The 57,671-nt window shown below is 71.8% G+C and carries 52 protein-coding genes (1 of these 52 running past the window's edge); 33 read left to right on the plus strand and 19 right to left on the minus strand.

The window, feature by feature from the left end; all coding sequences use genetic code 11:
• Positions 1-176 precede the first annotated feature (176 nt).
• Both ACH495_RS30195 and ACH495_RS30200 read right to left on the minus strand, forming a co-directional pair.
• Positions 177-1,871 (minus strand): sensor histidine kinase, encoded by a 1,695-nt coding sequence (locus tag ACH495_RS30195; RefSeq protein WP_396861107.1) that lies wholly within the window; start codon positions 1,869-1,871, stop codon positions 177-179.
• A 52-nt stretch (positions 1,872-1,923) separates the two neighbouring features.
• Positions 1,924-2,697 carry a response regulator gene (locus tag ACH495_RS30200; RefSeq protein ID WP_396861108.1) on the minus strand — a complete coding sequence of 258 codons (774 nt, stop codon included), beginning with the start codon at positions 2,695-2,697 and terminating at the stop codon, positions 1,924-1,926.
• Here ACH495_RS30200 and ACH495_RS30205 point away from each other — a divergent pair.
• From ACH495_RS30205 to ACH495_RS30220, 4 genes are read left to right on the plus strand one after another with little or no spacing between them, the layout of a single operon-like run.
• Complete coding sequence (locus ACH495_RS30205) at positions 2,678-3,802, plus strand: efflux RND transporter periplasmic adaptor subunit (protein WP_396861109.1); 1,125 nt, start codon at positions 2,678-2,680, stop codon at positions 3,800-3,802. The two genes, ACH495_RS30200 and ACH495_RS30205, sit on opposite strands and share 20 nt — an antisense overlap.
• The gene (locus tag ACH495_RS30210) at positions 3,799-4,482 is read left to right on the plus strand and encodes an ABC transporter ATP-binding protein (RefSeq protein ID WP_396861110.1); all 684 of its coding nucleotides are present in this window, start codon (positions 3,799-3,801) and stop codon (positions 4,480-4,482) included. The genes ACH495_RS30205 and ACH495_RS30210 overlap by 4 nt, the downstream gene beginning before the upstream one ends.
• On the plus strand, positions 4,479-5,693 hold the full coding sequence (locus tag ACH495_RS30215; protein ID WP_396861111.1) for an ABC transporter permease: 1,215 nt from the start codon (positions 4,479-4,481) through the stop codon (positions 5,691-5,693). Before ACH495_RS30210 ends, ACH495_RS30215 begins: the two co-directional genes overlap by 4 nt.
• A 53-nt stretch (positions 5,694-5,746) precedes the next feature.
• Complete coding sequence (locus tag ACH495_RS30220) at positions 5,747-6,295, plus strand: hypothetical protein (protein WP_396861112.1); 549 nt, start codon at positions 5,747-5,749, stop codon at positions 6,293-6,295.
• A 54-nt stretch (positions 6,296-6,349) separates the two neighbouring features.
• On the opposite strand, the gene ACH495_RS30225 is transcribed toward ACH495_RS30220, so the two are convergent.
• Together ACH495_RS30225 and ACH495_RS30230 are read right to left on the minus strand one after the other, a co-directional pair.
• Positions 6,350-7,303: a lysostaphin resistance A-like protein gene (locus ACH495_RS30225; protein WP_396861113.1), complete on the minus strand. Its 954-nt coding sequence runs from the start codon at positions 7,301-7,303 to the stop codon at positions 6,350-6,352.
• A 21-nt stretch (positions 7,304-7,324) separates the two neighbouring features.
• Positions 7,325-7,975 carry a hypothetical protein gene (locus tag ACH495_RS30230; protein ID WP_396861114.1) on the minus strand — a complete coding sequence of 217 codons (651 nt, stop codon included), beginning with the start codon at positions 7,973-7,975 and terminating at the stop codon, positions 7,325-7,327.
• A 98-nt stretch (positions 7,976-8,073) separates the two neighbouring features.
• Here ACH495_RS30230 and ACH495_RS30235 point away from each other — a divergent pair, with 98 nt between their 5' ends.
• The 5 genes from ACH495_RS30235 to ACH495_RS30255 all read left to right on the plus strand — a co-directional run bounded on the left by ACH495_RS30235 (position 8,074) and on the right by ACH495_RS30255 (position 13,236).
• Positions 8,074-8,676, plus strand: a complete 603-nt coding sequence (locus tag ACH495_RS30235; protein WP_396861115.1) for a TetR/AcrR family transcriptional regulator — start codon at positions 8,074-8,076, stop codon at positions 8,674-8,676.
• A gap of 411 nt (positions 8,677-9,087) precedes the next feature.
• Entirely contained in the window at positions 9,088-10,680 is a 1,593-nt protein-coding gene (locus ACH495_RS30240; protein WP_396861116.1) for a cellulase family glycosylhydrolase, read from the plus strand.
• A 128-nt stretch (positions 10,681-10,808) separates the two neighbouring features.
• Positions 10,809-11,621, plus strand: coding sequence for a helix-turn-helix transcriptional regulator (locus ACH495_RS30245; RefSeq protein WP_396861117.1), 813 nt, complete (start codon positions 10,809-10,811; stop codon positions 11,619-11,621).
• 132 nt (positions 11,622-11,753) lie between these two features.
• Positions 11,754-12,701, plus strand: a complete 948-nt coding sequence (locus ACH495_RS30250) for an NADP-dependent oxidoreductase (protein WP_396861118.1) — start codon at positions 11,754-11,756, stop codon at positions 12,699-12,701.
• Between the two features lie 34 nt (positions 12,702-12,735).
• Positions 12,736-13,236, plus strand: a complete 501-nt coding sequence (locus tag ACH495_RS30255) for a cupin domain-containing protein (protein WP_396861119.1) — start codon at positions 12,736-12,738, stop codon at positions 13,234-13,236.
• 91 nt (positions 13,237-13,327) lie between these two features.
• Here ACH495_RS30255 and ACH495_RS30260 read toward each other — a convergent pair whose 3' ends face one another.
• Positions 13,328-13,726 (minus strand): hypothetical protein, encoded by a 399-nt coding sequence (locus tag ACH495_RS30260; RefSeq protein WP_396861120.1) that lies wholly within the window; start codon positions 13,724-13,726, stop codon positions 13,328-13,330.
• 835 nt (positions 13,727-14,561) lie between these two features.
• Here ACH495_RS30260 and ACH495_RS30265 point away from each other — a divergent pair.
• The 3 genes from ACH495_RS30265 (at position 14,562) to ACH495_RS30275 (ending at position 17,402) form a co-directional block, all read left to right on the plus strand.
• On the plus strand, positions 14,562-15,956 hold the full coding sequence (locus ACH495_RS30265) for a sensor histidine kinase (protein WP_396861121.1): 1,395 nt from the start codon (positions 14,562-14,564) through the stop codon (positions 15,954-15,956).
• On the plus strand, positions 15,923-16,591 hold the full coding sequence (locus tag ACH495_RS30270; protein ID WP_396861122.1) for a response regulator: 669 nt from the start codon (positions 15,923-15,925) through the stop codon (positions 16,589-16,591). Before ACH495_RS30265 ends, ACH495_RS30270 begins: the two co-directional genes overlap by 34 nt.
• A 214-nt stretch (positions 16,592-16,805) precedes the next feature.
• Entirely contained in the window at positions 16,806-17,402 is a 597-nt protein-coding gene (locus tag ACH495_RS30275; RefSeq protein WP_396861123.1) for a LuxR C-terminal-related transcriptional regulator, read from the plus strand.
• Positions 17,403-17,453: 51 nt separating this feature from the next.
• On the opposite strand, the gene ACH495_RS30280 is transcribed toward ACH495_RS30275, so the two are convergent.
• The 4 genes from ACH495_RS30280 to ACH495_RS30295 all read right to left on the minus strand — a co-directional run bounded on the left by ACH495_RS30280 (position 17,454) and on the right by ACH495_RS30295 (position 20,563).
• Complete coding sequence (locus ACH495_RS30280) at positions 17,454-18,134, minus strand: LuxR C-terminal-related transcriptional regulator (protein ID WP_396861124.1); 681 nt, start codon at positions 18,132-18,134, stop codon at positions 17,454-17,456.
• A gap of 98 nt (positions 18,135-18,232) precedes the next feature.
• The gene (locus ACH495_RS30285) at positions 18,233-18,979 is read right to left on the minus strand and encodes a hypothetical protein (protein ID WP_396861125.1); all 747 of its coding nucleotides are present in this window, start codon (positions 18,977-18,979) and stop codon (positions 18,233-18,235) included.
• 28 nt (positions 18,980-19,007) lie between these two features.
• Positions 19,008-19,742 (minus strand): sulfotransferase family protein, encoded by a 735-nt coding sequence (locus tag ACH495_RS30290; RefSeq protein ID WP_396861126.1) that lies wholly within the window; start codon positions 19,740-19,742, stop codon positions 19,008-19,010.
• Positions 19,739-20,563 carry an inositol monophosphatase family protein gene (locus ACH495_RS30295; RefSeq protein WP_396861127.1) on the minus strand — a complete coding sequence of 275 codons (825 nt, stop codon included), beginning with the start codon at positions 20,561-20,563 and terminating at the stop codon, positions 19,739-19,741. Before ACH495_RS30295 ends, ACH495_RS30290 begins: the two co-directional genes overlap by 4 nt.
• Before the next feature lie 267 nt (positions 20,564-20,830).
• Between ACH495_RS30295 and ACH495_RS30300 the strand changes: the two genes are divergently transcribed.
• From ACH495_RS30300 to ACH495_RS30370, 15 genes are all read left to right on the plus strand, one after another.
• Positions 20,831-22,108 carry an aspartate aminotransferase family protein gene (locus ACH495_RS30300; protein WP_396861128.1) on the plus strand — a complete coding sequence of 426 codons (1,278 nt, stop codon included), beginning with the start codon at positions 20,831-20,833 and terminating at the stop codon, positions 22,106-22,108.
• A complete protein-coding gene (locus ACH495_RS30305; RefSeq protein WP_396861129.1) occupies positions 22,105-23,139 on the plus strand; it encodes a Gfo/Idh/MocA family protein in 1,035 nt (344 codons plus the stop codon). The genes ACH495_RS30300 and ACH495_RS30305 overlap by 4 nt, the downstream gene beginning before the upstream one ends.
• A complete protein-coding gene (locus ACH495_RS30310) occupies positions 23,136-24,290 on the plus strand; it encodes a hypothetical protein (RefSeq protein ID WP_396861130.1) in 1,155 nt (384 codons plus the stop codon). The genes ACH495_RS30305 and ACH495_RS30310 overlap by 4 nt, the downstream gene beginning before the upstream one ends.
• Before the next feature lie 115 nt (positions 24,291-24,405).
• Positions 24,406-26,178, plus strand: a complete 1,773-nt coding sequence (locus tag ACH495_RS30315; RefSeq protein WP_396861131.1) for a fatty acyl-AMP ligase — start codon at positions 24,406-24,408, stop codon at positions 26,176-26,178.
• A gap of 1 nt (position 26,179) precedes the next feature.
• Positions 26,180-27,901: an acyl-CoA dehydrogenase family protein gene (locus ACH495_RS30320; RefSeq protein WP_396861132.1), complete on the plus strand. Its 1,722-nt coding sequence runs from the start codon at positions 26,180-26,182 to the stop codon at positions 27,899-27,901.
• Complete coding sequence (locus ACH495_RS30325) at positions 27,901-29,607, plus strand: acyl-CoA dehydrogenase family protein (protein WP_396861133.1); 1,707 nt, start codon at positions 27,901-27,903, stop codon at positions 29,605-29,607. Before ACH495_RS30320 ends, ACH495_RS30325 begins: the two co-directional genes overlap by 1 nt.
• On the plus strand, positions 29,604-29,876 hold the full coding sequence (locus ACH495_RS30330) for an acyl carrier protein (RefSeq protein ID WP_396861134.1): 273 nt from the start codon (positions 29,604-29,606) through the stop codon (positions 29,874-29,876). Before ACH495_RS30325 ends, ACH495_RS30330 begins: the two co-directional genes overlap by 4 nt.
• Positions 29,873-30,802, plus strand: a complete 930-nt coding sequence (locus tag ACH495_RS30335) for a ketoacyl-ACP synthase III family protein (protein ID WP_396861135.1) — start codon at positions 29,873-29,875, stop codon at positions 30,800-30,802. The genes ACH495_RS30330 and ACH495_RS30335 overlap by 4 nt, the downstream gene beginning before the upstream one ends.
• A gap of 9 nt (positions 30,803-30,811) precedes the next feature.
• A complete protein-coding gene (locus ACH495_RS30340; protein WP_396861136.1) occupies positions 30,812-32,191 on the plus strand; it encodes an ATP-grasp domain-containing protein in 1,380 nt (459 codons plus the stop codon).
• Positions 32,188-33,450 carry a diaminopimelate decarboxylase gene (gene lysA, locus ACH495_RS30345; RefSeq protein WP_396861137.1) on the plus strand — a complete coding sequence of 421 codons (1,263 nt, stop codon included), beginning with the start codon at positions 32,188-32,190 and terminating at the stop codon, positions 33,448-33,450. Before ACH495_RS30340 ends, lysA begins: the two co-directional genes overlap by 4 nt.
• Before the next feature lie 34 nt (positions 33,451-33,484).
• Complete coding sequence (locus ACH495_RS30350) at positions 33,485-33,760, plus strand: acyl carrier protein (RefSeq protein ID WP_396861138.1); 276 nt, start codon at positions 33,485-33,487, stop codon at positions 33,758-33,760.
• 5 nt (positions 33,761-33,765) lie between these two features.
• Entirely contained in the window at positions 33,766-34,599 is an 834-nt protein-coding gene (locus tag ACH495_RS30355; protein ID WP_396861139.1) for a hypothetical protein, read from the plus strand.
• Positions 34,596-35,249 carry a hypothetical protein gene (locus ACH495_RS30360; RefSeq protein ID WP_396861140.1) on the plus strand — a complete coding sequence of 218 codons (654 nt, stop codon included), beginning with the start codon at positions 34,596-34,598 and terminating at the stop codon, positions 35,247-35,249. The genes ACH495_RS30355 and ACH495_RS30360 overlap by 4 nt, the downstream gene beginning before the upstream one ends.
• Positions 35,237-36,403 carry an acyl-CoA dehydrogenase family protein gene (locus ACH495_RS30365; protein WP_396861141.1) on the plus strand — a complete coding sequence of 389 codons (1,167 nt, stop codon included), beginning with the start codon at positions 35,237-35,239 and terminating at the stop codon, positions 36,401-36,403. Before ACH495_RS30360 ends, ACH495_RS30365 begins: the two co-directional genes overlap by 13 nt.
• The gene (locus ACH495_RS30370; protein ID WP_396861142.1) at positions 36,396-37,079 is read left to right on the plus strand and encodes a 4'-phosphopantetheinyl transferase family protein; all 684 of its coding nucleotides are present in this window, start codon (positions 36,396-36,398) and stop codon (positions 37,077-37,079) included. The genes ACH495_RS30365 and ACH495_RS30370 overlap by 8 nt, the downstream gene beginning before the upstream one ends.
• Before the next feature lie 48 nt (positions 37,080-37,127).
• Here ACH495_RS30370 and ACH495_RS30375 read toward each other — a convergent pair whose 3' ends face one another.
• Positions 37,128-38,207, minus strand: coding sequence for an inositol-3-phosphate synthase (locus tag ACH495_RS30375; RefSeq protein ID WP_396861143.1), 1,080 nt, complete (start codon positions 38,205-38,207; stop codon positions 37,128-37,130).
• A 153-nt stretch (positions 38,208-38,360) separates the two neighbouring features.
• Between ACH495_RS30375 and ACH495_RS30380 the strand changes: the two genes are divergently transcribed.
• The 3 genes from ACH495_RS30380 (at position 38,361) to ACH495_RS30390 (ending at position 42,439) form a co-directional block, all read left to right on the plus strand.
• Complete coding sequence (locus ACH495_RS30380; protein WP_396861144.1) at positions 38,361-39,527, plus strand: sensor histidine kinase; 1,167 nt, start codon at positions 38,361-38,363, stop codon at positions 39,525-39,527.
• Positions 39,528-39,555: 28 nt separating this feature from the next.
• Positions 39,556-40,221: a response regulator gene (locus ACH495_RS30385; RefSeq protein WP_396861145.1), complete on the plus strand. Its 666-nt coding sequence runs from the start codon at positions 39,556-39,558 to the stop codon at positions 40,219-40,221.
• A gap of 157 nt (positions 40,222-40,378) precedes the next feature.
• Positions 40,379-42,439 carry an MMPL family transporter gene (locus ACH495_RS30390; protein WP_396861146.1) on the plus strand — a complete coding sequence of 687 codons (2,061 nt, stop codon included), beginning with the start codon at positions 40,379-40,381 and terminating at the stop codon, positions 42,437-42,439.
• Positions 42,440-42,491: 52 nt separating this feature from the next.
• Here the strand turns inward: ACH495_RS30390 and ACH495_RS30395 are convergent, their stop codons facing one another.
• From ACH495_RS30395 to ACH495_RS30415, 5 genes are all read right to left on the minus strand, one after another.
• Positions 42,492-43,928, minus strand: a complete 1,437-nt coding sequence (locus ACH495_RS30395) for a condensation domain-containing protein (protein ID WP_396861147.1) — start codon at positions 43,926-43,928, stop codon at positions 42,492-42,494.
• A complete protein-coding gene (locus ACH495_RS30400; RefSeq protein ID WP_396861148.1) occupies positions 43,916-44,605 on the minus strand; it encodes a hypothetical protein in 690 nt (229 codons plus the stop codon). The genes ACH495_RS30395 and ACH495_RS30400 overlap by 13 nt, the downstream gene beginning before the upstream one ends.
• Positions 44,580-45,755, minus strand: a complete 1,176-nt coding sequence (locus ACH495_RS30405; protein ID WP_396861149.1) for a hypothetical protein — start codon at positions 45,753-45,755, stop codon at positions 44,580-44,582. Before ACH495_RS30405 ends, ACH495_RS30400 begins: the two co-directional genes overlap by 26 nt.
• A 47-nt stretch (positions 45,756-45,802) precedes the next feature.
• Positions 45,803-47,143: an MATE family efflux transporter gene (locus ACH495_RS30410; RefSeq protein ID WP_396861150.1), complete on the minus strand. Its 1,341-nt coding sequence runs from the start codon at positions 47,141-47,143 to the stop codon at positions 45,803-45,805.
• Positions 47,144-47,285: 142 nt separating this feature from the next.
• The gene (locus tag ACH495_RS30415; protein WP_396861151.1) at positions 47,286-48,779 is read right to left on the minus strand and encodes a tannase/feruloyl esterase family alpha/beta hydrolase; all 1,494 of its coding nucleotides are present in this window, start codon (positions 48,777-48,779) and stop codon (positions 47,286-47,288) included.
• Between the two features lie 398 nt (positions 48,780-49,177).
• Here ACH495_RS30415 and ACH495_RS30420 point away from each other — a divergent pair, with 398 nt between their 5' ends.
• The gene (locus ACH495_RS30420; protein ID WP_396861152.1) at positions 49,178-50,797 is read left to right on the plus strand and encodes a cellulose-binding protein; all 1,620 of its coding nucleotides are present in this window, start codon (positions 49,178-49,180) and stop codon (positions 50,795-50,797) included.
• A 78-nt stretch (positions 50,798-50,875) separates the two neighbouring features.
• On the opposite strand, the gene ACH495_RS30425 is transcribed toward ACH495_RS30420, so the two are convergent.
• From ACH495_RS30425 to ACH495_RS30440, 4 genes are all read right to left on the minus strand, one after another.
• Positions 50,876-51,835 (minus strand): helix-turn-helix domain-containing protein, encoded by a 960-nt coding sequence (locus tag ACH495_RS30425; protein WP_396861153.1) that lies wholly within the window; start codon positions 51,833-51,835, stop codon positions 50,876-50,878.
• A 156-nt stretch (positions 51,836-51,991) separates the two neighbouring features.
• Positions 51,992-53,098 (minus strand): sensor histidine kinase, encoded by a 1,107-nt coding sequence (locus tag ACH495_RS30430; RefSeq protein WP_396861154.1) that lies wholly within the window; start codon positions 53,096-53,098, stop codon positions 51,992-51,994.
• A complete protein-coding gene (locus ACH495_RS30435; RefSeq protein WP_396861155.1) occupies positions 53,091-53,777 on the minus strand; it encodes a response regulator transcription factor in 687 nt (228 codons plus the stop codon). Before ACH495_RS30435 ends, ACH495_RS30430 begins: the two co-directional genes overlap by 8 nt.
• A gap of 5 nt (positions 53,778-53,782) precedes the next feature.
• On the minus strand, positions 53,783-54,424 hold the full coding sequence (locus ACH495_RS30440) for a VanZ family protein (protein ID WP_396861156.1): 642 nt from the start codon (positions 54,422-54,424) through the stop codon (positions 53,783-53,785).
• Between the two features lie 344 nt (positions 54,425-54,768).
• Here ACH495_RS30440 and ACH495_RS30445 point away from each other — a divergent pair, with 344 nt between their 5' ends.
• Positions 54,769-57,039, plus strand: a complete 2,271-nt coding sequence (locus ACH495_RS30445) for a glycoside hydrolase family 44 protein (RefSeq protein WP_396861157.1) — start codon at positions 54,769-54,771, stop codon at positions 57,037-57,039.
• 193 nt (positions 57,040-57,232) lie between these two features.
• Positions 57,233-57,671 carry the start of a hypothetical protein gene (locus ACH495_RS30450; protein ID WP_396861158.1) on the plus strand. Its footprint extends 539 nt past the window's final position, so only the first 439 of its 978 coding nucleotides appear in the window; its start codon is at positions 57,233-57,235; the stop codon falls past the right edge of the window.

Below are 57,671 nucleotides of genomic sequence, written 5' to 3' on the forward strand. Positions count from 1 at the left end.
CCGGGTGGTGACCCGACCGCTCAACCCGCCGCTGACCCGGCGCATCACGACTGCGGTCCGGCGACCGGCTGCGTCACGCCCCGAGGTGACGGCCGCGCTCAGCGCGCTGAAGGCAGGTGACTGACCTCGGCCGGCGCCGGTCCGACCTGGAGCTGCAGATCATGGCGCATCCCCGGTCACGTGCTGGGCAGGCGCACGGTGAAAGTGCTTCCGACACCCAGCCGGCTCTCGGCGGTGGCGGTGCCGCCGTGGGCTTCCGCCAGGCGCCGAACGATGGACAGGCCCAGGCCGCTGCCGCCGGTGGACCGGGTACGTGACGCGTCGGCGCGCCAGAAGCGGTCGAAGACCCGGGGGAGATCGTCCGCGGAGATCCCGGTGCCGGTGTCGACGACGGAGATCGTCAGCCGGTCACCTGTCACGCCGGCTCGGATGGTCACCCGGCCCCCCTCGGGTGTGTGCCGGATGGCGTTGGCGACCAGATTGCCGACCATCTGCCGGAACCGATTCGGATCGACGGAGATCAGCGGATCGCCGGTGAGCTCACTGAGCATCACCTTGCCGGTCCGCTCCGCCGCTTCCCGGTGCGCGTCGACGACCTGGGTGAGCAGATCGGCGACGTACACCGGCTCGGGATGCACGGTGAGCGTCCCGGCATCCGCAGCGGCGAGGTCGCGCAGGTCGTCGATGACGTGCTGGAGCAGAACGGCTTCGTTGAGCACCAGGTCGACCAGTTGCGGGTTCAGTGGGACCACACCGTCCTGGGCGCCTTCCAGCCAGCTGCGGATGTTGGTCAACGGCGAGCGCAGTTCGTGCGCCACGTCGCTGACCATGTCCTTGCGCTGGCGTTCCAGTTGTTCACGTCGTTCGCTGAGATCGTTGAAGATGCCGGCGAGATGGCCGATCTCGTCGCGGGATCGAACGACGACCCGCTGCTGGCGCCCGGCGGGGTCGCCGGCTGCCTCGGCCAGCATCTGCAGTGGGCGTACCAGCCGGATGCCGACCAGCACGGTGATTGCGGTGGCGAGCGCGAGAACGAGGCCGGTGACCCAGAAGATGCGCAGCAGACTGGGCCGGGAGAGGTCGATCGTGGTGCCGCCGGCTCGGCCGTTCAGCGAGGTGACGAAGACGTATGCAGTCGGCGCCACGTACGTCCGCAACTGATTGCGGCGGCCGTCCAGGATGCAGCCCTCGACCTCGCCGCGGGGCGGACGGTCCGCGCCGGAGAAGATGGGTACGAGGTCGGGTGAGATCGAACGGATCAGGTGGGGCCTGCCGAGGCACGCGTTGGTCGCGGTGGCCAGTTCGGTGAGCGATCGTTGCTCACGGGGTATCGCCAGGCGCAGGTAGGGTTCGGTGCACTCGGCGAGGAACGGCTCAGCGCCAGGCCCCTCGACGTGCGGGCGGCCGGACGCGTGCACGGAGATCTGCGCCGCTATGCCGTTTCCGCGAAGGCAGTTCGCCGTTTTCTCCGCGGCGTCGAGCAGGACCGCCGCCTCCTTGTCCGACAGCTGGTACGGCCCGGTCACCCTGGGGTCGATGCTGCCGTGCGGACGACCGCTCAGTGCGCCGTCCAGCCGCAGGGGGTCGATCGTCGCCGATGGCGTGGTGTCGTTCAGTGCCGGCCCGGGCGCGGAGTCGGTCAACACCGTCCGGTCGGGGGTGGTGAGGGTGATCCGCCGTCCGGTCCGCCTGGCCAGGTCGGCCACCAGTGAACCGGCATCGGCCCAGCTGGTGTGGGTCACGGCGTAGCCGATCAGGGAGTCGTAGATGTGCGCGTGGTTGGCGAGCGACTGGCCCTGCTCACGCTCGATGATCTGGGTGGTGGTGCGGAAGGTGAGCCACGCGGTGGCCACGATCGCGGAGAGGGCCACCACCAGCGAGGCGGCCAGCAGCCGTACGAGCAGGCTGTGACGCAGCGGGACCCTAACGCGCCGCATCGGACATCTTGTAGCCCACGCCGTAGACCGTGATCAGGTGGGTGGGGTGGCGGGGATCGGCCTCGATCTTGCGGCGCAGGCTCACGATGTGGGTGTCGATCGCCCGGTTGGTGGACTCACGGTCGAAACCACGAGTGTGCTCGAGCAGCTGAGGACGGGTGAGGACACGCTCGGGCTGGGCTGCCATGGCCGCCAGGATGGCGAATTCCGCAGGCGTGCAGACGACCGGCCGGCTGTCCACGGCGACCGTGTGCCCGTCCAGGTCGACGCTGACCCGCCCCACCCGCAGGACTCGCTCGCCGGGGTGCTGCGCCAGAGCGGCACGTCGCAGCAGTGCACGTACCCTGGCCATCAACTCCCGGGGGCTGTACGGCTTGGTGAGGTAGTCGTCGGCGCCCAACTCCAGGCCCAGCAGGAGGTCGTCCTCGCTGCTGCGAGCGGTGAGCATGAGGATCGGTACCGGCGACTCCTCGCGCAGGACCCGGCAGACCGTCAGGCCGTCGAGGCGCGGCATCATCACGTCCAGCACGATCAGGTCCGGGCGGAGTGCCCGGGCAAGCTCCAGCGTGTTGCGTCCGTCATGTGCCACGGTGACGTCGTTGCCGTCGCCCACGAGGTAGCGGCGGACGAGTTCGGCCTGATTGCGGTCGTCCTCGGCGAGGAGGATGGCGGCACACACGCGCCGACTATAGGTGCGTTCGCGAGGCCGTCCGCCGAAGCCGACAGGTTCGCCACAATCGTTGTCGAGGATCGGCAGCATGTCACCTAGTAAGCGCTACTGGGCGTACGGCGGCGTCGCGCTCCTGCTGGCAGGCGCCGCCATCGTCGCCTGGTCGCGGCTCGACGACCGGGCCGGCGAGAACGTCCCACCACTCCCCGCCACCGAGGCGTTGCCGGCCGTCGCGGTGGTCCGGACGGACATCTCCAGCGGCAAGCCCCTGCCCGGAACCATCGGGTACGGCCCGGCCAGATCCCTGAAGACCCAGGGCGAGGCGGTGATCACCTGGCTGCCCGCCGTGGGCGACGTCATCAGACGTGGTCGTCAGGTCTACCGGGTCGCCGACCGGCCGGTGCCCCTCTTCTACGGCGACGTGCCGCTGTACCGCCCGCTCGATCGTCCCGGCATCGTGGGACGCGACGTCCGCGTGATCGCCGACAACCTGAAAGCCCTTGGCTACTCGATCGGCGTCCGGACAACGGGCGGCTCGCAGACGAAGTTGAGCCCGACGGTGATCGTGCACCGTGACGAGGCTGTCATGACCGAATCCCTGATGAAGGCCGTCAAGTCCTGGCAACGCGACCAGCGGTTGCCGGAGACCGGCGTCGTCGGCCGCGGTGACGTCGTCGTCCAGCGCCAGGCGATCCGGGTCGCGTCGCTGAGCGCACAGGTCGGCGACGTCACCGGCGGGGAGTTGATGACGATCACCTCCACCGCCAAGGTGATCAGTGTGCCGGCACAGGTCGGTGACGCCGGCTCGGTCGAGCGCGGCGATACCGTGAGCGTGACCATGCCGGACGGCACGAAGAAGCCCGCCCGGGTGGCGTCGATCGGCACGACGGCCACCGTCGATGCCGGCGACCCGGGCGCCCCGCCCACCCTCACCATCACCGTCGAACTCACCCGGCCCGCCGACGCGGACCGGCTGGACTCGGCGACCGTCGACGTCGACTTCACGGCCGAGGTACGCAAGGGCGTCCTTGCCGTGCCGGTCGGCGCACTCCTGGCACTCAGCGAGGGCGGCTATGCCGTGCAGGTCTCGGGTGGTGGGCTGGTCCCGGTGCGAACCGGCCTCATCGCCCGGGGTCTGGTCGAGGTCGAGGGCGAGGGCCTGAGCGAGGGCACCCGGGTCGTGACCACCTCATGACTCCGGTGTTGCGGCTACGTGCGGCCACCAGGATCCATCCCGGCGGGGTGGTCGCGATGAACGCCGTCGACCTGGACGTCGAGCCGGGTGAGCTGCTGGCCGTCGTCGGCCCGTCGGGATCGGGCAAGTCCACGCTTCTGCACACCATGGGAACGCTGGACCGGCCGACCTCGGGCACGGTGCAGGTCGACGGTATCGACATCGCCGGCCTGTCCGACCGGCGGCTGTCAGCGCTGCGCGCCAGGCGGCTGGGCTTCGTCTTCCAGCAGTTCCGTCTCGCCGCGGGAGTCTCCGCCGTGGAGAACGTGGCCACCGGCCTGCTGTACGCGGGAGTCCCCCGACGCCGACGGCACCCGTTGGCCGCGGAGGCGCTCGAACGGGTCGGCCTGGCGCACCGCATGACGCACCGGCCGCACGAGCTGTCCGGTGGTGAGCAGCAGCGGGTGGCCATCGCCCGGGCACTGGTCAACGGTCCCGCGCTGGTGCTGGCCGACGAGCCGACCGGCGCTCTCGACACGGCCACCGGGCAGACGGTGCTCGAACTGCTCACTCGGCTGCACGCCGAGGGCACGACGATCGTCGTGGTCACGCACGACAGGCACATCGCGGCATGCATGCCGCGCCAGGTCGAGATACGCGACGGCAGGATCCACTCCGACTCGGCGTGGGGAGTGGCATGACCACCTCCGGCCGGGTCACCCGTCGCGTCCGGCTGGCGCCGCTCGACCTGCTCGCGCTGGGGCTGGTCGGCCTGCGTACCCGGAAGTTGCGGGCCGTGCTGTCCGCTCTGGGGATCTCCATCGGCATCGCCACGATCGTCGTCGTCACCGCCATCCCGGCTTCGAGTCAACGGAATCTGATGCGGCAACTGTCGGCGCTCGGAACCGACGTCCTCCAGGTCTCGTCGGCGCCGAGCGGGACCGGCGAGGCGGTGGCCCTGCCGGCCGAGGCGCCGGCCATGGTCGCCCGGATCGGCCCGGTGCGGCAGGTGGCCGCGGTGGCCAACACGCACACCTCGCTGCGCCGCTCGGACAAGACCGAGGCCGGCGACGGCGCGGGGCTCACCGTGCTCGCCGGATCACCCAACCTGTTGCGACTCGTACGGGGACAGGTGCGCAGCGGCCGGTTCCTCGACTCGGCGTCGGCGAGGCTGCCGGTGGCCGTGCTGGGCTCGGCGACCGCCACCCGACTCGGGATCGGTGACCTGGGCCGGACCGAGCCGCCACCACAGATCTTCATCGGCAGCCAGTGGTACACCGTGGGCGGCATCCTGGCCCCTGTCGCGCTGTCGCCGGATCTGGACGTGGCGGCGATTGTCGGCTGGGAGTCGGCAGTCACCTACCTGCATTTCGACGGGCGGCCCACGGTCGTGTACGTGCAGGCGTACGAGCCGGCGGTCGAGCAGGTCCGGGCGGTGCTGCCGGCCACCGTGGACCCGGCAAGCCCGGGGCAGGTACGGGTGAGCCTGCCGTCGGACGCCCTGGCGGCCAAGCGGGCGACAGCCGACACGTTCTCCGCCCTGTTCCTCGGCCTGGCCGTGGTGGCGTTGCTGGTCGGTGGCGTCGGCGTCGCCAACACGATGGTCGTGTCGGTGCTGGAACGGCGCTCGGAGATCGGGTTACGGCGTGCCCTGGGTGCCAGCCGTGGTCAGGTCCGCAGCCAGTTCCTCACCGAGTCGGTGGTGCTGTCGATGCTGGGTGGCCTCGCCGGCACGGCCATCGGCGCGGCGGCGAGCGCCGGGTATGCCGCTCATCTGGGCTGGCCGGTCGTGATACCGGCGGGCGCGACGTTGGCCGGGCTCGGCGGCGCCGCGTTCATCGGCGTGGTCGCGGGCGTCTATCCGGCGGCCCAGGCGGCACGACTGCCCCCGACGCAGGCGCTCGCTTCCTGATCTCGCTGTCGCATCCCGACAGCTTCTTGACAAACCAGGAGGAATCTATCCCCATGAACAAACTGCCCGCGGTTCTGGCCGTACCGATGCTTGTGGTCTTCCTGACCGGTTGTGGCTCTTCCGACTCGGCGGCCGACGACACGGCGCCCGCCGTCGCGTCGGTCTCCCGGACGCCGGAGACCGCGTCGTCGTCGGCCCCGGCGAAGGGGCCCCGCGCCCGGCTGGACACCACCGCAGCGGAGAAGAACGGCTGGGCGCGCGCCTACTGGCAGTGCATGAAGGACAACGGTGCACGGGTCGACGACTCGGAGAAGGCGAAGGCCATCGGCTTCGTCGATCCGACCCAGGCCACGCCCGAGATGTTCGCCGCCTGCGCGTCCAAGAAGCCGAACTTCGTGCCGGAGGAGATGGATCCCGACCTCAACCCCAACTACAAGAAGCAGTGGCATGAGTTCGTCAAGTGCCTACAGGGGAAGGGGATGCCGATCGTGGAGACCGACGACGGGTGGTCGTGGGAGTCGTCGAACGTGGTGGTCCCTCCCGAGCAGAAACAGGATGAGTTCGAACGGGAGTGTCAGATCAAGACCTTCGCGAGGGGCTGACGCGGCTGCTCAAGGCCGTGACCGGCCGAAAAGCCGGTCACGGCCTTGTTCACATCACGCGTGGGGCGCGGTACGTGCTGGTCCTGACCGTCGGGTGCACCACCAGACCACTGCGGTGACGGCGATGACGGTGAAGGTGGGGATGAGCAGGTACGGCGTGCCGACTCCGGCTGAGCGGTCCTGCGTCGCAATGCCCAGGTCCACCCGAAGGCACAGGGCCAGGATGAAGGTGAACGTGTTGAGTACGGCGTGCAGCATGATCGCGATCTCCAGGCCGCCGGTGCGCCAGGTGATGACCGCCAGTCCGGTCCAGAGCACGAAGTACCAGACGACGATGTACGGATCCGTTGCACCGTGGACGGCCGTGAACAGCGCGCTGGAGACCAGCACTCCGGCCACCAGTCCGGCGCGTGGGCTGCGGGTCCAGCTTCCGATGACGCGGAAGATCAGCCCACGCACGCCGTACTCCTCGCCTGCCGACTGCAGCGGGGTGAGCAACATCGTGGCGATGAAGAGGGCGATGAGGTCGGTCTGCGACCACGGGACCTCGTCGACGGGGGCGAGGGCATTGAGGGCGTTGGCGACCAGCCAGACGGGACCGAGGACGAGCAGCGACTTGCCGAGCAGGTCGAAGCGGAACCGCGACGTCACGGAGTGCAGGGAAGCACCGGGTACGCCGTAGAGCCACCGCTGGATGAGCATGCTCCACGGGATGAGCAGGCCGAGGGCGATCATCGAACTGGCGTGGGAGAGCGGCGTGTAGTCGGTGCCGCCCAGGATCGGCGGGGTCTTACCCATCTGCACGTCGATGAGCGCTGTCGCCCTGCCGATGACCGTCGGGAAGATGACGAGCCCCGCCAGCAGAAGGACGATCGCCAGGATGCCGCGACCGATCCGGCGTTTGTCGCCCGCGAGCACCCGGTGGTATTCGACCCCGGGAGGAACTGCCGGCCCGTTGCGGGGCTCGCCCGGAGTGATCAGCCAGTTCGGCTTGTTCGTGGTGGTCATGGCTGCCTCTCGTGGATGTGGTTACTTCCCGACCTGGTCGAGCACGCTGAAACGCAGGCGAAGTGCTCGTTCGGTGCTCCCGAGAACGGCGCCGACCGCGAGGGCGAAGTTGAGCCAGACGGGTAGGTGGACGGGTGATTCGAAGGTTCCGATGCTTTCGGCGATCGATGGGATCTGCGAGATCGGTTCGGCGAGCTGCAGCAGGTTGAGACCCGCGCCGATGAGGAGCATCAGCACCGAGAGGAAGCCGACGGTCCAGCTCAACGCCGGGTGATCACGTTCGAGGCGGGCCCGGCGCCCTTCGGCGGACTTCGGATCGGGAATGAGCCGGTGCTCCGCGCCGGTGGTGGTGACGTAGTGGCAGCGCTTGAGCCCGAATGCGCTGATCGCCACCTCGATGGCGCCGCCCGCGACGGGGAAGGCCGCCGGGAGCTTGGACTCGGCGTGGTGTCTGCCGTCGAGGTAGAGGTGTGCTCTCGCCTTGCCGCCGTCCGGGTCGGTTCGGCGTGGGATGTCCACGGCGTACACCGTCTGCCGGCCATCTCCGTGGGGGAGCGGGAGGTAGAACAGTGCGCGGAAGGGCAACTGCCACCAGCGGAGGCGTTTCAACGCCCGCCCGTCTCCGCTCTTGATGCGTTTGGCTGCCCGTCGTTGCCGCCAGTCCTCGATCACGTTCCCTCGCTCACCGTTGGCCGTCGTCTGCCACTAACACGCTGTACTAGTGGCGACGCTAGCACAGCGTGCTAGTACGATGTGTCAGGAGGTGGCGGATGACACGGGACGACGGGAACGCCGGCTCGCGGGAGCGGATCCTCGCGGCAGCGGCGGCGATGTTCGCGCAGGACGTGACGGCGAAGCTGAGCGTGCGTGCGGTTGCGGCGCGCGCCGGGGTGAGCACGGGCTCGCTCAGGTTCCACTTTCCGACCCAGCTCGCGCTACGAGAGGCCGTGCTCGCCAGGATCTACGGCCAGCTACTGTCGGACGACCCGATCCAGGACCGGTCAATACCCGCCCGGGACCGACTGGTCAACTGCCTCCGGCAGGTGCTCGCTCCCGTCGGCGTCGGGAAGCAGGCCCGAGAGGCGTGGACCAAGGCGTGCCAGACGTACATCGCAGCCGACCCGACCCCGGACGTGCGCACGGCGTATCTCGCTCTGGAGCGGGAAGGGGGGCGCCGCGTCGAGTATTGGCTGACGGTTCTCGCCGAGGAAGGCGCGCTGCCCGAGGAGGACCACGCACGCCGAGTGAAGTTCCTGCTCACAGTCCTCAACGGACTGTCGATCGAGCGGGCCCTGCCCGCCGAAGACTCGATCTTGAAGTCCGAGACGGAAACCCTCTACACGGCCGTCGACTGCGTCCTCGGCGGGAGATGACCCCCGTTCTGCTGTCCGGCTGGTCGCACCAATCCTCCAGGGTAGAGTGATCATTGGCTCACGGACGGTAGCAAGAGTCGCGGCGCCGTCACAAGACCTCTGGGGAACGACGAACGTCATTGTCTGTTCCTGTTCTCAAACCCTTGTGGCCGGTTCCGGCGCACAGCGACGGCGAGCCTCCGTCGCCCGCTGACAACAGGCGGCCGGCGGCTGGTCAGGGCCTTGCGCATCGGGTTCCGGAAGGCCTCGGCCGCGGTTCGCCGACGGGGCCCCGCGGTCGGCAACCTTGCCTCACTCATGCACATGCATCTATTCTTTGACGGCCCATCGACTGCCAGCGTAGGCAATCGAATATCGTCGAATCGCTTCGACAACCCAGCGTGACGGTTGGTTCGAAGACGGGAGATTCTTGTGAAATCCACACTCAGGAAGGTTCAGTTCGCCTTACTTTCCGGCGTACTGGCGGTGGCCGGGTCCGCGGCCGTGATGACGAGTTCCGCGTCGGCCGACAGCATGGCCCAACTGAACGGCACCCAACTCGTCGCCAACATGGGGGCGGGCTGGAATCTGGGGAACGCACTGGAGGCCAATGCCAACGGGATCCCCAGCGAGACGGCGTGGGGCAACCCGGTCGTGACGCAGGCCTTCATCGACCGGGTGAAGGCAGCGGGGTTCAAGACGATCCGTATCCCGGTCTCCTATCTGGGAAACATCGGGGCCGCCCCGAACTACACGATCAACTCCGCCTGGCTGAATCGGATCCAGGAAATCGTCGACTACGCCTACGGCCGCGGTCTGTACGTGCTGATCAACATGCACGGCGACGGCTACAAGACCGTCACCGGCTCGTGGTTGATCTGCGACTCGTCGAATCAGACGACGATCAAAGACAAGTACCAGAAGGTCTGGCAGCAGATCGCGACCAGGTTCCAGACCTACAGCGAGCGCCTCATCCTCGAGTCCATGAACGAGGAGTTCGACGGGCAGTACGGCAATCCCACCCAGCCGTGCTACTCGAACATCAACGCCTACAACCAGATCTTCGTGGACACGGTCCGTCGGACCGGCGGCAACAACGCCTCGCGCTGGCTGCTCATCCCCGGCTGGAACACCAACATCGACTACACGGTGGGCAACTACGGTTTCGCGCTGCCGACGGACCAGTACCGGTCGTCGTCCGTTCCCGCCAACGAGCAGCGGCTCATGATCTCCGTGCACTACTACGACCCCTGGGACTTCGCCGGTGAGGAGAACGGCACCATCACGCAGTGGGGGCCGGCCGCCACCACTCCGGCGCGGAAGTCGACCTGGGGACAGCAGGACTTCATGGACACGCAGCTGAAGAAGACGCGTGACACCTTCGTCTCGCGTGGCTACCCGGTCTTCGTCGGTGAATACGGTTCGGTCGACAAGACCTCGGCCGACTCGACGAACAACAGATACCGCGCGGACTACGCGCGCACCCTGGTGTCCACCGCCAAGAAGTACGGGGCGGCCACCGCCTACTGGGACAACGGCTACAACGGGGCGTACGGGTTCGGGCTGTTCAACCGCAGCAGCGCCACGGTCACCCAGCAGGGCATCATCGACGCGATCATGAGCGCCGTCGGCGGCGGCACCCCGACGACACCGCCGACCACCACCCCGCCGACCACCCCGCCCCCCACCACCCCGCCGCCGACGACCCCGCCGCCGTCGAACGGGCGGTCCTGCTCGGCGTCGTACACCGTGACCGGTTCGTGGCAGGGCGGCTTCCAGGCCGAGGTGCGGGTGACCGCCGGAAGCTCGGCGATCAGCGGTTGGACGGTGACCTGGACGTTCGCCAACGGGCAGCAGGTGACGCAGTCGTGGAGCGCCACGGTGACCACCAGTGGCTCGACGGTCACCGCCCGCAACGTCGGTTACAACGGTGCGATCAGTGCCGGCGGTAGCACGACCTTCGGGTTCCTGGGGTCGTCGAGCGGCGTCAACGCCGTACCGTCGTTGTCCTGCACGGCGAGCTGAGCGGGCCGTGAGTCGACGGGCCGGGCGTCACGGACGCCCGGCCCGTACAGTGGGTGACCTGCGCCGCGCCGCCGCCGGCCACCCGACCGGCGTCGAGCGCCACCGTACGACTGGAGTCATGGACAGGGATGGACCGGGCACTGCTGGCGGATTTTCTGCGGGCCCGTCGGGAGGCGCTGCAACCGGAGGACGTCGGGCTGCCCCGAGGGTCGCGGCGGCGCACCGGTGGGCTGCGGCGTGAAGAGGTAGCGGTGCTGGCCGGCATGTCGTCCGACTACTACAGCCGACTCGAGCAGCAGCGCGGCCCGATGCCGTCGGAGCAGATGCTCGCCGCCCTGGCCCGGGCGTTGAAGCTCAACCCCAGCGAGCGGGACCACCTCTTCGCCCTGGGTGGGCACGCGGCACCACGCCGCACCCTGCGTGACGAGCGGGTCAGCCCCGCCATGCGGCACGTGGTCGAGCGTCTCACGGACACCCCCGCGATTGTCTTGTCCCGTTTCGGCGAGACGTTGTTGCAGAACCGGTTGGCAGTCGCCCTCCTCGGTGACTACCGCAGGTTCAGCGGGATGGACCGCTACCTGGTCTACCGCTGGTTCACCGATCCGGTGCAGCGCGCCCTCTACCCGCCCGAGGACCACCCCATCCGCAGCCGGGTCTTCACCGTGGAGATCCGGGCCGCGTTCACCGCCGACCCGACCGGCACGGCCGGCGAGATCGTCGAGGCACTGCTGGCGGTCAGCCCCGAGTTCGCCGAGGTCTGGCGGCGGCACGAGGTGGACGTCACCCACCACCACGACCTCAAGCGCTACCGCCATCCCGAGCTGGGCGAGCTGGAGCTGTACGCCCGCCGGCTCGTGGACCCCGACGAGGGCCAGGAGTTGCTGGTCTTCCTGGCGCAGCCCGGCTCGCCGAGTGACGAGAAGCTCCGCCGCCTGACCTGAGCGGTCCCGTTATCCACGGACCGGTTGTCCGTGGATAACTGTGACATTCACCCGGCCTCCCGTTCGGCCCACGCTTGGCGGGTCGAACAGGAAAGCGCTTCGAGATCGAGGCGATCACCCAGGAGGCTTGCGATGAAGGCAGTGCGTTTCCACGAGTACGGCGACCCGTCCGTCCTGCGTCTCGAGGACGCCGAACAGCCGGTCCCCGGTGCCGGCCAGGTCCGGGTCCGGGTGACCGCGACGTCGTTCAACGCGGTCGACGGCAACATCCGCGCCGGTTTCATGCAGGGCCCCATCCCGGTCGCGCTCCCGCACACCCCCGGCCTCGACGTCGCCGGCACTGTCGACGCGCTCGGCGAGGGCGTCGCCGGCGTGCAGGTCGGCGACCGGGTCGTCGGCTTCCTGCCGATGACCGAGCCCGGCGCGTCCGCCGAGTACGTCATCGCGCCGGCCCCGGTCCTCACCCCGGCGCCGGTGAGCATCCCGCTGACCGACGCCGCCGCCCTGCCGCTGGTCGGGCTCACCGCCTGGCAGGCGCTCTTCGACCACGCGAAGCTGACCACCGGCCAGCGCATCCTGGTCAACGGCGCGGGCGGAGCGGTCGGCGGGTACGCGGTACAACTCGCCCACCGGGCCGGCGCCCACGTCATCGCCACCGCCGGCCCGCGCAGCAGCGCGGCCGTCACCTCGGCGGGCGCCGACGAGGTCGTCGACCACACCACCAACGACGTGACCGCCGCGGTCACCGGACCGGTCGACGTCGTCCTCAACCTCGCACCCGTCGAGCCGGCGCGGCTGGCCGCGCTGCTCACCCTGATCCGGCCCGGCGGAGTGCTGGTCAACACCACCGTCTGGATGCCCGCCCCCGCCGACGAGAAGCGCGACGTACGCGGCATCGACCTCTTCGTCCGCAGCGACGCCGGCCAACTGGCCCACCTGGTGAGCCTCGTCGACGCCGGCGAACTGCGCGTCGACGTCGCCCGGCGGGTGCCGCTGGCCGACCTGCCGGCCCTGCACGCCGACGCGAACGTCGGGGCGCTGCCCGGCGGCAAGGTCGTCGTCGCCGTGACCGGCGCCTGATCCCCGTTCGACGACCACGAAGGAGACGACCACGATGATTCCCGACGACGATCCGTCCCGCCCGCTGACCGTGGCGCACCCCGACGACCCCGGTACGACGTGGGTCTCGCTGGTCGGCAACACGTACGCCATGCTGGTCACCGGCGAGCAGACCGACGGCCGGTACTGCCTGATCGACATGCGGGTGCCCGACGGCGGCGGCCCACCGCCGCACCGGCACGACTTCGAGGAGATGTTCACGATCCTCGAGGGCGAGATCGAGTTCACCTTCCGCGGCGAGCGGCACCTCGTCCGGGCCGGCTCCACCGTCAACATCCCGGCGAACGCGCCGCACCACTTCCGCAACGTCTCCGGCGCACCGGCCCGGATGCTCTGCATGTGCACGCCGGCCGGGCAGGACGAGTACTTCACGCGCATCGGCGACGTCCTCGCCGGCAAGGACGCGCCGCCGCCGCAGCTCTCACCGGAGGAACTCGCGGTGCGCCGCCGCCGCGCGGCGGAACTGGCCCCGGCCTACCGCAGCGAGTTCCTGTAGCCGGATGCTCACCGGGGATGCTGACCGACGCCGCCGGGACGGGGCCCGCTCCTCGACCGCGGCCACGTACGCGCGGCGGACGCGGGCGGCCTCACCGATCGCGGTGGCCATGCCGATCCAGGCGGCGATGCCGAGCGGCGGGCCGAGCCAGCCCTGGCCGGTCCGGAGGACGGCCGCGGCGTACACCCCGACGGCGGACGCCCCGCCGGCCGGCCAGCCAGGCCGCGTGCTGCCTGGCGTGAGCGGCCACCGTGTAGGCGGCGACGGCGGTCACCACGAGGACGGCCGGAGGCTGGCCGCCCGCGGCGACGGTGGCCGCGAGCAACGCCGAGACGGCGAGGACGGGCAGCGGCCACCGGCGGCGCACCAGGACCAGGACGAAGGCCGCGCCGGCGACCAGCGCGTCGGGCCAGGACAACGGCCGGCCCTCGATCTCCCCGGGACGGCCGACGACTGTCATGATCAGGATCAACGCGGCGAAGGCCGCCATGTTCAGGGCGAGCCGCGAACGCGAATTTTGTTCGGCAACGCTGCCTGGCGTTCTTTCGGGATATGTGTTCGCCAACCCGTTCCGGGATGGACCCGTCCTCCTGGTCGATTGTCCGGAGTTCCACCGGTAAAGGCGCGTCCGGTGCGCCGTCGCGGCCGGTGGTTCCCGGCTCGCGCCCGTTTGTACCGCCACGCTCGGAGCGTACGCATATCAGCTTTCTGGAACAGTTGTACCTCTCTTGTGTCGGGACCCTGACATGGGGCTGCGGGCGGTATAGGCGAACCGGTTTCCAGGGAATGGACAACAACTCTCCTGGGTGCCGGAATGCACGGGTTTGCCCCCCGGGCGGGCGGCGGCAGCCGACCTGTTTCCGGCCGCGCAGGGACCCTTCGCGGCCAGGGGGACCGCAGATGGAATGCGATGCCGTACGGCTGGAGCGGAGCGGATGGAGGCGCTCGACCTGCTGGTGGGAATGGGAGGGGGAATTCCAACCGGACTCGTAGGTTTTATCTGTCGACGGCTCAGCGAGCTGTCCGGTTCGAGCGCTTGGGGGCACTAGGCGGCTGTGGGTAAGTAATGACCGCTTTTGCGAGAAACTATTATGCAATTTGCGGGCCCCCGATTAATCAGTGATTGCGATAGCATTGCCGTCGATCGCGGACGGTCGATCCGAGTGGATTGATCATCTTCACGGATCGCGTCGCCACCGTCGAGCGAGCGTTCGGCAGTTTCACCACCGTCCAGTGGCCGGCTCCATCGGCTACCGACCACGGGGGGACGATTGGTCTGGCTTCCGATGCCCGGCAGAGTCAGTCGAGTCGACGCGGGACCAGCGTTGCGCAGCGCGGCTGTCGCCATGCTGGTCTGTGTGATGTTGGGTGGGAGCCTGGTCGCCACGGTTCGGGTGATCCAGTCCGGTGACCCGGAGACCACCCTCTTCGTCGCGACCGCTCTGGCTCTGGTCTGTTCCTACGGCACCGCCGGGATGATCCTGATCGGGTCGACCGCCAACCCGTTGACCGGCATGCTGTTCTTCGCCGTCGCGATGGTCTGGCTGGCTCGTAGCACCGGGCCGCTGCACGGCGTGACGGGCACCGACGTGGCCGCCGTAGCGCACCCGCTGGTCTGGACTCTCCTGGTGGCCATCCTGGTCACCCAGCCGCACAGCCGCACGCGTACCCGGGCGGACCGGGTCCTGCTGGCCGCCGCGGTCGGCGTGCTGCCCCTGCTGATCATCGACAGCCGAGCCGAGCCGGCCAGCCCGATCGATCCGTGCCTGACCTGCCTACCCGCGCCGGGCTGGGCCGCCGACCCGTACCTGCCGGTGGCCGCGCGGCTGATGGTCTCGGTGGTGGCGATCTGGCTCGCCGTCCACCTGATCCGGGGGTGGCAGCGCGCGCAGCGGATCGTGGCGCTTCCGGGCGTGCTCATCTGTCTTCAGGTGAGCACCGCGGCGGTGGCGCCCGTGTTGACCAACCCGTCGCACCTGGCCTGGCTGGTGGGCAATGCCGCAGGTGTGGTCGTGCAGATCCTGATACCGCCGCTGGCCCTGCTCGCCAACACCCGCGGTTGGCGGGCCGATGCCGCGCTCTGGGAACGCCGATACGAGCAGGAGGCGCGGAACGGCCGGCACCGGGCGCGCAGCGAGATCGAGCGGGACCTGCACGACGGCGCGCAGCTGCGGCTGATCAACGCGACGCTGCTGTTGCAGATGGCGCGCAAGACGATCCGGGACAGCGCCGAGGCCGGCGCCCACCTGGACACCGCGGTCACGGAGCTGACCATGGCACTGACCGAGTTGCGGCTGCTGAGCCGAGGGCTGCGACCACCCGCGTTGGATCGGCGTGAGCTGCACGAGGCGTTGGCCGCGTTGACCGCCAACACTCCGGTGACGGTGCGGATCGAAGGGCGGCCTCGCCTGGTTCCGCGTGCGGTGGCGGAGGCCGCCTACTTCGTGGTGGCGGAGGCGCTCACCAACGCGGTCCGGCACGGTGGCGCCTCGACGGTGGTGATCCGGCTGCGCATGGAGCAGGACTGCCTGCACCTGGAGGTGTGCGACGACGGCTCCGGCCTGACCCGGCCCCTTGGCGACGAGAGCTGTCTGAGCCACCTCAGCCACCGTGCCGAAGCACTCGGTGGCCGGCTGGAGCTGGAGAGTCGACCCGGGGTCGGCACGACGCTGCGGACGGTGATCCCGTGCGCATCGTCATCGCAGACGACGCGGTGCTGATCCGGGAGGGCTTGACGGCCCTCCTGCGGCAGGCCGGGATGACCATGCTCGCAGCGGTGAAGGACGCACACGAGCTGCTGGACGCGGTGGCCGCGCACCGTCCGGACGCGGTGATCGTCGACATCCGGATGCCGCCGACCTACACCACCGAGGGCCTGGCCGTCGCCGAGCGGATCCGGCGGGACTACCCCGGCATCGCGGTGCTGGTCCTCTCCATGCACATCGAGACGGAGTACGCGCTGGCGATCGTCAACTCGGGCGAGGGTGGGGTCGGATACCTGCTCAAGGAGCGCATCCTCGACGTCGAGCAGGTGGTCACCGCCTTGCGTGAGCTGGCGAACGGCGGAGCGGTCATCGACCCTGCCCTGGTCGAGGAGCTGATGGCGCGGCGTCGCACGGGTGGCCGGATCGACCGCCTGACCGTCCGCGAGCAGGAGGTGCTGGCCCTGATGGCGCAGGGGCTGACCAACCGGGCGATCGCCGACCGTCTGCGCCTGAGCAGCAAGACCATCGAGTCGTACGTGACCAGCATCCTGGAGCGGCTGCAGATCGACGCGGCGGAGGGTGTGCACCGGCGGGTACGAGCGGTGCTGCTGTACCTCCGGTCCAACAGTTCCGCCGGTTGGGGGCCGTGACACGGTGAGCCGGTGGGAAACCCGGCTCGGCGAGGCAGGGATTCCCCGGTACCCGCGACGTTCGCCGATCGCTACGTTTCAATCACTGTCCGCTTGACGCATGCCGGTGTGTGTGCGACCGCGACTCGGGGGAGACATGATGCGGGACGGGGCAATGGAACCAAGGCCGAAGGCCGTCGGGGCCGAGGGGGCGGGCTGGCGTCTGGCGACGCGGGTGATCAGAGCCGCGCGCGACGAGGTGCTCGCGCTGATCCCGGCCAACTGTGCACTGTTGTCCGACCAGGAGTCGGGCCGGACCTGGCCGACCCGGGGCGGATGGTCCGGCGCCACCCAGGTGCGCGCGGTGGTGGCCGGGGAGACCCTGCTGGACCGGGGCGCCCGGCTGCAGGCCCTGCTGGGTGTCCGGGCCGACGTGCGGAGCGGCACGCACTCACCGACCCTGATGGTCGTGCTGGACCGCAACCTGGCGATCGTGTCGCGGGGCGGGGCCGCGTCACCGCTGGCCGTCCGCTCGCCCACCGCGGTGCAGACGTTGGTGACGATCTTCCATCACCACTGGTCCGAGGCCCGCGCGGACGAGAGCGACCTGCACGGCAGGCTCAACCCGCTGCAGCGTGACGTGCTGCGGCGGCTGGCCGGCGGGACCACCGACGAGGTGGTCGCGCGGGCGCTGGGGGTGTCCACCCGCACCGTGCAGCGGCAGGTCACGCAGATCATGCAGATGATCGGTGCCCGGAGCCGGCTCGAACTCGGCATCAAGCTGGCCGTGCACGGCCTCTACGAGCGGCCGCCGCTGGCACCGGCGGTCTGAGAGAAGCACGAGGTGGCGGCGCCGGAGCGGCGCCGCCACCTTCGTGGTCTCCTACGCGCACTCCACCAGGCCGGAGCGGATGGCGGTGACCACCGCCGACGTCCGGTTGGTGCAGCCCAGCTTGAGCAGCACCCCGGCCACCAGCCGCTTCGCCCCGTGGTCGGAGATCTTGAGGCGCCGGGCGATCTGCTTGTTGCTCAACCCTTCGACCAGCAGCAACAGCGTCTCGTGCTCGCGCGGTGTCAGCGTGATGGGCGCCATCGACGAGGGTGTACGACGGATGCCGGCCCGGGCCAGCAGTTGCTGCGCCAGGACCGCGGGCATCGGCACCTCACCGGTCATGATCGCCCGCAGCGCGTTCTCCAGGGTGCGGCCGGACAGGTCCTGCTGGAGCAGGAAACCGTCCACCACGACCCCGTCGGCCAGCATCGCCTCGGCGGCACGGGCGTCGTGGATCAACATGACGATCTTGCTCTCCGGGGCGATCAGCGCGGCGGACGCGATGCCCGCGACGCCGTCGGCCGCGTTGACGAGGAGCACCTCCGGTCGCTCGTCGACGGCCTCGGTCAGCAGCTCGGGCATCGAGCGGTAGGCGCGCACGGAAGTGCTCAGGGCCAGACCGCGGAGTGCCACGCTGAGGCCGTCCCGCAGGATGTCGTTGATCATTACCAGTGCGATGCGCAGGCTCGCCGACTCGCGGTGCGGGTGGTGCTCGACGATCGTCGCGGTCATGACCGCGCTCCTCTCACTCGGAGTCACGCGAATCATCGAAACGGACGACGCCATGCTCCATCCAGGACCATGTCTCGTTCCGGACATGGGCCGGAGGCTCATCCGCCGGGACAGTTCTCCAGCAGGCTGCCGAGCACCTTGCCGAACTCCGGCGAGGCCAGATAGTTGCGGGCGCCGCGCAGCCGAGGGTCGCAGTCGAGTGACACCCGCCCGGTGGCGCCGGCCGGAGCGGACCCGGCCGCCAGGAGCAGCGTGTCCTGCACGTCGACGAGATCCACCCAGGTGGCCGGTCCGGACCCGGGTGGTCCCACGGCCGGGGGATGCGGTGCGCCCAGGGTGATCAACGCCGGCGCACCGGCACCGGCCAGGGCCAGTGCGGCCGCCACCCCGCCCAGGCAGTGGCCGATCACGATCTCGGTGTCCGGGGCGAGCGCCGCCCGTACCTCGTCGACCGCGGGGTGGCCGGCCGCCGGGCCGGCGGCGAACGCCCGCACCTGACGCAGGGTTCCGGTCAGCTCCTCCGCGGTCAGGCCGCAGAAGTATCGGGACCAGGCCAGGCGGGCGGCCAAGGCGTCCTCGCCGACGGGCTCCGCACCGGCTTCGGTGTCGAAGGTGGCGGCCCGCCAGCAGCGCCGCAGCAGTGCGGCCTCGGCGGCCGGATCGCTGTCACCGAGGGCCGGCACCCGGTCCGGCGCATCGAGGTTGACCACTGTGGCGTCCGGTGCCACCGCCGGATAGCCGGCCAGCGCCAGACCGTCCTCGACGGAACCGATCCACTCCCGGCGAACCGAGTCGTCGGAGCGTCTCGGCCCACCGGTGCCGTGCACGATGAGCAACCGGGACATTCGTGCTCTCCTCTCGGACGAAGCCGGTTCAGACGGACGCGGGCAGCCGGTAGCCGTACCGCTCGACCCGTTCGGCGAGGTCGGCGAGGTCGTCGTCGGCCCCCGGGCCCTGCCGCCAGGCCCGCAGGTACCGGGTGTTCGTGTCCCGGTCCAGGTCGCCGACGTCGAAGGTGGGTGGGATGCCGGCGAAGGCCGCGATGGCCGCCAGCGTCCGGGCCGGGTCGTCCATCAGGTCCTCGTAGCGGACGGTCAGCACCGCGTCGAGGTGCGCGGCGTCGGCCCGGGCCAGTTCATGGGCGTGCAGCCAGTGCTCGACGAGCTGCCGCACGGTCAGCGCCGGCGTCCACTTCCGGGTGCTCATCGCCACCCCTACGGGATGCCGGGTGACCAGCACGAACCGGGCGCCCGGGAAGAGCCGCTGGAAGAACCGGAACCGCAGCAGGTTGGGCGGCGACTTCTCCAACAGGACCGGGCGGCGGGGGTCCAGGTAGCGGCCCCACTGCTCCCGCAGCAGGCGGGCGGTGGCCGGGGTGGCCAGCTCGTGGTGCTCGGTCATGTGCGCCCCGGGCGCGTACGCGAACCGCCCCGGACCGCCGTGCTGCTCGTCGTAGGGGCAGACGGTCTGCAGGTACTGGCCCTCGTCCATCGGTGCGCCGGTCTGCCGGAATCCGGCCACCTGCGGATTCGTGCCGACCAGCGCAGCCAGCAGGGTGGTGCCGCTGCGGTGCATGCCGCCCATGAACAGAAAACGCCGGGATGTCACACGGTCTCCTCGAAGCGGTCGTGGTGCAGGGCCTCGCCGACCGCGCGGCCGAGGGTCGCGTACGCCGGGGCCCACGCGACGAAGCTGCCCCGCCGGCTGGTCGGCAGCGGATCGGGATGGCTCAGGTAGCCGCCGCCGGTCGCGGTGACCAGCGCCCGCCCGGCCGCGGTGTCCCAGTCGTAGACGTCGGCGTTGGCGGCCAGGTCGGCGCGACCGGCCGCGACGTACGCCAGGGCCAGCGCGGACGAACCGAGCCGTCGCACGTCCGCGGCGGCGGTGAGCAGCGCGGCCAGCAGATCGGTCTCGGTGGCGGCCGGCGGTCCGCCGGCGTTCGGGATGTCGCACAGCACCAGCGGTGGCGCCGACGGCGCGGACGTACGCACGGGCAGCCGGGCGCCGTTCAGCCACGCGCAGCCGTCCGCCGCGGTGAACAACTCCTCGCGCAACGGGTCGTAGACGCAGCCACCCACGGTACGACCCCCGATCCGCAGGCCGATCGACACGCAGAAGAACGGGATGCCCCGGACGAAGTTGTACGTGCCGTCGATCGGGTCGACGAGCCACACCGGATCATCCGCGCCGTTCCCGGCGCCGTCCTGCCGGCCGCCCTCCTCACCCACCACTGTGGAGTGTGCGGCGGCACCCCGCAGCGCGGCGCGGATCAACGCCTCGGCCGCCAGGTCGGCCCCGGTCACCACGTCGTGGGCCGCCTGCTTGGTGGACGCCTCCACCGGGCCACCGAACCGCTGCCGGATCAGGCGCCCGGCGTCCACGGCGGACTGCGCCGCCACGTCGATGAGGTGCTGCACGGTGCTGGTCACGGCGTCACGCTAACCGCGTCCCCCGGGGCGCCGGGCTGCCCGGACGTGCCAGCCGTCCGGGCATGCCCATTCGTCGTGGCCGATCGAGGCTCCCGAGCTCGCCGCCGGATCCCGAGCATGGGCGGAAGCGGCCCGCGGTCGGCGTGACCGGTGGATCGGCCGCACCCGAGAGGCGGAGCGATGGCAGCAAGTTCAGGCGACGACCGACGGTTCGGGCGTACGCCCGAGCGGCCACGTGGTGCTCAGCACTGGGCCGCTGAGCAGGAAGTGATCGGACCCGGCCTGCAGGCCGTCATGCTCTGGGCGCAGTTGTGCGTCGAGTCCGCCGCCGGTGCGGTCCTGGTCGACACGGACGGCAACGAGATCATCGACTTCCAGGGGGCCGGCGGGGTCAACTCGATCGGCCACGCCAACCCACGCCTGATCGCCGCCCTCACCGCCGAGATGGCCACCGCGCCGGCCGGGGCGTTCGGGTCGGCCGGCCGGCGGGCGATGGCCGAGTCGCTGCGGGAGTTCCTGCCGCCGCCGCTGAACCGGATCCAGCTCTACAGCGGCGGCACCGAGGCGGTGGAGGCGGCGCTGCGGCTGGCCAAGTCGGTGACCGGCAAGCACGAGTTCCTGTCGTTCTGGGGTGGCTTCCACGGCAAGACGCTGGGCAGCCTGGCGCTCACCGCCGGCGCGCGGGCCGGTCTCGGACCGCTGCCCTCGGGCTACTTCAGCGCACCGTACGCCAACTGCTACCACTGCCCGCTCAAGATGACGTTCCCGAGCTGTGGCTTTGCCTGCGTGGAAACCGTGCGGGACACCATCAAGGAGAACTCCACCGGTTCGCTGGCGGCCCTCGTCGTCGAGCCGGTGCAGGGCCGATCGGGCAACGTGGTGCCGCCACCGGGCTACCTGAACGCGTTGGCCTCGGTCGCCGACGAGTTCGACGCGCTGCTGATCGTCGACGAGATGATGACCGGTTTCGGTCGTACCGGTGAGTCGTTCGCCTTCCTGCGGGACGAGGTGGTGCCGGACATCGTCACGGTCGGCAAGGGGATGGGCGCCGGATACCCGGTCACCGGGGTGATCTCCACCGCGGAGCTGATGGCCGCCAGCCCGTTCTCCGACCCGAGCGCGAGCTCGTCCAGCTTCGGCGCGTTCCCGCTGGCCTGCCGGGCGGTCGCCACCACCACCGACGTCCTGGTCGACGAGGACCTGCCCAGCCGGGTCGGCAAGCTCGGCGCCGAGATGCTGGCCGCGCTCGAGCCGCTGGTCGACGAGTCTCCGCTCGTCGGCGACGTCCGGGGCGCCGGGTTCGCGATCGGCATCGAACTGGTCGCCGACAAGCGGTCCCGCCGGCCGCTGGACAAGGGCACCTTCCGGGAGACGTTCCTGGCGCTGCTCGACGCCGGGGTGCTGGTGATGACCGGGGGCACCACGCTGCGCCTCTACCCACCGCTGAACGTGGACGCGGAGCTGGCCGAGCAGGCCGTCGAGATCATTCGCCGCGTGTTGATCGACGGCGCGGCACCCCAGCACCTCGAGGAGGGACCGGCATGAGGATCGCCGTCATCGGGTTCGGCACCGCGGGGGAAGGGCGACTGCACGCCTATCGTACGGTCACCGCCGGCCGGGTCGTCGCGGTGCTCGACCCGTCGCCGGAGCGGCGGGCCCGGGCCCGACGGCTCGACCCCGGCCTGGCGACCTATCCGACGCTGGCCGAGCTGCTCGCCGCCCAGCCGGTGGACGCGGTCGACATCTGCACCCCACCGAACCACCACGTCGAGCTGGAACGCGAAGCGCTCGCCGCCGGTCTGCACGTGATCTGCGAGAAGCCGGTAGCGGTGCGCACCGACGAGGCGCTCGACCTGATCAGCCTGGCCCGGGACCGGGGCCGGCTGCTCTACCCCGCGCACAACTACGGGTTCTCGCCGATGATGCGGGTGCTCACCGGCGCCGTCGCCGGCGGGCGGCTCGGTGGTCCGCTGCGGGCCCGGTTCCGGATCGCCCGTGACTCGCATGCCCGCGGGGTGCCCGGATGGCAACCGGACTGGCGGCGGGACATCTCGGTGGCCCGGGGCGGGATCATGCTCGACCACGGGACGCACTGCGCGTACATGGCCACCCAGGTCTTCGGCGAGGCGCCGCGGACGGTCTCCTGCGTCGCGCAGTGGGCGGACGGCGACGCCGCCGGCGGGATGGACGTGGCCGCCCGGCTGGACCTGGAGTTCGGCGACGGCGGGACCTGCGAGATCGACCTGAGCTGGGTCAGTGACACCCGGTCGAACCGCTATCTGGTCAGCGGCCCGGACGGCACGGCCGACGTGCACGACGGGGTGGCCGAGGTACGCACGGCGGACGGGGTGGAGCGCACCGACCTGGCCCCGCCGAACCGCGACCAGACCCACCAGGAGTGGTTCGGCGGCATGTTCGCCGACTTCGCCGCGCTGGTCGCCACGGGCACCGGATGGGACCGACCGATGCGGGAGGTCGTCACCACGACGGCGCTGATCGAGGCGGCCTACCGGTCGGCGACCCTCGGCGGGGAGCCGGTCGCCCCGGCCGGTCGCCCGGCCGCGGAAGTGCGGTGACGGCCACCGAGATCCGGCTCAGCGTGGCGATCATGCACCACCCGCGCCGGCGGGAGCGCATCCCACCGCTGGTGCGCGACTGCGCCCCGCTGGCCGCCCGGGTGGTGACCGATCCGGAGCCGGACGGGGTGCCCAGCCCGTTGCGTACCGCCAAGGTGGCCTGGCGCTCGGTCGCCGAGGGCGCCACCCACCACCTGGTGCTCCAGGACGACATCCGACTGATCCGGGGCTTCGCCACCCAGGTGCACCGGGCCATCTCGGCCCGTCCGGAACACGGCATCTCGCTCTACTCGCACTGGGACAGCCCGCAGAACTCCTACCTGGTCCGCCGCGCGGTGATCGCCGGCTGGCCGTTCGCGCCGCTGTCACTGTTCGAGTGGACCCCCACCCAGGGGTTCGTGCTGCCGGTCCGGCTGGCCCGGGAGTTGGCCGACTACCTGGCCGGCATCCCGGACGACGTCAGGGACGACGACGAGATGGTGGTGATGTTCTGCCGGGAGGCCGGCATCCCGGTCGTCGGGACCGTGCCGCACCTGGTCGACCACCGGTTCGATCCGACGATCGTCGGGCATCCGGGCCGGTTCCACGCCACCGTGTTCCTGCCGGCCCCGGCGCTGTCGCCGGCGTACTGGCGGTTCAGCGCGGGCGCCGAGGAGGCCATGGCGCGGCGGTGCCGCTCCGACGAGAAGCTGCCCTACACCGTGCAACTGCACCGCAGCCGGTGCCTGCTGCGACCGCTGCGACCGGGCACCGGGGAGCCGGTCGAGCATGGTTTCGGCTGGTACTGGGCTGATCACTGCGGCCTGGTCGGGGTGACCGTGAACCAGGTGGTGGACGGGTTCGACCGCCTGCTCGGGGTCACCGGCCTGCCGTCGGGCCTGCACTGGCGGCTCGCCCTGGAGGTGTGGGCGGCCGGCTACCTGCTCGGCGCGGACGCGGTGACGGTGCGCCGTGGGGAGGCGGACGGGGTCTGGCCCCCGGCGGCCGTCGGGGCCGGGCTCGCCCAGGCCGCGATGACCAGTTGGATCACCTCCGGCCTGGCGGAGCCGGACGCCACCGGCCTGACCGCCGAACAGCGGGTGGCTCTGGTCGCCGTCGGCCTGGCCGGGGTGTCACAGGGCTGGCTCGGCGGCTGGCGGGAGACGTCGTGACCGCCTGGCATACCTGTTCGGCTACCCCAACCGCCCGCTCGATCGAGCCTTCTGCATCTGCCGGCTCCGGCGCGACGCTGGTCCGGCACGTCACCGACCCGCGGGGGAGCGCCTGATGCCCGACCACGAAACCTTCGTCGACCTGCTGCAGGAGCGTGCCGTCGCCCACCCGAGTCGTCCGGCGTTGATCTTCGATGCCGACCCCGGACCGGGGGACGCCGCGGTGCGCACGGTGTCGTGGGCCGACCTGGCCGCCCGGGCCCGGCAGATCGCCACGCTGCTCGCCGGCACCGTCCGCCCCGGTGACCGGGTGCTCGTGCTGAACGAGCCCGGCACCGCCTTCGCCGAGAACTTCCTCGGCGTCCAGCACGCCGGCGCGATCCCGGTCCCGGCCCCGCTGCCCGACGGATACCGTCGGCAACGCGACCGGCTGGCCGGCATCGCCCACAACGCCCAGGTGGCCGCGGTGGTCACCGACGCCGCGGCCCTCGACGCGGTCCGCGAGTGGGCGGCCGAGTGCGGGCTGTCCGACCTGCCGTGCCTGGCGTTCGACGACATCCCCCTGGAGCGGACGACGACGTGGCGGCGGCCGGCCATCGACGGGTCCACCATCGCCTTCCTGCAGTACACCTCCGGCTCCACCAGCGACCCCAAGGGCGTCGTGGTGGACCACGCGAACCTGATGCCCAACCTGCGGGCGTTCAACGAGATCCTGGGCGGCGGCGAGGGCGTACGGGTCGGCGGCTGGCTGCCCATGTACCACGACTTCGGCCTGATCGGACAGATGCTGGCCCCCCTCTCGCAGGGTGGTTGCAGCGTCGGGATGTCGGCGACGACGTTCCTCAAACGCCCCGCCACCTGGCTCCGGCTGATCGACCGGCACGACGTCGAGATCTCCCCGGCCCCGAACTTCGCGTACGACCTGTGCACCCGCCGCATCACCGACGAGCAGATCGCCGGCCTCGACCTGTCCCGGTGGAAGCGCGCGGTCAACGGCTCGGAACCGGTGCAGGCGACCACCCTGGCCGCGTTCGGCCGTCGCTTCGCCGCCGCCGGGCTGCGACCGGAGGCCATCTGCCCCGGGTACGGCCTGGCCGAGATCACGCTCAGCGTCAGCGGCGCCACCATCGGTCGCCCGCCGGTGGTGCTCACCGTCGACGCCGAACAGCTGGAACGGCACATCGTGACACCTGTCGACGCCGGCCACCCGGAGCCGGTGCGCGACCTGGTCAGCAGCGGCGAGTCCACCCCGGAGTTCGACATCAGGATCGTCGATCCCGCCACCCGGATGCCGCAGCCGCCGGACCGGATCGGCGAGATCTGGCTGCGCGGCACCAGCGTGGCCCGGGGCTACTGGGCCAACCCGACGGCCACCCGGGAGGTGTTCGACAACGCGCTGGCCGACGGCGAGGGCGGCTTCCTGCGTACCGGGGACCTGGGCCTGCTGCGCGACGGCCAGCTCTACGTGACCGGCCGGATCAAGGAACTGCTGATCGTCAACGGCCGCAACCTGTATCCGCACGACGTCGAGGTGGCGGTGCGCGCCGTGGACGAGAGCCTGTCCCGGGGCGTCGGCGCCGCCTTCACCGTCGAGGTGCCGCACGAGGAACTCGTCGTGGTGCAGGAGTGCCGGGCCCGGTCCCTCGACCCGGCGGCCCGCGCCGCAGTGGTCACCGCGATCCGCCGCATGCTGTCGCGGGAGTTCGGGACCGGCGCGGTCAGCGTGGTGCTGGTCCGTCCCGGCGCGGTGCCCCGCACCACCAGTGGCAAGATCCAGCGTGGCCTGGCCCGGATGCTCTTCCTGACCGGCGCCCTCGGCGTCGAGCACGAGCAGCTCACCGACGGCGTGCGGGCCGCACGCCGGGTCGACGACCGGGTGCGGGCCTGAGATGGCCGCGCCGACCCTGCCCCTGGCCGCGACCGTGGCCCGGCAGCTCGACGAGCGCCTCGGTGACCCGGACGACGCCGACGTCGTCTTCAACCACGCCCGGGTCGCCGCCGCGGACGAGATCGAGGCGTTCCCGGCGGAGATCTGCGCGCACCTGGACCGGCTCGGCCTGCCGGCGCACTACGTGCCGGCGGCGTACGGCGGCGAGCTGCGCGGCTTCGACACCCTGGTCCAGGTGCTGCGGGTGATCGCGCGACGGGATCTCACCACTGCCATCGGGCACGGCAAGACGTTCCTCGGCGCGGCCTCGGTCTGGGCCCGGTCGCCGCGGGACGAGGCGGACCGGGCGCAGGCCCGCACGCTCGCCGGCACGATCCTGGCCGGGGTGCCCGTCTGCTGGGCGCTCACCGAGCCGGGCCACGGCAGTGACCTGCTCGGCGGCGAGGTCACGGCGGTCCGGCACGACGACGGCTACCGGGTGACCGGGACGAAATGGCTGATCAACAACGCCACCCGGGCCGGTGTGGTGTGCCTCCTGGCGCGGACCGAACCGGACGGCGGGGCACGCGGGTTCACGGTGCTGCTCGCCGACAAGCGGGAGCTTCCCGCGCACGCGTACCGGTGCCTGCCCAGGGAGCCGACCCACGGCATCCGGGGCGCCGACATCAGCGGGATCGTCCTCGACGACGCGTGGGTGCCGGCGACGGCCCTGGTCGGTGCGCCTGGCACCGGCCTGGAGGCGGTGCTGCGCGCCCTCCAGTTGACGCGTACCACGTGTGCCGCGCTGTCGCTCGGCGCGGCCGACCACGCGCTGGCGCTGGTCCGGCGATACCTGACCGAACGCCGGCTCTACGGCCGGCGGCTGGCCGACGTGCCGTACCTGCGGCGCGGGGTGGGCCGGCTGCACACCATGCTGTTCCTGGCCGAGGCGGTGACCGCCCTGGCGACCCGGGCGGTGACGGCGGAGACCGAGGAACTGGGCGTGCTCGCCCCGGTGCTCAAGGCCTTCGTGCCGGAACTCACCGATCAGCTGATCGCGGGATGCGGCGAGCAGCTCGGCGCCCGCGCTTTCCTGACCGGGATCCCGGACTACGGACGCTTCCAGAAGGTGGAGCGGGACCATCGCATCGTCGGGATCTTCGACGGCAGCACCCCGGTGAACCGCAACGCGCTGATCAACCAGTTCCCGCACCTGGCCCGGGGCTGGTCCGGTGACCCGGTGGACGTGGCCCGGCTGCGGTCGCTGGCCGACCTGCGGACACCGGTGCCCGAGCTGGACCCGGACCGGATCTCGCTGGCCGCCGGTCGCGGATGCCTGCCGTTGCGCGGGCTGGCCGCGGCGGTGGCGGCCGTCCGCGCGGCCGGTGGCCCCGCGTCCCGGGCCGAGGCGCTCCTGGCCGCGACCGAGCTGCTGCACACCGAACTCGCCGGGTACCGCCCGCGGCCGCACGACGTGGAACCCGCCGCCTACGACCTGGCCCACCGGTACGAGCTGTGCGTGGCCGGCGCGAGCGCGGTGCACCTGTGGCTGCACAACCACGAGCACGCCGGCGCCGACCCGCTGTGGGCGGACGGACTGTGGCTCGACGCGGCGCTGACCTGGGTGCTGCACCGGCTCGGCGCCGCGCCGGACCGTCCCGAGAGCTACGACCGGGTGTACGCGGCCCTCGTCCCGGGCCGTCGCCCCTCCGTGCTCGACCTCGACGGCGCTGAGGAGGCGTGATGACCACCGTGCGGGATCTGGAGAGCCGCTTCGGTGACCCGTGGGACCCGGCGAACCCGCTCGGGAACCGGGCCGTGCTGGCGGCCGACGAACGGCAGGAGATGTTCGCCGACGGCGAGCGGATGCTCGACGACTTCGGGCTCAACGCCGAGTTCGTGCCGGTCGCCCGGGGCGGCCGGATGACCGGCCTGGACCGGCTGATCCGGACGATGCGCGCGGTGTTCCGGCGGGACCCCTGCCTGGGCCTCGGTTACGGTGCCAGCTCGTTCATCGCCTCGGTCAACGTGTGGGCCGGCGGCGACGAGACCCAGCAGCGGCGGCTGGCCGAGCTGCTGCTCTCCGGCCGGCGGGTGGCGTCCGTCTACCACGAGCTGGCGCACGGCAACGACTTCGCCCGGGTGGACTTCCGGGCCGACCCGGGCCGGCCGGGCGAGCTGCTGCTCACCGGTCGCAAGGAGGTGGTCACCAACGCGCAGCGGTGCAGCGCGATGGTGATCTTCAGCCGTACCTCGGACGCGACCGGTGGCCGCAGCCACACCCAGCTGTTCGTGGAGAAGGACGCGCTGCCCCCGGGCGAGCTGCGATATCTGCCCCGGTTCCCCAGCAGCGGGATGCGCGGGGTGCAGCTCGGCGGGATCGAACTGGACCGGTGCCCGGTCGACGCGAGCGTGGCGCTCGGGCCGCTCGGCTCGGCCATGGAGGTCGCGCTGCGGTCGTTCCAGCTGACCCGGACCGGGCTGCCGGCGATGACGCTGGGCGTGCTGGACACCGGCCTGCGTGCGGTGCTGCGGTTCGGCGAGGACCGGTGGCTGCGCGGCCGGCCGGTGGGCACGATGCCGGTGGTCCGCGCCGCCCTGGCCGAGGCGTTCGTGGACCTGCTGATCGCCGACTGCCTGGCCACCACCGTCGCCCGCGCCGTGCACCTGCTGCCCGAGGACACCAACGCCTACGCCTCGGCCGTCAAGTACGTCGTGTCCGGTCGGTCCATCCGCGCCATGGCCCGGCTCGGTGAGCTGCTCGGCGCGCAGAGCTACCTCCGCGCCGGCGAGTACGGCATCTTCCAGAAGTTGCAGCGCGACCTGGCTCCGGCCGGATTCGGGCACGCCGCCCGGGTCGCCTGCCTGGCCACCGTGCTCCCGCAGCTGCCCCGGCTGGCCCGGCGCTCCTGGACGGCCGGCCAGGAGCCACCGCCCGCGCTGTACGACCTGGGCGCCGATCTCCCGGCACTGCCGTTCGACCGGCTCCGGATCGCCTCGACGGCCGACCCGCTCACGGCGCAGCTGCTCGCCGCCGCCGAGGCGATGCCGGCCGGCGACGACCGGCTGCACGGGCTGGTCCGGCGGTTCACCGGCGAGCTGGCCCGGCTGCATTCGGCGGCGCTCGGCCTGCGTCCGGTGGACCTGGCGATCGGCGGCGACCCGGCGGCGCTCGACCTGACCGCCCGCTACACCACCGTCCTGACCGCCGCCACCTGCCTGAACCTCTGGTTGGCCGAGCAGCGCCGCCCCGGAACCTTCCTGGCCGACCCGGCCTGGGTGACGGCGGCCCTGCTGCGGCTGGCCGACGAGCTGGACGGCACGGCCCGGTCCCTGCCGGCCGTGCTGGCCGGCCCGATCTACGCGGAGCTCGCCGACCGGTATGCCGCCGGCCGGGCCTTCGACCTGTCCGACAGCGCGCTGCCCGACCTTCCAAGGAGCCGGAATTGACCATCTTGCCGAACCACCGGGCCGCCGGACAGCTCCGTCCATGGCTGCAGGACCGGGTCGCCGATTTCACCGACCGGGACCCGGCCACCATCGACACCGCGGCGCCCCTGGCCGACCTGGGCCTCGACTCGGTGTACGCGCTCGCGCTCTGCGGCGAGATCGAGGACCACCTCGGGGTGCCCCTGGAACCGACAATCGTCTGGGACCACCCGAGCATCGACGCGCTCACCGAGTACCTGTCCGGCCTGCCGCTGGACGCCGGGACGTGACCGCCCTCGAAGCGGTCTCCGCCTACCTGCCGCCGGAACGGGTGCCGATCGACTCGCTCGCCGGCGAACTGGGACTGACCGACACGCAGGTCCGGATGTTCCACAGGTACTACGGACTGGCCGAGGTGCTGCGGGAACCGACCGGCACGATCACCGACCTGATGCTCAACGCCGCGGCGAAACTGTCCGAGCTGCGGGGCCGCGAGTCCCAGGTGCGGTACGTGGTGCAGGCCCGCACCCTCCAGGCGATCGCGCCGTACCCGGAGGATCCGCTGCACGACGTGGTGACGGCGCTCGGCCTGCGGCATGCTCGGGCCTTCGCGGTCACCCAGCACGCCTGCGCCTCGGGCCTGCTCGCCGTCGAGATGGCCGGTCGGCTGCTCGCCGAGGACGGCGATCCGGATGCGCTGGCACTGGTCTTCGTCGGTGAGAAGGCGTTCACCCCGTCGGCCCGGATGATCCCGGGCACCGCCCTGATGGGCGAGGGGTGCGCCGCCGTCCTGGTCGGCAGCGGCCGGCGCGACCGGCTGCTGTCGTACGCCACGGCCATGCACGGCGAGTTCAACGCCGGGCTGTCCCTGACCCCGGAGATGTCCCTGGAGTTCCAGCAGCGCTATCCGGACGCGCTCGCCGAGGTGATCCTCGCGGCGGTGGCGCGCGCCGGGATCACCGTCGGAGACCTGGACCTGGTGCTGCCGCACAACGTGAACCGGGTGTCCTGGGTGCGGGTGGCGCGCAAGGTCGGGATCCCGGTGGAGCGCCTGTTCCTGGACAACATGCCGGTCACCGGCCACTGCTTCTGCGCCGACTCCTTCCTCAACTACGTGGCGGCCCGTGACCTGGGCCGGTTACGGCCCGGCGACCGCTACCTGATGGCCGCGGTCGGGCTGGGCTCGACCTTCGCCGCCACGGTCTTCGAGCACTGATAGGACGCCATGACGACGACACGGGAACCTTTCGTCAGACGACTGCGGACGGCGCTGCTGGGCACCGACCGGACCCCCCTGGTGTTCCTCGGGAACTTCGAGGTCGAGCAGCGGTGGGGCGGTGACGAGCCGGGCCTGCCCCGCGTCGCCCTGACCGCGGGCGACGCGCTGGTGAACCGGATGGACGAGTTCGCCCTGCTGCTGGCCGGCCCGGACGACTACGTGGTGCTCAAGGACCAGCCGGACCCGGAGCACCTGGCCCACCTGGAGACGCTCGGGACGGCCCTGCCGCATGTGCTGGTCACCGACCGGCAGGACCCGCACCACACGGTGACGCAGGACGCGTTGGACAGCCCCGCCCTGCTGGCCCGGTTGTCCGCCCTGGCCGGGGCGGCCGCCATCGTCCCGCACGGGGTCTCCGGGGACGAGGAGGCGCTCGCCGCGCGTACCGGGGTGGCGCTGGCCGGGCCGTCGGCGGCTGTCTGCAAGGCCGTCAACGGCAAGATCTACAGCCGGCGGATCGCCACCGAGCTGGGGCTGCGCCAGTCCGCGGGGTGGACCTGCGAGACCGTCGAGGAACTGGACGAGGCGGTGGAACACGCGCGGGCGCTGCTCGCGGCCGGGCGGCCGGTGGTGCTCAAGGACTCGTACGGGGTGTCCGGCAAGGGCCTGCTGCTGGCCCGCGACGAGGCACGCCTGGACCAGGTCCACCGGACGCTGCGTCGCCGGGCCGACCGTTCCGGTGATCACCGGTTGGCGCTGCTGGTCGAGGAGTGGGTCGCCAAGACCACCGACCTCAACTATCAGTTCACCGTGTTCCGCGACGGCGGGGTGCACTTCGACTTCGTCAAGGAGGCGGTCACCGCCAACGGCGTACACAAGGGCCACCGGATGCCGGCGGGGCTGAGCGCGCGGCAGCTCGCGGTCGTGACGCACAGCGCCGCGGTGCTCGGTGCCCGGCTCGCCCGCGACGGCTACCACGGCGTGGTCGGGGTGGACGCGATGCTCGACCCGGAGGGCGGGGTCTACCCGGTCGTGGAGATCAACGCACGGCACAACATGTCGACCTACCAGGTCGGTCTCCAGGAACACCTGGTGCCGGCGGGCTGGTCCGCGCTGGCCCGGCAGTACCCGCTGCACCTGGCGCGGCCGCTCCGCTTCGGCGAGGTCCGCGACGCGCTCGGGCCGTGGCTGCTGACCGGCGCCGGCGGGGCCGGGATGGTGGTGCAGAACTTCTCGACGGTGAACGCCCTGGTGCGGGAGGGCACGCGGGCCGCCGACGGCCGCCTGTACGGCTTCCTGACCGCGCCGACGGCCGACGAGTTGATGGCGATGGACGCCGAGATTGCGGGCCGCCTGGCGGCCGTGGCGGAAGGAACACGACGGTGACCGGAGAAGTGGCGATCCAGGGCGTGGGGATGACCGAGCTGGCCGAGCGGTTCGGCACGCCCCTCTACGTGTACGACGGGGACAGCCTGCGCGGGCAGTACTCGGGGCTGCGCGAGCGGCTGCACCCGGCGATGGAGATCTTCTACTCGCTCAAGGCCAACCCGAACGTGGCCGTCTGCGCCCTGCTCGGTTCGCTGGGCGCCCGGGCGGAGGTGTCGTCAATGGTGGAGCTGCGCACCGCGCTGGCCGCCGGGGTGGCTCCGGGCGACATCATCTTCCTGGGCCCCGGCAAGAGCCGCGCCGAACTCGAGGCGTGCCTGTCCGAGGGCATCTTCGCGCTGGTCTGCGAGTCGTTCGGGGAATTGGCGATCATCGACGAGTTGGCCCGGGAACGGGGCGTCATCGCCCCGGTGATGCTGCGGGTCAACCCGAGCTTCGCGGTCAAGGGCTCCGGCCTCACCATGGGCGGCAAGCCACGCCAGTTCGGGATCGACGAGCAGCAGCTCTTCGACGAGGCCGACCTGGTCAAGAACCATCCCGGGGTACGCGTCCTGGGCGTGCACGCCTACCTGGGCACCCGCATCCTCGATCCCGAGGTGATCGCCGAGAACGCCCGCCGGATCATCGACCTGGCCGAGCGGCTCGCCGAGCGGTTGGACTTCGTCCTGGAGGCGGTCGACGTGGGCGGTGGCCTCGGGGTGGCCTACTTCCCCGGTGAACCGGACCTCGACCCGGCCGCGGTCGTCCGCCTGCTCAACCCGGTGGTCGAGGCGTTCCACGCCGCGCATCCCGGGGCCCGGCTGCTGCTGGAGCTCGGCCGCTACCTGGCCGCGCCGTGCGGCACCTACGTCACCCGGGTGCGGTACGTGAAGAGTTCGATGCAGGAGCGTTTCGCGGTCACCGACGGCGGCACCAACCACCACATGGCGGCCGTCGGCATCGGCTCCTTCGTCAAGCGCAACTTCCCGATGCGGCTGCTCAACCGGTCCGACACGGACGCGGACACGGGACCGTGGAACGTCACCGGCCCGCTGTGCACGCCGAACGACACCGTCGGCCGCAACGTGGAACTGCCCGAGCTGCGGCCGGGCGACCTGGTCGGCGTGCTGCGCTCCGGCGCGTACGGCCCGAGCGCCTCACCGGTGCTCTTCCTCAGCCACGGCCACCCGGCCGAGGTGCTGGTGGACGGCGGCCGAGCCCGCCTGGTTCGCCGCCGCGACACCGTCGAGGACCTGCTCGGCCCGCAATTCCTCGACTGACAACCCCTTTCGACCGGCACACAGGAGGACCGCCATGACCATGGCTTCGGAAGCCACCGTCGACCGCGCCGCGGTCGTCGACCACGTGATCGACGCCGTCGTCGCGGTGCTGAACCGCGACTCGGTCCAGGTGACCGAGCAGACCCGGCTGATGGACGAGCTGGGCCTCGACTCCACGAACGTGCTCGAGCTGCTCATGCACCTCGAGGACCGGCTGAACGTGGTGATCGACTCGGACACGCTGGAGCAGCAACACTTCGAGTCGGTCGGCACCCTCGCCGACTACGTCCTCGAGCAGGGCCTGGCCTGACGCCGATGTTCCTGTCCATCGCCCCGGCCCCGCCGATCCGTACGGGCCGGCTCCGGCCGGCTCAGGTGATCGCCCGCCGGTTCGGCCCCGTCCCGGAGCCGTACCGGCCCGATCCGCTGCTCGAGGAGTACCTCTCGGACATGACCGCGTCGTACGGTCGCCGGTTCGACCGGGATCGGCACGCGGCCGCCAGCCGGAACTCGTTCACCGAGATGGCGGACCGTCTGGTACGCGATCTCGACCTCGCGGTGCCGGTGGATCTGATCGCCATCGCGCACTCCACCCCGGACGGCGACCCGCGCCGGGTCACCGCCTGCTACCTCAACGAGCTGGTGCACGGCGATCCCCTCGCCTTCGCGGTGTCCGATCAGGGGCCGGCGGCGGCGTTCACCGCCCTGCGGCTGCTCGGGACCTACTCCGGCGACTTCCCGGGCTGCCGGGCGCTGCTGCTGATCCTCGAGCAGACGACGATGTCGTACGAGGTGGTCGGGTCCCGGTTCCCGGTACCCGGACACGACATCGGGGTGGCCGTGCTGCTCGAGCCGGCCGGCTCGGACGGGGCCACCGTGCACCAGCGCCCGGACGTCCCGGCCGAGGCGGCCGGGACGCTGCTCGACGAGCTGGTGCCGGCGGACGCCGTCCTGATCGCCGGCCCGGGCCTGACCACCGACCGTCCGGTGGTGTCGGCGCCCGATCTGGGGGCGGCCGGTGTCTGGGCCGAGTTCGCCAGGTGTCGGGCGGACACCGCGGGGCCGATCGCGGTGGCGGACCACGACCCGGTGTCGGGCACCCTCTGCGTGGCGGTCTTCGCCGGCTCGGATCCGGAGGCGCGGTCGTGAGCGCCGACCTGGCCCGCCGCCGGGCCCGCACCGACGGGCTCACCGCCACGCTCACCACGATGCACGACACGCTGGCGGACCGGGCCCTGCCGTGCGGCCCGACCGGGTGCTGCGTGCTGCCCGAGCCGGCGCTGCGCGACGCCGGCCGGGTCTGGACCGGGGACACGGTCGCCGTTCTGGACCCGGCTGCCGTCGAGCGGCTCGGCACGGTCGAGACGCCGGACGGCCCGCTGGCGGCGGTCCGCTACCGGGGTGCCCCCGGTCCGGCCGGTGCGTCGGCGCCCTGGCCGGACTGGTTGGCCGCGCTGGCCGGGCTCCGGCTCGGGCTGTCCGAGGCACTGCTCGATCTCACGGTCGCCCATCTCGGCGACCGCCGCGCCGGCGACACCCCGCTGCTGCTGCAACAGCTGGTCAAGGGCGCGCTGGCGGACGTCGTCACCGAGCAGATCGAGGTCCGGGTCCGGCTGACCGGTACGCCGCCGCCGGCCGACTCCCTGGCCTCCCTGCATCGGCAGATCACCATGGCCGACCGGATGCTGCTGCGCCTGCTCGGGGCCAGCGGGTTCGTCGCGGACGGGCCGGGCGCGGTGGTCGACGCGTCGGAGTTGCTGGCCGACGCCTGGGTCGGTGGAGAGGGGTGGACACCGTGATGGAACTGGACGACCGGCTCGGCACCGCCCGGGCGCACGCCCGGGACTGGGCGCGCGACCTGCGCTCGACGGCGCTGGAACTGGACCGTGACCCGGACACCGTGTACCGGTGCCTGGACAACCCGGCCGTACGGCACCTGTCCACCATGCTCATCCCGGCGCCGTGGCTGCCGGAGCGGACCCTCATCGGTGGGTACCGGTTCGACGGCATGACCGCCATGGAACGGGCGGTGTTCGCCGAGGAGATCGCCGCCGGTGACGCCGGCATGATGCTCGCGGCCCCCGGTGCCTCGTTGTCCGGGGTGCTCATCGATCTGCTCGCCGACCAGGAACAGAAGGAGTGGTTCTACGGCCGGCTGCTGGCCGCGCCGACCTGGACCTTCTTCGCGCTGACCGAACCTGATCACGGATCGGACGCGGCGGCGATGGGTACGACGCTGGACCCGGACGGCGAGGGGGGCCTGCTCCTGCGCGGTGCCAAGCGCTACATCGGCAACGGCGCCCGGGCTCAGGTCGGCGTCGTCTTCGCCCGGGACCGGCCCGGCCCGCTCGGCGCCACCGCGGTGCTGGTCGAGACCGGCGCGCCCGGCTTCAAGGCCGAGCCGATCCCGACGATCGGCCTGCGCGGCGCCCAGCTCAGCGCGATCACCCTGGACGGCGTGCCGGTCCCGGCCGATCGAGTGCTCGGGCGTCACCTCAGTCCCACCCGGCGCGGGGTGTGGAGCGGCGTGCAGATGTTCAACCGCCTCCGACCGGGCGTGGCGGCCATCGCCCTGGGCATCGCCCGGTCCGCGCACGACTACGTCGCCGAGCAGCGCGGCTCGCTGTCCAAGGCCGACCGGCTGCGCTGGGAACGGACCGGCCGGCGGATCGACGGCGTGCGACAGCTCATCTGGCAGGCCGCCTCGATCGTGGACGCCCGACCCGCCGACGGCCACCTGGCGTCGGCGGCCAAGGCCCGGGCGGCCCGGCTGGCCGAGGAGGTGACGCTGGAGGCGCTGGAGTACTTCGGCCCGGGCGCCCGACTGACGCAGCCGATGTTGGACAAGCTGATCCGTGACGCCCGAGGGGTGGAGTTCATGGAAGGCACCGGCAACATCCAGCGACTCAACACCTTCCAGGGCCTCGTGCAGGGCAAACTCGGCCGTGACTGAGCCGGGCGGCGTCGACGTCTGGGCCGTCCACCTGGACCGGGACGTCGACGCCGCCCGCTGGCTCAGCGCGGCCGAGCTGCGGCGTGCCGCCGCCGTCGTCGACCCGGACGGGCGCCGCCGCTTCGTCGTGGCGCACGCCGCCTTGAACGGGATCCTCGCCGGCCGGCTGGACCTGCCGCCCACCGCGTTGCCGCTGCGCCGCACCCCGCGAGGGCGGCCGTACCTGCCGGGCGGGTCGGTGCATTTCAGCCTGGCGCACGCCGGGGAGCGGGCGCTGATCGCGGTCGCCGGCCGGGAGGTCGGCGTGGACCTGGACCGTCCCCGGCCCGGGCTGGATCCGCGACGGATGGCGGCCCGCTTCTTCACCGAGGCGGAGGCCGCCCGGGTGGCGGCCGCGGGCGCCGGGGCCTACGCCGCGTACCTGCGGTTGTGGACCCGCAAGGAGGCGTGCGTCAAGGCCGCCGGTGCGCGGCTGGCGCTCGGGCTGCGGCTGCCGGTCCCCGGCGTGTCGAGCGGGGCGGTGGTCCGCGACCCGTCCGGCCGGCTGCCCGGCGCCTATTTCCTCCGGGACCTGCCCGACCACGGCGCCTTCCGCGGCGCCGTGGCGCTGGCCGGGGCGGATCCCGCCCCCTGCCACCAGCGCGAGTTCCACCGCGATCTTCGGCGGGGGCCGTGACGCACGACGACGGGGGAGCCGGAATCCGGCTCCCCCGTCGTCTGTCGGTCAGCGTTCGACCTCGCCGCGGATGAAGCGCTCGACGGCGTCCCGCGCGGTGGCGTCGTCGTACTGCTCGGGCGGCGACTTCATGAAGTACGAGGAGGAGGAGAGGATCGGTCCGCCGATCCCCCGGTCCATGGCGATCTTGGTCGCCCGGACCGCGTCGATGATCACGCCGGCGGAGTTGGGGGAGTCCCAGACCTCGAGCTTGTACTCCAGTTGCAGGGGCACGTCGCCGAACGCCCGCCCCTCCAGGCGCACCAGCGCGTACTTGCGGTCCTCCAGGAACGGCACGTAGTCGCTGGGGCCGATGTGCACGTCGCTGGCGGCCATCTCGCGGGGCACCTGCGAGGTGACGGCCCGGGTCTTGGACAGCTTCTTCGACGCCAGGCGCTTACGCTCCAGCATGTTCATGAAGTCCATGTTGCCGCCGAAGTTGAGTTGGTAGGTGCGCTCCAGCCGGACCCCGCGGTCCTCGAAGAGCTTCGCCAGCACCCGGTGGGTGATGGTGGCGCCCACCTGTGACTTGATGTCGTCGCCGATGATCGGCACGCCGGCGTCGGTGAATCGGGCCGCCCACACCGGGTCCGAGGCGATGAACACCGGCAGCGCGTTGACGAACCCCACCCCGGCCTCCAGCGCACACCGCGCATAGAACCGGTCGGCGTCCTCCGACCCCACCGGCAGGTACGACACCAGGACGTCGGCCCCGGACTCGCGCAGGGTGCGCACCACGTCGACGGCCTGCTCGTCGGACTCCTCGATCATCTCCCGGTAGTACTCGCCGAGACCGTCCAACGTCGGTCCACGCCGCACGACGACCCCGGACGGGGGGACGTCGCAGATCTTGATGGTGTTGTTGCCACTCGCGACGATGGCCTCGGACAGGTCGCGGCCCACCTTCTTCGCGTCCACGTCGAAGGCCGCGACGAACTCGATGTCGCCGACGTGGTAGTCGCCGAAGGCGACGTGCATGAGGCCGGGAACGGTGTCGGTCGTTCTCGCGTCCCGGTAGTACTCAACGCCTTGCACCAGCGACGCGGCACAGTTGCCGACCCCGGCGATGGCGACGCGGACTGCGCCCACGTGGTGCCTCCTTCTCTCTGCGACTGAACCCGATCCAACCGATCCGCTCGTCCCGGTCTCCACCTCGATGTCCTAAACAGGACATCGGTGGTGGCCGAGTCGCGTGGGTCCCGTCCGGACGGTCCCGGAGCCGCATACTGAGGACCGCCGCGCGTGGAGGAGCTGATCGTGCCGATGTCCCTGTCGCTTCCGGTCACCGCCCGATCGCGGGCGCGGCCCGCGCGGCTACCCCGCAACGCCACGCTCTGGTTGGACGGATTGATCGCGCTGGCCGTGTTCGTCGGCACCGCCCTGCCGGTGGCGTTCTCCCCGGACGGGAAGGTCTGGCACGTCCTGGTGGCCGCCGGCGCGTCGCTGCCGCTGGTCTGGCGGCGGCGGGCCCCGCTGCTCACCACGGTGACCGTGGGCCTGGCGATCAGCGTCCTCGGGCTGTCGCACCAGCTCCCGCCGCTGCCCTTCGGGCCGCTCGTCGCGACGTACACGTTCGCGTTGCTCAGCCCGTCGCCCTGGCGGCAGATCGCGATCGGCGTACAGGCCGTGGGGGTGGTCGTCTCGCTGGTGGTCCCGGGCGAGGCACCCGCGACCTTCGGATACGTCGGGATGGCGTACGTGGCGGCGTACAGCATGGGGATCGCCTCCCGAGGGCGCGGCGACCGGATCGCCGTGCTCGAGGAGCGGGCTGCCCGCCAGGAGGAGGAACGAGCCACCGCCGCCGCGCGCGACCGCAACCGGATCGCCCGCGAGGTGCACGACATCGTGGCGCACACGGTCGCGATCATGGTGGTCCAGGCGGAGGCCGGGCCGGTGGTGGCCCGCACCGACCCGGCTCGGGTCGAGAAGACCTTCGAGGTGATCGCCGAGAGCGGCCGGTCCGCGATCGCCCAGCTCCGGCGGTCGTTGGCCGCGCTGCGCGCGGCGGAGGGCGACGAACCGCCGGCCCCGGTGCTCGGGGTGGGTGACGTGCCGCAACTGCTCGGCGACGCGCGTGCGGGCGGCCTGGAGGCGGCGTTGCGCTGGCGCGGGCAGCAGCGGCCACTGCCCGCCGACGTCGACGCCACGGTCTTCCGGGTGGTGCAGGAGGCGCTGACCAACACCATCCGGCACGCCCGGGCTTCGATGGTGGACGTGCTGATCGAGTTCGGCCCGCGCGAGATTCGGGTCACGGTGACCGATGACGGCATCGGCGCGGTGGACGTCGGTGGCGGATACGGGATGATGGGCATGCGGGAGCGGGTCACCGCCTGTGGCGGTGAGCTGTCTGTCGGAGCGGGTCCCGACGGCGGCGGCTTCACGGTGACCGCCGTGCTGCCCGCCGAGTGAGTTGCTACGGATCGAGGAGTGGCGCCCCATGGTGCGCATCGTGGTCGTCGACGACCAGGATCTGGTTCGCGGCGGCTTCGCCATGATCCTGGACGCGGAGCCGGATCTGACGGTGGTGGGTGAGGCGGCGGACGGCCTGGAGGCCCTGCGGGTGGTCGCCGAGAAGAAGCCGGACGTGGTGGTCATGGACATCCGGATGGAGGGCCCGATCGACGGCATCGAGGCCACCCGCCGGATCTGCGCCACCACTGATGCCCGGGTGCTCATCCTCACCACGTTCGACATCGACGAGCACGTGCACGACGCGTTACGGGCCGGCGCGAACGGCTTCCTGCTCAAGACCATGCGCCGGGCCGAGCTGGTCGAAGCGGTCCGGGTGATCGCCAAGGGGGAGGCGCTGCTCGCCCCGACGGTGACCCGGCGGGTGATCGCCGACCTGCTGCGCCGGCCCCAGGGCGCGATCCGCCCGCCGGCCCGGCTGGACGAGCTGACCGGCCGGGAGCGGGAGACCCTGTGCCTGGTCGCCCGCGGGCTCTCCAACGCCGAGATCGCCGCCCGGTTGACGGTGAGCGACCACACCGTCAAGACCCACGTCAGCAACGTGCTGGCCAAGCTCGGTCTGCGGGACCGGGTGCAGGCGGTGGTGTTCTCCTACGAGGCCGGCCTGATCAGCCCCGGTGAGGATCTGGACTGAGCTCCCTCCCCCGCAGGGGGGAGGCCGGATTTCGCTCTCGTCGGCGATCTGCTGGGCGGCCCGCTTGACCAGGATGGATCACATCGATCGTTCCGTCCTGAGGAGCTGTGTGATGATCCGTGCCGTTACGCGTTTCGCTCGCCGGCGGCCTGCCGTCGTGCTGGTCATCTGGCTGGTGATCGCCGCGGCCGGCTTCACGGTCGGCAACGGCGTCTTCGCCCGGATGACGACCACCGTCGGCGCCATCGCCGGCAGCGAGTCGCAGCAGGGCGCCACCGCGCTCGGTGACGCCAAGCTCGCGCCGCCCGTGATCAACGCGGTCATCTCCGGCGGCTCGGCCACCGACCCCGCCTTCCGCACCAAGATCTCCACCGCGCTCACCGAGCTGCGCGCCATCGACGGCGTGCGGGCGGTGACCGACCCGTTCGGCCCCGAGGCCCCGGTCGCCACCGACGGCGCGGCGGTCGTGGTGAACGTGGAACTGGCGCACCGGGGCGACCTGCTCGCCGACAAGGTGCAGAAGCAGTTGTCCGAGATCGACGGGACGACCGCGGTGGTCTCCGGCGGGCCGCTCACCGACCGCGAGTTCAACAACCAGGCCACCTCGGACACCCGGCGCGCCGAGATCATCTCCGCGCCGTTGCTGCTGCTCCTGCTGCTGCTGGTCTTCATGTCGCTGATCGCCGCCGGGCTGCCGCTGGTGATCGCCCTGGTCGGGGTCGGTGGAACCTTCACGACGCTGCTGGTGATGAGCTTCTTCACCGACGTGTCGATCTATTCGATCCAGGTCACCACGATGCTCGCCATCGGTCTCGGCGTGGACTACGCGTTGCTGATGGTCAGCCGGTTCCGGGAGGAACGGGCGCTGACCGAGGACGCGGCGGAGGCGCTCGCCCGGGCCTCCGAACGCGCCGGCCGGACCATCGTCTTCTCCGGCCTGACCATCGCGGTCAGCCTGGCCAGCCTGGTGGTCTTCGCCGATCCGTTCCTGCGGTCGATCGGTGTGGCCGGTGCCGCCGTCGTGCTGATCGACATGCTCGCCGCGATCACCCTGCTTCCCGCACTGCTCCAGATGCTGCGTAACCGGATCAAGCCGGTCCGGGCGCGGAAGGAGCGCGGCCGGTCCTTCGCCGCGGTCGCCCGTGGCGTGCAGAAGATGCCGGTGCTGACCCTGGTGGTGGTGCTCGCCGGCCTGGTCGTGGCCGGTCTGTCGGTGACCAACCTGCGGCTGGACACCAGCAACCCCAAGTCGTTGCCGGCCGACAGCGCCACCCGCCAGCTCACCGAGGAACTGCGCGAGCACTTCCCGGCACTGGCCGGCCCGAGCGCGATCACGATCGTCGCCCGGACCTCGGCCGACGACCCGGAGCTGGCCGCGTTCCGGCAGCGGGTCGCGGCGGTGCCCGGCGTGTCAGTGGTGAACCCGGGGCGCAGCGGCGGCGGGCTGGCCGTCCTGCAGGCCACCCCGAAGCACCCGACGAGCGACCCGGACACCGCCCAGGCGGTACGCGACATCCGCGGCCTGGACGCCCCCTTCACGGTGCAGGTCACCGGGGACGCGGCCCGGCTGGTCGACTACCAGCAGGAGCTGCGCGACCGCCTCCCGATCGCCGGCGGCATCGTGCTGCTGGCCACCTTCGTCCTGCTGCTGGCCTTCACCCGGTCGGTGCTGATCCCGCTGAAGGCCGTGCTGACCAACCTGCTGAGCCTGTTCGCCGCGCTCGGCGTGGTGGTCTGGGTGTTCCAGGAGGGGCACCTGGTCGGCCTGCTCGGCGGGGAGCGGCTCGACGGCATCGACCTGACCGTGCCGGTGGTGGTCGCGGCGATCGCGTTCGGTCTCTCCACCGACTACGAGGTCTTCGTCCTCTCCCGGATCCGCGAGCGCCGGTTCGCCGGCGCTGCCCCGGACCAGGCCGTCCGGGAGGGCCTGCAGCGCAGCGGTGGCATCGTGACCGCTGCTGCCCTGCTCCTCGCGGTCACCTTCGCCGGGTTCATGACCGGGGGCTTCGCCCCGATCAAGGAGGTCGGCCTGGGCCTGGTGCTGGCCGTCCTGATCGACGCGGTGATCGTCCGGATGCTGCTGGTCCCGGCGACGATGGCGATTCTCGGACGCGCCGCGTGGTGGGCGCCCCGCTTCCTGGGTGGCCGGCCGTCGGTCCCCTCCGCTCTGGCTGCCGACGACGCGCAGCCGGAGCTGACGGTCCCCGCCCAGGGCTGAAAGACCGGGGCGGGGCGGACCCCCGCTGCCCCGCCCCGGTCGATCGGCTCGTTCAGTGCGGGGCCACCACGCCGCGGTGCAGACCGGCGGCCTCGCCGACGTCGGAGAGGAGCAGATCCGTGTCGAGCAGTCGCAGCAGCATCCGATCCACGCCGACCAGGACCGCACGGATGAGCTCCGGGGGCAGCAGGGTGGTGTCCGCGAGCAGCGTCCAGCGCAACTGCCCGGGGGCGTGGAGCACGTCGCCGACCTCCATGAAGAACGAGGAACCGGCCGGCCGGCGCTCGGTCCACCGGAAGTTCGGCTCGGCCAGGACCTGCCGCACCACGTCAGGGTCGAGCGGTACGGCGGCGGGCGGCTTCTCCGGCGTGCCGCGCATGTCGTTGAAGAAGCACCGGATCTCCGGCTCGGCGCCGCGTTCCCGGCTCACCTCCGCCAGCACGGCCCACCCGTCCACCGGATCGAACCGGCCGTTCCGGAAGGTCCGTACGGCCGTGCCCCAGCAGTGCCGGACCAGGTCCGAGAAGGCCGGCCCGGCCAGGTCGACGACGGTCGGCATGTGCTGGGTCAGGGTGCCGACCGAGGCCCGCTGCGATGCGGTGGTGCGGTTGCCGGTGACCAGCAGCAGCCCGCACCGGTCGGTCTCGGCGACCACGCCCAGCAGGGCTGCGGTCACCGCGAGCGCGACCGTGGCGGTGCTGGTGCGGTACCGGTCGGCGAGCCGCCCCAACACCGGCGCCGAGATCGGCGAGTCCAGCACACCGCGCCAGAACCGGGGCTCGGCCGGGGCCACCGGTCGGACCCCGGCGAAGTTGTCGAGCGGAACCGCGTTCAGTTGCCGGCGTAGGTGGGCGACGGCGGCGGCGCTGACCGCCCGGCCGCGGGGGGAACGCTCGAACGCGGCGAGGTCGGCGGGATGAACCATGTCCGGAGTCGCCGGGTCCGGGCGTCCCGCCGCCCGGCAGGCCAGCATCTCGGCCAACACCCGGGCCGCCAGCCGGCTGCTCTGCAGATCGGCCGCCAGGTGGGCGATGCAGAGCACCAGGGCCCGGGGCGTACCCCGGTGCACGCAGACCAGGACGCGCATCGGCAGGTCCCGGTCGTGGTCGAACGGTGTCGCCTCGAGTTGCTCGTCGAGCTCCCGGGCGGTCACCACGAACTGCTCGGCGGGGCCGTCGTCGGAAAAGACCCCGACCGGGATGCTGCCGCTGTCGAGCACCTCCTGGACCAGCCGGCCGTCGCGTCGCGGGAACCGCGTGCGCAGCGCCTCGAAGCGGCCGGCCAGCGCACCCACCGCGGCGCACACCGTGGCCAGGTCCACTCCCTCGGGGATCAGCACCGGCACCGTGACGTTGTAGGCGGTGCCCGGTGGCATCCGCCGGATGTCGCGTTCCACCAGCACCTGCCCCCACGTCAGGTGCTCGGTGATCGCCCGGGAACCGGTGAAGTCCGCCGGCTGCCAGCGCACGTCGGCGGTCAGGCCGGACACGACGCGTAGCCGTCCAGTGTGCGGACCGCCGCGTCCCGGCGGTTCTCCAGGTAGACCTCGTTCCACCGGCCCGAAGCCGCGTCGGACGCGTGCGGGCCGAGGAAGCGGGCGGTGACCGAGTCGCGGTAGGCGGCCCAGGTGGTCGCCGGGCTGACCAGCCGGCTGGCGGCCGGCACGGTCCGCACCGGCCGTACCGGCAGGTCGCTGCCGGCGAACACGGCATCGGCCCAGCTCTCCTGCTCGTCGAGGGTGGCCAGCACGGCGTCGAACGGCAGGCCAGGCAACTCGGTGACCGCCACCGCGCGGCTGCGGAAGCCGGTCGCCGCCACCGGGCCGAACCGCTCGATCGCGATCGCCACCGGCAGCATCGCCCGCGGCGCGAACCACTCGCAGCCGAGCACGGTGAGCGTGGGCAGGCCGTCCGTGTCGGGGTCGTCCGCCGCGACGATCCGCCACTCCGCGAAGGGCAGCGCGATGCCCGCGGACCGGAACGTGGCCGCGTTGGCGCCGCAGTCCGGGCAGGGCAGGACCCGGACCGCCATCGGGGGTGCGGGCGGCCGGATCACTCCCGGCGGCTGATCGGCCGGGATGAGGAAGTGCGCCGCCACCTCGCGGCGTGCCATCCGTTCGACGGTGGTGCCCACTGCCAGGTCAGGAGTCGTGGCAAGGGTGGTCATGTCGGGTGTCCTCTCGACGGTCGTCGGCCGGAACGCCGGCCGTGACGAAGGCGCCTGGGCTCCGGCGGTGCAGGCCGAGGGTGACCGCCGCCGCGCCGAGGTCGATGAGCGCGGCCCGGCCGGCGGTGCCGAGGGCCGTGCCGTCCGGGGCGGTCAGGCCGGAGTCCACCCAGGAGGACACGGCCGCACGGATCCGGTCGGGGTGGGCCGGGTCGAGCGGGGCGGGCAGGTCACGGCGTACCGCTGCGGCCTCCAGACCGAGCAGGTATCCGGCGGCCCAGATCTCCAGGGCGGCCCGCGCCGACGGTTGCGGTCCCGGCCGGCTGTCCAGGTACGCGGCGAGCGCGGCCGTCACCTCCTCCGCGCCGACCCCGATCAGGTCGCACCAGTCCTCCCAGTACCAGCAGAACTCGTTACCCTCGGGCTCACCGGTGTGCGGCCGGAGCAGCCGGATCAGGCAGCGGGAGTCCTTGACCCGCACGACGTACTCGTCGTGGAACCGGTAGCGGGACCGCGACGCCAGGGCCGCGTCGATCCGAGGGTCGAGCTCCCAGTGCGTGGCGGACGGCACCGGCGGCGCCCACACGGTGGCGTGGTGCCGGCCACCGTGCCCGGCGATCAGGGTCGGCAGCCCGCGGTTGTCGACCAGGTGGGGCACCGTCGCCAGCAGCGGCACTCCGCGTTCCCGGCAGTATCGGGCGATCATCTGGTCGTCGTCGACGACCTCGTCCGGGATCGGCCGCAGATAGTCGGCCAGGTCCGCCGCCACGCCGGCCGGCAGCAGGAACGCCAGTGCCGGGGTCCACTCCATCGGGGACAGCGGTGCCCACGGCGATCCGGCGACCGCGGCCAGTCGGGACAGGAAGCTGTTCTGCGGGCTGCTCCAGTCGGTGTAGAGCGCGATGCCGTGTGTCGGGCGGCGCGCGACGGCGGCGACCACGTGCGTGGCGAAGTCGTCGCAGAGCCGGGCATCGTCCTGCAGCACCAGGTGGTGCGTGGCGCCCTCGGCGATCGAGGCCCAGGCGACCTTCGCGGTCCGCAACGGGCTGCGCGCGGCGGCCGGGGCCGGGTCGAGCACGATGCGCGCGGAGAGCGGGCGGCACGCCTCGACGATGGCGCCCAGGTCGACGTCCCGAGCCGGGTGATGCATGATCGTGACGCTGAGGCGTACGTCAGGTGCCCGCCGTTCGGGACGGCTCACCGGGCGTCCGCCCGGCTGATCCGGCGGACGTGCCGCCACGTCAGCAACGGGACGACCAGCATGCCGCCGGCGTTGAGCACCGCGATCGTCCAGTACAGGGCCGACGGATCCTGCTGGGTCCGGGCCAGCGCGCTGCCGACCACCACCATGCCCCCGAAGTAGGGCACGTTCAGCAGCAGCGCGATCAGGCCCCCGCCGACCTGTTCGAGAAGGAGCAGCGTCATCACGTTCAGGCCCAGGCCGAGGTAGGTCAGGCCGACGATCCCCAGGAACCGGCCGGTCTCCGACGCCACCGCCGGGTCACCGGCCAGTATCGCGGCCAGCGGCTCCCGGCACATCCAGATCACGGCGGCCAGCACCGCGTACACCGCGGCGGTCAGGCGCAGGCCGGAGCCGAGCGCGGCCGGCCCTTCGCCGGGCCGTCCGGCCCCCCGTAGTTGGTTCAGCACGATCGCGGTCGCCGAGCCGAGCGCGGAGGCGGGGACGATGAGCAGGTTCTGCAGCGCGCCGGCCGCCGAGTATCCGGACACCACGTCCGGCCCGAATGGGCTGAGCGCCCACAACAGGCCCGCGTTCGCGACGGCCATCACCACGAACGACGCCGTGACCGGCAGCCCGGTGCCGGTCAGTCGGCCGATCGCCTCCGGACGCCAGGCCAGCGGCCCGCTCGCCGTCCAGAGCCCGCAGCGGTACACCTGCACCATGCCGACGGTCAGCGCGGCCACGCCGCCGATCGCGATCGCGACCGGAAGCGCGTACACCCCGAGGTCGGTGCCGAAGCCCAGGACCGCGACGCCGCCCACCTCCAGGACCGCGCCGGTCAACACCACGGCCGCCGCGGAGCCGGGCCGGCCGTAGCCACGCAGGCTCGACGAGAGCAGCACGGTCGGGAAGAAGATCAGGTTGGCCAGGCAGGCCCAGCGGGTGAAGGCGACGAATTCCCCCACCGACGCGTCCGGGACGTTCAGCAGCGCCGCCAGCCAGGGCGCCGCCAGGATCAGGGCGAGGCTGACGGTGCCCCAGACAGCCGCGCCGACGCGGGCCATGCTGGCGGCGACCGGGAGGACGTCCTGCGACCGGCCGGCGCCGCGGCTCACCGACGCGGCGACCTGGTTGCTCACGTCGAAGCCCACCTGGAGGGCGGCGAAGAGCAGCGCCAGCGGTACGTAGAGCGAGCGCACGTACATCGCCTCGACGCTGATCCGGGCCATCAGCGCGATCACCACCACCGGCACCAGCACGCCGGCCGTCTCGCCGAGCGCGATAGTGGCGGCGAGGCGGCGGATCCGGGCCGAACCCTCCCAGACGATCGGGGTCGGTGCTTCAGTGGTGCTCACGACGGCGTCACCGCCGACTCATCGGCATTCGGACGTACGGGCATGAGCCACCCCCCATTTCGGGCTCGTGGAGACGCACCGAACATAGGTCTGCGCGAATCAGGCCCACAAGCTGCCCAAAGGGCTATGCCCATGGAGGTGGTCACTCGAGATGGTTCCCGATGTAGTGGTAGTTCGCGTTCAGGCTGCCGGGTGCGGCCGGTGGCGGCGACAGCGCGTCCGACGGGTCGACGGTGAGGAAACGCACCAGGTCGGGCGGGTCGGTAGTGGTCACCGTGGCCACGTCGATCGGTCCGGGCGCCTCACCCCGCTCCACCCAGGACATGAGTGGCGTCAGGAACTCGGGTACGCCGATCTCGCTCGGCCTGTCCACCTCCGGACCGAACAGGCAGTGGTACCCGCCGGGGATCAGGTACAGCCGGGAGAACCGCTGGCTCACCGTGAATCCGCCCGCGTGCCGTTCGACCGCGGCGTACCAGTCGACAGTGGAGAACGGTGAGATCTGCGCGTCGGCCCAGCCGTGGTACACGATCAGCTTGCCGCCGTGCGCGCGGAATGCCGACAGGTCGGGTGACGTGGCGTTGTAGATGGCGTCGCCGAGGATCTGGAGCCGGTCGAAGGTGGCCTCGGTGAAGGTGACGTCGTCCAGGGTGAAGTCGGCCGGCGGGTTCCTCGGGTAGGCCAGGTTCGTGAAGTACGTCAGCCCGATCCTCGCCGCCAACGGGTCCGGTCCGACGAACCAGCCGTTCCAGCTCAGTTCCGACCCGTACGCGAAGCCGCCGTTGTAGAGATTGCGGTTCCGCGCGTCGGAGGGCCCCCGGTATGCCGCCACCGCCACCGCGACCTGTGCCCGGGTGAGGCAGTCGGGCTGGTCGGCACCCTCGCACTGGATGGACGAGGGCTGGAAGGCGCAGGTGCGTGGGTCCTGGATCAGCTCGCCGCAGGCCCGCTGGACGGCGGCGTGCAGCACCGGCAGCTTCGCCGGGGGGAGGATGTCGCCCTTGTTCTTCTGCGCCAGCCACGCGTTGGACAGGGCGAGCGGCGCCAGGTTGTGGGCGGGTGCGCCGGCCAGGATGCCGTCGAAGTCGGCCGGGAAGCGTTCGGCGAGGTTCAATCCCTGCCGCCCGCCGGTGGAGCAGCCGTCGTAGTACCGGTAGGTCGGCCGGTGGCCGTAGAACGCCTTCGTCACCACGTCGGCGAACACCCTGAGCTTGTGCTCCGAGGTGAGCCCGAAGTCGACCCGGGCCGCGAGGTCGTGCGCTCCCCAGCTGCCGTCGCCGAGGTCGGTGCCGGTGTGTCCGCTGTCGGACGCGGCCAGCACGAGCCGTTTGTCCACCGCGGGTGCGCACTGGAATCCGAACAGCGGCAGGGTCAGGTCGGGCACCGCGCCGCACAGGCCGGCGCAGCCCTGCTGGACGTACTGCCCGGTCCAGTTCCGCAGCGGAAGCTTGATCTTGTATCGCTCGTGCGGCGGCAGCGTGCCCGTCACCTCGCAGTAGTCGGCGTCCGTCGCCGCGGACTCCACCCCGGGCAGGCGGGTCAGCCCGGCGCATCCGTCGGGCGCGGCCTGGGCGGCCGGCGCCGGCAGGGCCAGGAAGGGTACGGCGGCCAGCACGGCCGTCAATGTCCGTCTCATGGTGCCGACGCTACGGACGCGGCGTGGCCCTCGGATCGGTCCACGGAACGGCTTCCGAATCGGTCTGGCGACGGAGCCGTACCCGCCGGCGGCGGAAGGAAGGGCCCCTTGTTAACGCCTCCGGTAGAGAAGGGGCCCCTTCTCACGCCCCCGACGGGCGGCGGGCGGGCACCCTGTGCAACAAACCTGCACATCCAATCTCTTGCTTCGTCGGTAAGCGCTTTCTTAGCCTGTGTTTCATCGGTGTTTCGATCCCTGGCCGGGCGGATGTGTGCACGCGAAGCCACTTCCGGTGTGGGCGTCAACGCGCTGCCCGCACCGTTTACCACCCCTGAGGAGAAACAGTGAGAGACGTAGTGCGACGTAGGTTGTTCGCGGGCGGCACCGCCGTGGCGGCGATGGCCGCAGTCATTGCGGCGCTGCCGGTGACCCAGGCGTCCGGCGCATTTGGAAATCCCGCCGGCGCAGCCATGAATGTCAATGCCACAAATCTCAGTCTCGGGGCCGGTGCCGACGGTTCCAGCAAGGCCGACGGCACCAGCTACGGCAACGCCATCGACGGCGACACGAGCACCTACTGGTCGCCGGCCGGCTCGACCGGCCGCATCTCGGTCAAGTGGGGTTCCGCCACCACCGTGGCCTCGATCAACATCCGGGAGGCGGCCGGCGCCGTCGGGGCCGTCGGCGGCTGGCGGGTCGTCAACAACGACACCGGCGCCACGCTGGCCAGCGGCACCGGTGCGGGCGTCATCACGTTCGCCGCCACCTCGCTCCGGAAGATCAATTTCGAGATCACCAGCTCGACCGCCACGCCGCGGATCGCCGAGTTCGAGACGTACGCCTCCGGCGCGACCACGCCACCGCCGACGACCGGCCCGACCACCCCGCCGCCGACGACCGGCCCGACCACGCCGCCGCCGACCACCCCTCCGCCGTCCAGCGGCACGGTGTACGTGGCGCCGACCGGCACCGACGGCGCGGCCGGCACGCAGGCGAACCCGACGACGCTCACCTCGGCGATCACCCGGGTGGCCGCCGGGGGCACCATCTATCTGCGCGGCGGGACCTACCGCTACGCGCAGACCGTCACCATCGGCCAGGGCAACAACGGCACGTCGAGCGCGCGCAAGAACATCTTCGCCTACCCGGGCGAGACGCCGGTCCTGAACTTCTCGGCGCAGAGCGAGGACCCGGCGAACCGTGGCCTCCAGGTCGGCGGGTCGTACTGGCACATCCGCGGCATCGTCGTCGAGCGGGCCGGGGACAACGGCATCCTGCTCGCCGGCAACAACAACATCGTCGAGCGCGTGGTGACCCGCTTCAACCGGGACTCGGGGCTGCAACTCTCGCGACTGGTCGCCAACGCGCCCCGCGACCAGTGGCCCGCGAACAACCTCGTGGTGAGCACCGAGTCGCACGACAACGCCGACTCCGACGGTGAGGACGCCGACGGCTTCGCCCCGAAGCTCACCGTCGGCACCGGCAACGTCTTCCGCTACACCGTGTCCCACAACAACATCGACGACGGCTACGACCTCTACACCAAGAGCGACACCGGGCCCATCGGCGCGGTGACCATCGAGTCCTCCCTCGCCTACGGCAACGGCACCCTGAGCAACGGTGGCCAGGCCGGCGCCGGTGACCGCAACGGCTTCAAGCTCGGCGGCGAGGACATCGGCGTGAACCACGTCGTCCGCGGCAACATCGCGTACGACAACGGCCAGCACGGGTTCACCTACAACCGCAACGTCGGCTCGATGACGGTGTCGAACAACGCCAGCATCGGCAACACCGAGCGCAACTTCAACTTCGACGGCGGCTCCTCGGTGTTCCGGAACAACACGTCGTGCAACGGTGGCGCGAACGATCGGATCGTCGGCAACTCCGACGGCTCGAACCAGTTCTGGTCCGGCACCAACGGCTCCCGGTGCTCCGCGTACTCCGGCGCCCTCGGGTGGTCCTTCGCGTCCGACGGCCGCCTCGTGGTGACGTTCGGCGGCAAGGTGGTCACGCCGTAACGACCGGACGACGCCGGTGTCACCCGCGACGGTGACACCGGCGTCCGCCGGTCGGAGATCGGGTACGCGTCCCGGCGCTCACGGCGCGCGGTCGTGCGGTGGCGCGGTCGGTGGTGAGCCGAAGCGTTGCCGGTAGGCGGTGGCGAACCGGCGGGCGTTGGCCCATCCCCAGCGCCGGGCCGTCTCGGCGACGGTGACGTCGTCGGCCGCGTCCGCCCGGCGCAACTCCTGATCGGCGTGTTCGAGCCGGACCCATCGCAGGTAGGCGATCGGGGTGGTGTCGAGATGCCTGCGGAACGCCAACTGCACGGCGCGGATGGTCGCGTGGGCCGCGGCGGCGATGTCGGCGAGCGTGATGTCCCGGTGCGCGTTCTCCTCGATGAACGTGATCGCGCGACGCAGCATCCGGGGGTGCGCGTCGCGGCGGTCGGAGATCGTGGGATCGCTGAGCGTGTTGTTCGGGAAGACCGTCAGGGCGGTGGCAGCCAGCAGCCGGGCGATGCTCCCGGCAAGCAGCGGCTCCTCGGCCACCCCGAGGCCGACCGTCTCGCGGGCGTACCCGTACACGGTGTCCCACGTCTCGGCGGCGGCTGCGGAGACGGGCTGGTGGCTGGTGAACCGGATGGGCTCGGGGCGACGGCCGGGCGCGGTCTCCGCGACGCTCTCCAGCAGGACCGGGTCGAGGACCGTCGTGTGGAAGTCGGCCTTCGCGCAGTCGGCGGTGAAGCCACGCTCCGGCGACACGGGAATGAACGCGTCACCGGGGCCGTATGTGGTCTCCCCGCCGCCGGCCGGGTGGTAGGCGAGCCGGCCGGAGTCGATACGGCAGATGACCAGCCGACCGAGCGCCTCGGCCTGCACGTCGAAGTGGAGGCCGAAGGTGATCTGGTCGAGTCGCGCCGACGGAGTGATCGCGGCGGCCTCCAGCCGCAACCGTGGAGGAGAGTCGCCGACGTCGACGCGGATGTCCCCGCCATAGCTGTCACGGAGGACCTGCTCGACGACGTCGACACCGATCGCCTCGAAGACCTGCCCCATGCATGCTCCTCGGATGCACCAGCACGCGGCGCCCAAACATGACGGTGCGCCGTTCTCCCACCCGTGGACAACCATCATTGTGCGGCAGACGGAGACCCGCACTGAGCAGGCGACGTTCCGTCTGCGCGCCGCGCCGCCCGCGTCCCCGGCGGGGGGTCAGGGCGGGCCGGGAAGGCGCACCGTGGCGAGGAGCCCGCCGTCGGGGCCCGGGTCCAGGGTGAGCGTCCCGCCGTGGGCGCGGACGACGCTGCGCACGATGGCCAGGCCGAGGCCGGCGCCGGCGTGCTCGTCGACGCGTACCCGTTGCGTCCCGCGCCGGAACGGCTCGGTGAGCGTCGGGACCAGGTCCGGTGGGAGCGGAGGCCCGGTGTTCGCCACCCGCAGCACGCTGGCGTCGCCGGACGTCGCGGTACGGACCGTCACCGTGCCGCCCTCGGGCAGGTTGTGGACGACGGCGTTCTGGACGAGGTTGGTCACCATCCGCCGCAGCAGCTCGGTGGAGCCGCAGGTGGGGGCCGCGCCACCGGAGACGTCGAGCGTGACCCGGCGTCGCTCGGCGACCGGGAGCAGCGTCTCGGCGGCCTCCTCGGTGAGCAGGGAGAGGTCGACCCGCTCGCGGGTCACGACCTCGCGGTCGCCGCGGCTGAGCAGCAGGAGGGCCTCGGTGAGGTCGATCGCCCGCCGGTTGACCTCGTGCAGGCGGGTGACGAGTTCGTCCCGGTCGCGCGTCGGGTCGTTGCGGGCGACGTCGAGCATCGCCTGCGAGATCGCCAGCGGGGTGCGCAGTTCGTGCGAGGCGTTCGCGGCGAACCGCTGTTGCTCGGCGACGTGGGACTCGATGCGTTCCAGCATCGCGTCGAACGCGTCGGCGAGGTCGTGGAGCTCGTCCCGCCGACCCGCCATCCGGATCCGGTGCGACAGCGAGCCGGTTCCGGCCATCCGGGCCGCCTCCGTGATCCGGGTCAGCGGCGCGAGCATCCGGCCGGCGAGGATCCAGCCCCCGAGGAGACCGAACGCCAGCAGGAACAGCAGGATCTCGGCGGCCCTCGGCGCGAAGACCCGCAACAGGTTGGACCGGACGGGGAAGACGCCGGGGGTGAGCGTGTCCGCCGAGCCGGGGACGATGAGCATGGCCCGGTCGGGGACGTACCGCAGGAGGAACGCCCACACCGCCGCGAGCAGCAGCACGCCGGCGAGCACCAGGAACCCGGCGTAGCTGAGCGTGAGCCGGACGCGGACGCTGAGCCCCGCCTCCCTAGCCACGCTCGCCGCCGGCTGCCGGTGGTGCCTCGATGCGGTAGCCGACGCCCGGCACCGTGGCGATGACCCAGGGTTCGCCGAGCCGCTTGCGCAGCGCGGAGACGGTGATGCGCACCGCGTTGGTGAACGGGTCGGCGTTGGCGTCCCAGGCCCGTTCCAGCAGGTCCTCGGCGCTGACCACCCCGCCCTCGGCGGCGACGAGGACCTCCAGCACGGCGAACTGCTTACGGGTGAGCGCGACGTAGCGTCCGTCGCGGAAGACCTCCCGTCGGAACGGGTCGAGCCGCAGGCCGGCGAGCTGCCGCACCGGCGGCCGGGCGTACCCGCGTCGACGGTCGAGCGCCCGCAGCCGCAGGACGAGTTCCCGCAGCTCGAACGGCTTGGTGAGGTAGTCGTCGGCGCCCAGCTCGAACCCGGAGGCCTTGTCGTCGATCCGGTCGGCGGCGGTGAGCATGAGGATCGGCATGCCGCTGCCGGAGTCGACGATGTGCCGGGCGACCTCGTCGCCGGAGGGGCCGGGGATGTCCCGGTCGAGCACCGCGAGGTCGTAGGCGTTGACGCTGAGCAGTTCCAGGGCGGAAGCACCGTCGCCGGCGATGTCGGCGGCGATCGCCGCCAGCCGCAGCCCGTCCCGGACGGCTTCGGCCAGGTAGGGCTCGTCCTCCACGATCAGTACGCGCATGCGGATCAGTCTGCCGCCGCCGGCACCGGATGAGGTCGCCCCGCCGGGCGGCGCCACCAGCGGCGGGACGCCAGCCCGAACAGTGCCGCGCCGACGGCGTTGACCAGCACGTCGTCCACCGACGACACCCGGTCCAGCCGCAGGACGTACTGAAGGATCTCGATCGTGGCCGAGCCGGCCGCCCCGAGCGCCAGGAGTCGCGGCAGGGACGCCAGCGCCGCGAACCGCATCGGCGCGAAGAACCCCGGCGCGGCGAGGACCAGCAGGTTGCCGCCGATCCCGAGCGGCCCCATGGTGGCCAGGTCCCGCAGCGGGACCAGGCTCAACCGGCCGGGGACGACGCCGGCTCCCGGGCCGGGCAGCAGGGTCAGCCAGACGAACGGCGCCGTCCCGTAGACCAGGCCCACCTCGGCCAGCGACATCCGCCAAGCCGACGCGACGCCGGCGGCCCGCCGCCGTACCGCCAGCGCCGCCGCCACCAGCGTGGCCGCCGGCAACCCGACCAGAATCATGAGCAGGACGCCGTTCTCCGTGTCGAAGCAGCCGTGCCACCGCCCGGCCCGGCACGCCGGGGCGGCCATCAACAGCGGCCGCCGCGCCGCGAACGCGGCGACCGCGAGGCCGAGGACCGCCGCACCGACGAGCACGACCCGTCGCGTACGGCGGGGTGGCGCGATCCGCACCTCAGCCAGCCGCCGCCGACCGATCCCCCCTGTCGAATCCGAAGATATTTTCACGATCCGTTTCCCTGTCCAGAATCGAGCGCCGACCAGGACGCGCCGTGGTGTGTCTCCGCCACTCCACACGCCGGGCCGTTGCGGCGGCGTATGCGTTTTCGAAAGACGCTGCGCCGATGAACCGGCGGGCCGGCGACTCCCGTCGATGACCGGAGCCGTCGGACACCACGCGGTATTGACGTAACCTGCGAACCGGGCCAGGCTGTGGGGGCGCTCCCAGCGGCGAGCTTCGATTCCTTTGGAAGGGAAAGCTCGTGCGCCCCACCACAACACTGCTCCCGGTCGTGCTGGCCGCCACGCTCGGCGGCCTGGCCCTGCCGGAGCCCGCCCTGGCCGCGACCGGCCCGGCGCTGGCCGTCGACACCACCGCCGACCGGCACGCGATCAGCCCGTACGTCTACGGGATGAACTTCGCCGACGAGGCGCTCGCCCGGGAGCTGCGGCTACCGGTGCATCGGTACGGCGGCAACGCCACCACCCGCTACAACTTCCGCGCCGACACCACCAACCGGGCCTCGGACTGGTACTTCGAGAACATCCCGAACGACAACGCCGATCCGGCCAGCCTGCCCGACGGCTCGGAGAGCGACCGGTTCGTGGAGCGGAACAAGGCCACCGGCACCGACACGATCATGACGATGCCGATGATCGGCTGGATCGCCAAGGACCGGTCCCGGGCGTGCGGCTTCAGCGTGGCGAAGTACGGCCCGCAGGAGTCCACCGACCAGTGGGCGCCCGACTGCGGCAACGGCAAGAAGCCGGACGGCAGCCTGATCACCGGCAACGATCCGGAGGACACCAGCGTCGCCGTCGGTCCGGAGTACGCCACCGACTTCGTCAACCATCTCAAGGAGCGGTTCGGCGCCGCCGGCAGTGGCGGGGTGCGGTTCTACAACCTGGACAACGAGCCGGACCTGTGGCACTCGACGCACCGCGACGTCCGCCCGGTCGGGCTGGGCTACGACGAGCTGCGCGACCGCACCTACGCGTACGGCGCGGCGATCAAGGCGGCCGACCCGGGGGCGAAGACGCTGGGCCCGGTCGGCTGGGGCCTGAACTCGATCTTCTATTCGGGGCTGGACCAGGACACCTGCTCACGGACCGGCTGCTGGTCGAACCCGCCGGACAAGGCCGCGCACGGCGGCCAGGACCTCGGCCCGTGGTACCTGGACCGGATGCGGGAGTACGAGCAGCAGCACGGCACCCGCGTCCTCGACTACTTCGACGTGCACCTCTACCCGCAGCAGTCCGGCGTCAGCGGGTCCGGCGCCGGTGACGCCGCCACCCAGGCGCTGCGACTGCGCTCGACCCGCCAGCTCTGGGACCCGACGTACGTGGACGAGAGCTGGATCAACCAGCCGGTCCGGTTCATCCCCCGGATGCGCGAGCTGGTCGACAAGCACTACCCGGGCACGAAGATCGCGATGACCGAGTACAGCTGGGGCGGGTACGGCTCGATCAACGGCGCGCTGGCCCAGGCGGACGTGCTCGGCATCTTCGGCCGGGAGGGGCTCGACCTGGCGAGCCTCTGGACCGCGCCGACCGCCGACCAGCCGGTGGCCAACGCGTTCCGCATCTACCGCAACTACGACGGCAAGGGCGGCGCGTTCGGCGAGACGTCCGTCAAGGCCACCAGCGCCGACCAGGACAAGCTGGCCGTGTACGCGGCCGAGCGGACCGCCGACAAGGCGCTGACCCTGGTCGTGGTCAACAAGACCGGCGACGACCTGACCAGCCCGGTGGCCCTGACCGGCGCCACCGCCGGCAGCGCCCAGGTCTACCGCTACAGCGCGGCGAACCTCGCCGGCGTGGTCCGGGCGGCCGACCAGCCGGTGGGTGCCGGTGGCCTCACCGCCACCTTCCCGGCCAACTCGATCACCCACCTGGTGCCGCCGCGCGGTACCACGCCCGGCGACACCCAGCCGCCGACCGCCCCGGGCAAGCCGGTCGCCGGCACGGTCACCGCCGACAGCGTGGCGCTGAGCTGGGCGCCGTCCACCGACAACGTCGGCGTCACCGGGTACGACGTGCACCGGGTCGACACCACCGGCACCGTGAAGGTGGGCAGCGCCACCGGCACCGCGTACACCGTGACCGGGTTGACGCCGGACACCCCGTACACCTTCGTGGTGACCGCCCGGGACGCGGCGGGCAACGTCTCGGCGGCCTCGCCCGGCCTGACCGTGCGGACCGCGCCTCCCGCACCGACCGGCGGCTGCACGGTCGGCTACGCGGCGAACAGTTGGCCGGGCGGCTTCACCGCCACCATCACCGTCAAGAACACCGGCACCACCGCGATCGACGGCTGGAAGCTCGCCTTCGACTTCCCCACCACCGGCCAGAAGGTCGGCCAGGGCTGGTCGGCCACCTGGAAGCAGAGCGGTACGGGCGTCACCGCCGAGAACCTGGGCTGGAACGGCAGACTCGCCCCCGGCGCGTCCACCAGCATCGGCTTCAACGGCACCTGGAGCGGCACCAACCCGGCGCCGACCGCCTTCACGCTCAACGGTCAGCGCTGCGGCTGACCGCATCACCTCCCGAGCGAGGGCCGGGCCGGGGCACCGCGATGTCCCGGCCCGGCCGGCGTTGTCGTTCCAGCCCGCCCGGTGGCCTCGCCGCTGGCTACGCTTGGGAAAGAGCCGACCGGCGGGACGCGGTGGCGTGCCGCCTCCCGGGCCCGGGTTCGCCCGTGGCCGGAATGGGGGCGACGTGATGGGCGTGACCGATCTTCGGTTGGTCGTCGGTGCCGGTGTCCTGGCTGCCGCCGGGGTGGCCTGCGCCGTGCTGGTGTGGCGGCGCCGGCCCGGCGTGGCCGTACGGGCCGGCGTGGTGCTGCTGGCCGAGCTGCTGCTGGTGACCGCCGGGGCGCTGGCGGTGAACCGGGCCGAAGGCTTCTATCCCACCTGGGGCGCGCTGGTGCAGCGGAGTCCCGTCGCACTGCGCCTGCACGTCACCCCGGGTCGGCTGGACGCGACGATCAGACGGACGGCGCGTGGCGCGGACCGGCCGGTCGAGGAGCCGTGGCGGCCACCGTCGCTGGCGGTGTGGCCACAGGTCGAGACGACGGTGGTGGTGCCCGCCGGCTATCTTCGGCATCCCGCGTGGCGGTACCCCGCCGTGCTGATCCTGTCGTCGCCCGGGGACCGGTGGACGGACG

It is taken from the genome of Micromonospora sp. NPDC018662, assembly GCF_044391475.1.
Lineage (GTDB): Bacteria > Actinomycetota > Actinomycetes > Mycobacteriales > Micromonosporaceae > Micromonospora.

Excerpts from the sequence above, each read along its gene's own strand:
- ACH495_RS30200 (WP_396861108.1), bottom strand. The coding sequence starts at position 2,697 with ATGCTGCCGATCCTCGACAACGATTGTGGCGAACCTGTCGGCTTCGGC.
- ACH495_RS30210 (WP_396861110.1), top strand. The coding sequence starts at position 3,799 with ATGACTCCGGTGTTGCGGCTACGTGCGGCCACCAGGATCCATCCCGGC.
- ACH495_RS30215 (WP_396861111.1), top strand. The coding sequence starts at position 4,479 with ATGACCACCTCCGGCCGGGTCACCCGTCGCGTCCGGCTGGCGCCGCTC.
- ACH495_RS30220 (WP_396861112.1), top strand. The coding sequence starts at position 5,747 with ATGAACAAACTGCCCGCGGTTCTGGCCGTACCGATGCTTGTGGTCTTC.
- ACH495_RS30225 (WP_396861113.1), bottom strand. The coding sequence starts at position 7,303 with ATGACCACCACGAACAAGCCGAACTGGCTGATCACTCCGGGCGAGCCC.
- ACH495_RS30235 (WP_396861115.1), top strand. The coding sequence starts at position 8,074 with ATGACACGGGACGACGGGAACGCCGGCTCGCGGGAGCGGATCCTCGCG.
- ACH495_RS30245 (WP_396861117.1), top strand. The coding sequence starts at position 10,809 with ATGGACCGGGCACTGCTGGCGGATTTTCTGCGGGCCCGTCGGGAGGCG.
- ACH495_RS30250 (WP_396861118.1), top strand. The coding sequence starts at position 11,754 with ATGAAGGCAGTGCGTTTCCACGAGTACGGCGACCCGTCCGTCCTGCGT.
- ACH495_RS30255 (WP_396861119.1), top strand. The coding sequence starts at position 12,736 with ATGATTCCCGACGACGATCCGTCCCGCCCGCTGACCGTGGCGCACCCC.
- ACH495_RS30260 (WP_396861120.1), bottom strand. The coding sequence starts at position 13,726 with ATGGCGGCCTTCGCCGCGTTGATCCTGATCATGACAGTCGTCGGCCGT.
- ACH495_RS30280 (WP_396861124.1), bottom strand. The coding sequence starts at position 18,134 with ATGACCGCGACGATCGTCGAGCACCACCCGCACCGCGAGTCGGCGAGC.
- ACH495_RS30285 (WP_396861125.1), bottom strand. The coding sequence starts at position 18,979 with ATGTCCCGGTTGCTCATCGTGCACGGCACCGGTGGGCCGAGACGCTCC.
- ACH495_RS30305 (WP_396861129.1), top strand. The coding sequence starts at position 22,105 with ATGAGGATCGCCGTCATCGGGTTCGGCACCGCGGGGGAAGGGCGACTG.
- ACH495_RS30315 (WP_396861131.1), top strand. The coding sequence starts at position 24,406 with ATGCCCGACCACGAAACCTTCGTCGACCTGCTGCAGGAGCGTGCCGTC.
- ACH495_RS30320 (WP_396861132.1), top strand. The coding sequence starts at position 26,180 with ATGGCCGCGCCGACCCTGCCCCTGGCCGCGACCGTGGCCCGGCAGCTC.
- ACH495_RS30325 (WP_396861133.1), top strand. The coding sequence starts at position 27,901 with ATGACCACCGTGCGGGATCTGGAGAGCCGCTTCGGTGACCCGTGGGAC.
- ACH495_RS30340 (WP_396861136.1), top strand. The coding sequence starts at position 30,812 with ATGACGACGACACGGGAACCTTTCGTCAGACGACTGCGGACGGCGCTG.
- ACH495_RS30350 (WP_396861138.1), top strand. The coding sequence starts at position 33,485 with ATGACCATGGCTTCGGAAGCCACCGTCGACCGCGCCGCGGTCGTCGAC.
- ACH495_RS30355 (WP_396861139.1), top strand. The coding sequence starts at position 33,766 with ATGTTCCTGTCCATCGCCCCGGCCCCGCCGATCCGTACGGGCCGGCTC.
- ACH495_RS30385 (WP_396861145.1), top strand. The coding sequence starts at position 39,556 with ATGGTGCGCATCGTGGTCGTCGACGACCAGGATCTGGTTCGCGGCGGC.
- ACH495_RS30400 (WP_396861148.1), bottom strand. The coding sequence starts at position 44,605 with ATGACCACCCTTGCCACGACTCCTGACCTGGCAGTGGGCACCACCGTC.
- ACH495_RS30405 (WP_396861149.1), bottom strand. The coding sequence starts at position 45,755 with ATGCATCACCCGGCTCGGGACGTCGACCTGGGCGCCATCGTCGAGGCG.
- ACH495_RS30415 (WP_396861151.1), bottom strand. The coding sequence starts at position 48,779 with ATGAGACGGACATTGACGGCCGTGCTGGCCGCCGTACCCTTCCTGGCC.
- ACH495_RS30420 (WP_396861152.1), top strand. The coding sequence starts at position 49,178 with ATGGCCGCAGTCATTGCGGCGCTGCCGGTGACCCAGGCGTCCGGCGCA.
- ACH495_RS30425 (WP_396861153.1), bottom strand. The coding sequence starts at position 51,835 with ATGGGGCAGGTCTTCGAGGCGATCGGTGTCGACGTCGTCGAGCAGGTC.
- ACH495_RS30435 (WP_396861155.1), bottom strand. The coding sequence starts at position 53,777 with ATGCGCGTACTGATCGTGGAGGACGAGCCCTACCTGGCCGAAGCCGTC.